Origin of the sequence: Embleya sp. NPDC127516, assembly GCF_044765325.1 — a bacterium.
Classification (GTDB): domain Bacteria; phylum Actinomycetota; class Actinomycetes; order Streptomycetales; family Streptomycetaceae; genus Embleya.
The window spans coordinates 228,405-286,075 of record NZ_JBIWJT010000002.1; the positions used below are offsets into that span (position 1 = coordinate 228,405).

Here is a 57,671-nt window from a genome sequence, read left to right on the forward strand (position 1 = left end):
CCGGCTGTCCCGAGCGCCGCAGAGCCCGCCGCCGATCCTGGTCGCGGCGCTGCGCCCGGGCATGTTGCGGCTGGCCGGACGGGAGGCGGACGGCGCGATCCTGAACTGGCTCTCCGCCGAGGACGTCAAGCGGGTGGTGCCGTACGTGCACGAGGGCGGGCCGGACAAGGAGATCGTGGCGCGCATCTTCGTGATCCCGATCGAGGACCGGGACACGGCGCGGGCGATCGGCCGGCGGATGATCACCTCCTACCTCACCGTGCCGGTCTACGCCGAGTTCCATCGCTGGCTGGGCCGCGCCGAGGAACTGGCGCCGATGTGGGCGGCGTGGGCCGAGGGGGATCGCAAGCGGGCCCTGGAGCTGGTCCCGGACGCGGTCCTGGACGACCTGATCGTGCACGGCGGCCCGGCCGAGTGCCGGGCGAAGATCGCCCGCTACGTCGACGCGGGCGTGACCGTCCCGGTCCTGGCGGTGGTCGACCCGCGCCCGGACGCCGACCCGATCGAGGCCGCGCTCGCGCTCGCGCCGGCCGCCGACTGATCACAGACCCAGGACCCGAAGCGCGTTGGTGCGCAGGAACTTCGGCCACACCTCGTCCTTGAGGCCCACCCCGGGCAGCTCGGCGAAGATTCGGTCCAACGTCAGGCCGTACGGGAAGTAGCCCGCGTACATGATCTTGTCGGACCCGCGCGTGTTCGCGTAGTCGACGATCGCGCGCGGATAGTGCTTGGGTGCGAAGGCCGACGAGGACCAGTGCAGTCCGGGCCACTTGAGCATCAGCTTGACCGCCAGGTCGCACCACGGCTCGCCGCCGTGCCGCATCACCACGGTGAGCTCGGGGAAGTCGTAGCAGACCCGGTCGAAGCGCATCACCTCCTGCGCGGCGGCCGGCACCCGGGGGCCGGGGATGCCCGCGTTCACGAACACCGGCAGACCGAGTTCGACGCAGGTCGCGTAGAGCGGGTAGGCCAGCCGGTCGTCGATCGGCACCGGGGGTGTGCAGCCGCACGGGAAGAAGGTCGCGGCCAGTACGCCCACCTCCTCGCGCGCCCGGCGCAGACCGCGCACGCCCGCCATCACGTCGGTGGGATCGACCTGGAAGCTGCCGAGCAGCCGGTCCGGGTGCCGGCGCACCGCCGCCGACGTGTCCTCGTCCTCGAACGAGACCGGGATCAGCGCCTTCTCCACGCCGAACCGGTCCATCTCGCGCAGCAGGTCCTCGGCCGAGGAGTCGGTGCGCTCCATCTCCGGCAGGTCCTTGAACATGTATCCGGCCGGATGGGTCATCCCGGTCCGGCTGTCCTGATCCCGCAATGTGCCCGCCATCGCGGTCGCCCACCAGCGCCGATCACGGTTCGGCAGCCCCATCAGCAGGTCGACCACGCCGACGCCGTCCGGAAATCCCATACAACCCTCCGTTGAGACGGAAACGATCCCGGAGTCGACGGGTCGGCATGTGCCGAGGACCGCGCCGACCCCGAGACCGTTTCGGTGCATCCGAGCCGGTGCTACCGGGTGACGATGATCGACGAGCCGTGTCCGAACAGACCCTGGTTGGCGGTGATGCCCACCGTCGCGCCGGGCACCTGGCGCTCGCCCGCGTCGCCGCGCAGTTGCCAGGTGAGCTCGCAGACCTGGGCGATCGCCTGCGCCGGCACCGCCTCGCCGAACGAGCCCAGGCCGCCGGAGGCGTTCACCGGGATCCGGCCGGTGATCTCGGTCGCGCCGTCGCGCAGCAGCTTCTCCGCCTCGCCGCGCGCGCAGATGCCCAGGTCCTCGATCCAGTCCAGCTCCAGCGCGGTGGACAGGTCGTAGACCTCGGCGAGACTCAGGTCCTCCGGGCCGATGCCCGCCTCCTGGTAGGCGGCCTGTGCCAGCGACGCGCGGAAGGACAACTCGTTCGGGGCCACCGCCACCGAGGAGTCGGTGGCGATGTCGGGCAGCTCGATCAGCGCACTCGGGAAGGTCGGGGTGACCGTGGAGACCGCCGCGATCCGCACCGGGGAGGTGGTGTGTCGCGCGGCGAACTCCTTGCTGCACAACACGACCGCCGCCGCGCCGTCGGAGGTGGCGCAGATGTCCATCAGGCGCAGCGGGTCGCACACGATCGGCGAGGCCGCGACGTCCTCCATGGTGAACGCCTTGCGGTAGCGCGCGTTCGGGTTGGCCAGACCGTTGCGCGCGTTCTTGACCTTGACCCGGGCGAAATCATCGACGGAGGCGCCGTACAGGTCGATCCGGCGCCGAGCGTACATTCCGAAGTAGGCCGGGTTGGTCGCGCCGAGCACGTGGAAGCGCACCCAGTCCGGGTCGTCCGGGCGGTCGCCGCCCACCGGCGCGAAGAAGCCCTTGGGGGCCGCGTCCGCGCCGACCACGAGCGCGACGTCGCACAGACCCGCGAGGATCTGCGCACGGGCGCTCGCGATCGCGTGCGAGCCGGACGCGCAGGCCGCGTACGAGCTGGAGATCCGCGCACCGGTCCAGCCCAGCGCCTGGGCGAAGGTGGCGCCCGCGACGAAGCCCGGATAGCCGTTGCGGATGGTGTCCGCGCCGGCCACGAACTGGATGTCCTGCCAGGCCAGGCCCGCGTCCCTCAGCGCGTCCTGGGCGGCCTTGACGCCGTACTCGACGAAGTTGCGGCCCCATTTGCCCCATGGGTGCATGCCCGCGCCCAGGACGACGATCTCGCGGTCGGTGCTCATGCCTTGACCTCCACGGGTCGCACGTTCCACGTGGTGTAGACGTGCTCGTCGTTCTCGTACAGCACGCCGGGCACGATCTCGACCTCGACCCCGACCTTCAGGTCGTCCACGCCGACGCCGGGCGCGCCCTGGCCGAGCACGATCAGGCCCTCGGCCTCCAGGCGCACCGCGATGATGGTGAACGGCTGCCACTCGGTGTCCGGGTCGGACACGAACGGGGCCGGCGGGCGGTAGCCGGCGTTCGTGTAGGACCACACCGTGCCGCGCCGGGACAGCGGTACCTCGGCGAACTCGGTGCCGGCGCACGCCGGGTTGCTGCAGAACGTCTCCTGGCGCGGGAAGAACACGGTCCCACAGGCGGTACACCGGGTGCCGAGGAGGGAGAAGTCCTCCCCGGACGTGGTGAACCAACCGGGGACCACAGGCTTGTGGTCCTTCGTCACGGGGCCCTCCAACTCGTCTGGCCGTGTCGTGCGATGTGTGTACGGACCACAGTCTGACGGATCGTCAGTTCCGGGCGCCAACCCGACCGGGGTATTTACGGTCACAGCCGCCCACGCCCGCCCGCCCGGCCCGACGCTATATCTGACGCCCCATCAGGCCCGAGGCCCGCCACAGCCGTTGCCCCGGTCCGCCGAGCAGGCCGTGCTCGTCGTAGAACGCGATCAGCCGCCGCGACCAGTGGCCCAGGGTGTCCAGGCGATGCGGATTGGCGCGCGCCGCCTTGTACGCCTCGGCCGGATCCAGTCCCACCGCCGCGTAGACACCCGGATGGACCAGGCGGGTGGCGATGATGTGCGCGGCCCGGGCCAGCGCGAGGCGGGTGATCGCCCGCTCGGCGCGGGACATGTGCGGCGCGCCCCGGGTCACCTCGTCGCGCGCGTAGCGCACGTGCCGGGCCTCCTCGATCACGTGGATGCGCGCGGTCTGCCGGGTGATCGGCTGGAGCGACTCGTCGGCCATCATCTCGCGCTGCATCGTGTCCAGGACCTCCTCGGCGATCAGCGCCATCGCGAAGGCCTGCACGCCCGAGCCGAGCGTCTTCATCGCCCGCGCCGCCATGTGCGCGTACGGGCCGGGTCCGTACTCGGGGCACTCCAGTTTGTCGATCAACCTGCCGAACATGGTCGAGTGCCTGCATTCCTCGGCGATCTCCATGAACGCGTACTGCACGTGCCGCGAGGTCAGCGGGCGGTCGTAGACGTGCCGGATGAGCAATTGCATCAGCACGACCTCGAACCAGATGCCGACACTGGCCATCGAGGCGACCTCGTGCCGGGACAGGTCGATCCGCTGCCGTTCGCTCATGCGTTCCCAGGTCGGCGTGCCGTACAGGCTGACCCGGTGCGCGGGCAGGAAGTACGCGCCGTCGAGCAGCGGCGCGTCCCAGTCGACGTCGGTGATCGGGTCGAACGCGTGCGAATGCGACGCGGCGAGCAGCCGCTCCGCGACGCGCTCGCGGTCGGTGACGGTGCCGTGCGTGGTGGGCATGCGAGGCCTCCTCTGCCGGACTTGTTTCCCGTCGGTAACATCCCGCGTTCGGCGCGGCGCGTCCAGAGTGGGCACGAAGATCCTTTACGACCCGCCCGGGGGATGCGCGCCGAGGCGCGAGATGGCAGGGTCGGGGGGCACACCGCGCGGAGGGGGCAGTAAAGATATGACGGAATCGAGCGAGCGGGCCGAGTTGCTGTGGCAGCCGTCGGCCGAGCGGGTCGCCACCGCGGCGGTCACCCGCTATCGCGAATGGCTCGGCGCCGAACGCGGCGTCCGCGCCGAGGACTACGCGCAACTGTGGGCCTGGTCGACCACCGAGCCCGAGGCCTTCTGGGCCTCGCTGTGCGACTGGTTCGAGCTGGACCTGGGTGATCGGGACGTGGTGCTGGCCGACCGGACCATGCCCGGCGCCCGCTGGTTCCCCGACGCGCGCCTCAACTACGCGCAGCAGGTGCTGCGACACGCCGAGGACGGCGACCCGGAGCGCGCCGCGATCGTCTACCTGGACGAGGAACTGACCCCGCGCGAGATCTCCTGGGTGGAGCTGCGCCGCCAGGTCGCCTCCTGCGCCGCCACCCTGCGCGAGCTGGGCGTACGGCCCGGGGACCGGGTCGCGGCCTACGTGCCGAACACCCCGCACGCGGTGATCGGGCTGCTCGCGTGCGCCGCCATCGGCGCGGTCTGGTCGGCCTGCGCGCCCGACTTCGGCGCGCGCAGCGTGCTGGACCGGTTCCAGCAGATCGAGCCGGTCGTGCTGATCGCGGTGGACGGCTACCGCTACGGCGGCAAGGAGATCCGCCGCGCCGACGTGGTCGCCGATCTGCGCGCGGGCCTGCCGACGGTACGACACGTGTTGCATGTGTCGCTCCTCGACGAACCGACGCCCGCCGACGTGCTGCCGTGGGCCGAGGCGATCGGGCGCGAGGTCTCGGGCGCCGACCTCGACTTCGAGTCGGTCGGCTTCGACCACCCGCTGTGGATCCTGTACTCGTCCGGCACCACCGGCCTGCCCAAGGCGATCGTCCAGGGCCACGGCGGCATCGTGCTCGAACACCTCAAGCAGGCCGCGTTCCAGCTCGACCTGGGCCCGACCGACCGGTTCTTCTGGTACACCTCCACCGGCTGGATGATGTGGAACATGCTGGTCGGCGGCCTGCTCGCGGGCAGCACGATCGTGCTCTACGACGGCAGCCCCGGCTACCCCGGCGCCGACGCGCAGTGGACCGTGGTCGAGCGGGCGAAGGTGACCTGGTTCGGCACCTCCGCCGCGTACGTGATGGCCTGCCGCAAGAACGAGCTGACCCCGCGCGTCAGCCACGACCTGAGCCGGGTCCGGGCGGTCGGCACCACCGGCTCGCCGCTGCCGCCGGACGGCTTCCGCTGGATCTACGACGCGGTGGGCGCGGACATGTGGCTGGCCTCGGTCAGCGGCGGCACCGACGTGTGCAGCGCCTTCGTCGGCGGCAGCCCGGACCTGCCGGTGTACCTCGGCGAGATCCAGTGCCGCGCGCTGGGCTGCGCGGTCGAGGCGTGGGACGAGGACGGCCGGCCGGTGGTGGACGAGGTCGGCGAACTGGTGATCACCCAGCCGATGCCCTCGATGCCGGTGTACTTCTGGAACGACCCCGACGACCGGCGCTACCGGGCCAGCTACTTCGACACCTACCCCGGCGTGTGGCGGCACGGCGACTGGATCACGCTCACCGAGCGCGGCACCATCGTGGTGCACGGCCGCTCCGACTCGACGCTGAACCGTCAGGGTGTGCGGATGGGCTCCAGCGACATCTACGAGGCGGTCGAACGCCTGCCCGAGGTGCGCGAGTCGCTCGTGGTGGGGCTGGAACTGCCCGACGGCGGCTATTGGATGCCGCTGTTCGTGGTCACCGCGCCCGGACACACCCTTGACGACGCGCTCAAGGCGCGGATCCGCACGGTGATCCGTGAGGAGGTCTCGCCGCGCCACGTGCCGGACGAGATCATCGCGGCGCCGGGCGTGCCGCACACGCTCACCGGCAAGCGGATCGAGATCCCGGTGAAGAAGCTGCTCCAGGGCCGCCGACTGGAGGACGCGGTCAACCCCGGCTCGGTGGACGACCTCGACGTGCTCCGCTTCTACGCCGAGGTGGGCCGGTCGCGGGCCCGTGCGCAGGAGGACCGGCAGGAGACGAAGCAGGGGGAGAAGTAGGGGACAAGCAGGGATAGGCGGGCATTGCCGGACCGATCGGGGCAATGCCCGCAATTCCGCGAAGCGACCAGGAATGTAACGCATACGGAGTAGTGCGGAGCAAGCGGCCGTTTGCGGCGGTGCGATCAGGTGCATGCCCGAGGCGTCACATCGCACCCAGCGCTTCCTCGGACGTCTCCCGACAGCGGCAGCGGTCCTGGTCGTGACATCGGTGGCCGGCCACCTCGCGCTCGCGCCGGTCGCGCCGACCGCCGCGGTGCCGGGCCGTCGGGTCGAGCTCCCGGTACCGGTGCCCACCGGGCCGATCCGGCAGGTCCCCTACCGCGAGGGCCGCGAACTCCGGTTCGCCGGGTGGGATCTCCTGCTCGCCGACGCGTACACTCTCGCCGGGCTCGCCGCGCTGATCACGATCGCGGTCGGCCTCGCGGCGTCTCGAGGAAGGTGGGCGAGCGGGTCGGCGGAAGCCGTTACGCTCGGTCCGCCCGAACCGGTGGGCCGACCGTCCCCGGGGAGTTCCACCCCCACGCCGGCCGGGGCCCGGGCCCCGGCCCGGAGCGCGTCCGGGAACGTCCGCCGGTTCCCGGCACCGGACGCCGGGCCGGACCGAACCGGCCGTGTGGATATCCTGACCCGGCGCCACCCGGCCAGGCGCCCATTGAACCGTGCAGTTGTGGAGTCCCCGACCGACATGTCCTTCCCCCAGGTGCTCGTGACCTCCTGCCGCGAGCTCTTGACGCTCGCGCCCCGCGTCCCGTTCGGGCACGAGCGCGGCCGGGAACCGCGTCGACCGCGCCGCGCCGCCCTCGTCGGCGGCGCCCTGCTGGTGCTCTCGCTCGGCCTGTGGGTGTTGTGGACCTACCTCGGCCGCCGCGACATGTGGCACATGCTCGACCTGAGCGTCTACCACGACGCCGCGCACCGCTTCCGCGACGGCGACGAGATCTACACCCGAAACTACGGCAATTGGACCGACAAACTGCCGTTCATCTACCCGCCGATCTCGGGCCTGGTGTTCTACGGTCTGCTGCCGCTGGGCTTCGCCGGCCTCAAGTGGTTCATGGCGGTGGTGAGCCTGCTCTCGCTGTTCGCCGTGGTCTGGTCCGCGTGGGGCATGCTCGGCTACCGCCGCGGTCTGGGTCGGCTCGGCGTCAGCGCGGCCACCTTCGCCGTGGTGTTGTGGCTGGAGCCGGTCCAATGGACGCTCGTGTGGGGGCAGATCAACCTGCTCCTGTTGGCGCTGATCGTGCTCGACCTCGGGCTGCCGGACAGCCGCAGATACAAGGGCGTCGGCGTCGGCATCGCGGCCGGCCTCAAGCTCACCCCCGGCATCTTCATCGTCTACCTGCTGATCACCCGCAGGTTCCGGGCCGCCGCGGTGGCCGGCGGCGCGTTCGTGGGCACCGTCCTGGTGGGTCTGGTCTCCGCGCCGTCCGGGTCCGTCTACTACTGGTCGCACATCGTGTCGATCAGCGGCAAGGTCAACGACAAGCTCAGCGTGGGCACGCTCAACAACCAATCCGTGCAGGGCATGTTCACCCGGCTGCTCGGCGACGGTGGGGTGGCCTCGGGGCTGTGGTTCCTGTGCTGCGCGCTGGTCGGCGCGCTCGGCCTGGTGGCCGCCGCGCGGGCCTCGCTGCGCGGGCACGAACTGGTCGGCGTGGTGATCACCGGCGGCCTGTCGCTGTTCGTGTCGCCGATCTCGTGGTCGCACCACTGGGTCTGGGTGGTGCCCGCGTTCGTCCTGCTCGCGCACGCCGCGCTGACCCGGGCCCGACCGCTGTGGTGGTGGCTGACCGGCACGTTCTTCGCGTTCTTCGCCGCGTGGCCGCTGCGGCTGAACGTGCGCGGCGACTGGGACGACACGCAGACCCTCCAGCCGTGGGGCCTGATCTGGCTCGCCCCCCGGGACGGGAACCGGGAACGGCACTGGACGCCGATCGAGTTCGTGCTCGGCAACGGATACCTCTTCGCGGGCATCGCGCTGACCCTGCTCCTGGTGTGGCGCATCCTGCGCGACCGCACCCCGCTGCCCACGGTCGCGGAGCCGGTCGCCGAGCCCGCCACCCCCGACCCGGACCCGGTGAGCAGCGGATCAGCGCGTCACTAGGCTGGACTCCGAACGAGTCGGACCCGGAACGAGAAGGCCCACCGGCAGAAAGCAGAGGTCCCGTGGAGGCCCACGTGGACGCGGCGCCGCCGCATCCCCGAGACGGCGGCGTGGACGCTCCCAGCGACCGGGTCCTGACCATCCCCAACGCGCTCAGCTTCGCCCGGCTGCTCGGCGTACCGGTCTTCCTGTGGCTCATCCTGGCGCCCGAGTTCGGCGGTCCCAAACACGACCTCTGGGCGCTCGCACTGCTCATGCTCAGCGGGATCAGCGACTACCTGGACGGCAAACTCGCCCGCAGGTGGAATCAGGTCAGCAAGGTCGGCGCGATCCTGGACCCGGCCGCGGACCGACTCTACGTGCTGGCCACCCTGGTCGGCCTGACCTGGCGCGAGATCCTGCCGATCTGGCTGACCGCGATCATCCTGGGCCGCGAGTTGTTCATGGGCGTGGTACTGCTGATCCTGCGCAGGCACCGCTACGGCGCGCTCTCGGTCAGCTTCGTGGGCAAGGCCGCGACCTTCAACCTCATGTACGCCTTCCCGCTGCTGCTGCTCAGCGACGGCACCGGACGTGTCGCAACTCTCGCCGCGATCTTCGGATGGGCGTTCGCCTGGTGGGGTACCGCTCTGTACTGGTGGGCAGGAGTCCTCTACGCAGCCCAGGCCAAACGCCTCGTGGCCGCGGACAAGGCGGGTCGCTCGGCGACCGCCGGGTAAGCGCAGGGATCGCCCGACACCGCGGCGATCACCACGTACTGAAGGCACGCCACCCGGCCCCGGCAATTCAGCCGTGGGCGCGGGTGGTGTGACGCGATAGGAGGACGAGACCGATGAAGGCCGTCGTCATGGCCGGAGGCGAGGGCACCCGCCTGCGCCCGATGACCTCCAGCATGCCCAAGCCGCTTCTGCCGGTGGTGAACCGGCCGATCATGGAGCACGTGCTGCGGCTCCTGAAGCGGCACGGACTCTCCGAGACCGTAGTCACCGTCCAGTTCCTCGCGTCGCTGGTTCGCAACTACTTCGGCGACGGCGAAGAGCTCGGGATGAGCCTCACCTACGCGAACGAGGAGACCCCGCTCGGTACCGCCGGCAGCGTCAAGAACGCCGAGGAGGCGCTCAAGGACGACACATTCCTGGTCATCTCCGGCGACGCGCTCACCGACTTCGACCTCACGGCGCTCGTCGAGTACCACCGCGCCAAGGGCGCGATGGTCACCGTGTGCCTGACCCGAGTGCCCGACCCGCTCGAGTTCGGCATCACGATCATCGACGACGAGGGCCGGGTGGACCGGTTCCTGGAGAAGCCGACCTGGGGTCAGGTCTTCTCGGACACCGTGAACACCGGGATCTACGTGATGGAGCCCGAGGTCTTCGACTACGTCGCCGCCGGCGTGTCCGTGGACTGGTCCGGCGACGTGTTCCCCAAGCTGCTCAAGGAGGGCAAGCCGATCTACGGCTATGTCGCCGAGGGCTACTGGGAGGACGTGGGCACGCACGAGAGCTACCTCAAGGCCCAGGCCGACGTGCTCACCGGCAAGGTCGACGTGGACATCGACGGCTTCGAGCTCTCGCCGGGCGTCTGGGTCGCCGAGGGCGCCGAGGTGGACCGCGAGGCGATCCTCAAGGGTCCGCTGTACATCGGCGACTACGCCAAGGTCGAGGGCGGCGTGGAGATCCGCGAGCACACCGTGCTCGGCTCCAACGTGGTGGTCAAGCGCGGTGCGTTCCTGCACAAGGCGGTCGTGCACGACAACGTGTACATCGGCCCGCAGACCAACCTGCGCGGCTGCGTGATCGGCAAGAACACCGACGTCATGCGCGCGGCCCGGATCGAAGAGGGCGCGGTGATCGGCGACGAGTGCCTGATCGAGGAGGAGTCCCTGGTCGCGGGGGACGTGCGGATCTACCCGTTCAAGACGATCGAGGCCGGCGCGGTCGTCAACACGTCGGTGATCTGGGAGTCGCGCGGCCAGAAGTACCTGTTCGGCCCGCGCGGGGTCTCCGGCATCCTCAACGTCGAGATCACCCCCGAGCTGGCCGTGCGGTTGGCCGGCGCGTACGCCACCACGCTCAAGAAGGGGGCCACCGTCACCACCGCGCGTGATCACTCGCGTGGTGCCCGCGCCCTCAAGCGAGCGGTCATCTCCGCGCTCCAGACGTCCGCGATCAACGTGCGCGACCTGGAGAACGTGCCGATGCCGGTGGCCCGCCAGGAGACCGCGCGCGGCTCGGCGGGCGGGATCATGATCCGCACCACGCCCGGGGTGCCGGACTCGGTGGACATCATGTTCTTCGACGAGCGCGGCGCGGACCTGTCGCAGGCCGCGCAGCGCAAGCTCGACCGGGTCTTCTCGCGTCAGGAGTACCGCCGCGCGTTCCCCGGCGAGATCGGCGAACTGACTTTCCCCGCACGGCCGTTCGACAGCTACTCGGGTTCCCTGTTGAAGGCGCTGGACATCACCGGCGTGCCCGAGTCCGGGCTCAAGGTGGTGGTGGACGCCGCACACGGCAACGCCGCCCTGCTGCTGCCCAGCATCCTGGGCCGGCTGGGCATCGACGCGCTCACCGTGAACTCCGGTCTGGACGACGCCCGCCCCACCGAGACCGCGGACGAGCGGCACGAGGGGTTGGTGCGGCTGGGCGAGATCGTGGCCTCCTCCAAGGCCGCGTTCGGCGTACGGTTCGACCCGGTCGGCGAGCGCATGTCGCTGGTGGACGAGCGCGGTCGGCTCATCGACGACCATCGCGCGCTGCTGGTGCTGCTGGACTGCGTCGCGGCCGAGCGCGGCGGCGGCAAGATCGCGCTGCCGGTGACCACGACCCGGATCGCCGAGCAGGTCGCGGCCTACCACGGGGTCCAGGTGCAGTGGACCACCACGTCGCCGGACGACCTGGCCCGCGTGGCCATGTCCGACGACACGATCTTCGGCGGCGACGGACGCGGCGGCTTCGTGGTCCCCGAGTTCAGCACCGTCTTCGACGGTACGGCCGCGTTCGTCCGGCTGATCGGGCTGGTCGCGCGCACCCAGTTGACGCTGAGCCAGATCGACGCGCGGATCCCGCGCGCGCACGTGCGCCGGCGGGACGTGCCCACGCCGTGGGCGGCCAAGGGCATGGTGATGCGTCGGGTCGTGGAGGCGGCGGGCGACCGCGAGATCGACACCACCGACGGCGTGCGCGTGGTGGAGGCCGACGGGCGCTGGGCGCTGGTGCTGCCGGACCCGGCCGAGGCGGTCACCCACGTGTGGGCCGAGGGCCCGGACGATACCGCCGCGGACGAACTCCTGGACGAGTGGAGCCGGGTCGTGGAGCACGCGGGCGACTGACGGCCCTTCCCGGCCGCCGACTCCGGCGGTGCGGGCAGCCGTCTTGTAGGGTCTTCCCCGGCCGTGGATCGCCTGCCGCGATCCACGGCCGGACCCGGTATCGGACCCTGCATCGAGCACTCCGTCGGGCATGGAACGATGGGGCGCATGTCATCGCGGGAGACACCAGGCACGAGCCGGTACAGGCGGCCGGATGCCTCGATGTCCCTGCTCGTGGACATGATGACGAACAGCCTGGACGCGGGCTACGCGGAGGCCACCGCCCGCCGCGCGGTGCGCGGCGACACCGGGATGAACAAGGGCCCGCTGGCCCGGGTGCTGGCCGTGGTCGGGGTCGCGCTGATCGCGATGATCCTGATGGTGGCCGCGATGAAGGTGCACGCGGCCGCCCCACAGGCCGAGCGCGAGCGGCATCAACTGGTGGATCGCATCCACACCGACGAGGCCGAGGTGGACGCGCTCACCGCCACCGTCGAGCGATTGCGCGCCGAGGTGGACGCGATCCAGGAGGTCTCGCTGCCCAAGGGCGCCAAGGATCGGGTCGAACTGCTCGCGCTGCTCACCGGATCCGACCCGGTCGAGGGGCCGGGCCTGAAGGTGATCGCGGACGACGCCAAGGGCTCGGACAACACCGACGGCTCGACCGACCCGCGCCAGGCCGAGGCGGCGGCGAACGGCCGGATCCTGGACCGCGACCTCCAGCGGCTGGTCAACGGCCTGTGGAAGGCCGGCGCCGAGGCCATCTCGATCAACAACCAGCGGCTGACCGCGCTGTCCGCGATCCGCGCCGCCGGTGCCTCGATCCTGGTCGACAACCGGCCGCTCGCGCCGCCGTATACGATCCTGGCGATCGGTGACGCCAAGCCGATGCAGGTCGAGTTCATGGTCGGCGCGGACGGGCGATATCTGCGCCAGCTTCAGGAGAACTACGGGATCCGGGTCAACCTGAGCGCACAGAAGAAGCTCAAGCTGCCCGCCGCGCTGGGCACCTCGTTGCGCTACGCGGACGTACCCGGCGGCCCGCCGCCCGCGAGCACACCGCCGAGTACACCCGCGAGCCCGCCGGCGAAGCAGACCCCGGGCACACCGCCCGCGACGGCCGCGGGCCGGAGCACGGCCCCGCCGAGCGGTTCGGCCCCGCCGACCGGCTCGTCGACACCGCCGCAGAAGCAGACCGAACGAAAGGGTAAACAGTGATCGCGGTCCTCGGCCTGGTCCTCGGGGTCGTGGTCGGGTATCTCGCCCGACCCGTGATCCCGCACGAGCTGGAGCCGTACCTGCCCATCGCGGTGGTGGCCGCGCTGGACGCGGTCTTCGGCGGTCTGCGCGCACTGCTCGACGGCATCTTCGACGACAAGGTCTTCGTGGTCTCGTTCCTGTCGAACGTGGTCGTCGCCGCGCTGATCGTCTTCCTCGGCGACAAGCTGGGTGTCGGAGCGCAGTTGTCCACCGGCGTGGTGGTCGTGCTCGGCATCCGGATCTTCTCCAACGCGGCGGCCATCCGCCGGCACGTCTTCCGGGCCTGACGGGGAGTCACACACATGGCCGACGAAACGGACGAGACGCGCGGGCGGCACGCCCGCCACGACGAGGATCCCCGCGACCTGGGCATCCCACGCACGGCCGCGGAGCCCGCGCTCGAGGCCGTTCCCGGACCCGAGCCGGAACCCGAGGTCGAGCCGGAGGCGCCGGCCGCCCGCAAGCCCACGATCGAGACCCGGCGCCCGGTCGACCTCTATCACGAGGGCCGGCACATCCGGGAGCGGATCCGCGAGCAGGCCGCCGAGGTGACCTCGGAGATCCCGCCGATCACCGCGCCGATCCGCGAATCGGCCCGGGAGACGCGGGAAACACCCCAGGTGCCCCAAACGCATCGGGCGGCGCAGGCGCCGCAGACGCCCCGGGCGTCCGCGGAGCCCCGGGCCGCGCGGGCGTCCGTGCCGCCCCTGGTGCCCGCGGCGCCCCCGCCCGAACAGGCCCGGGAGCGCGAGGTGTCCGGGCCGCGCGACCCCCTCGCGCAACCGCACGCGGGGGCGCACGCGGTGGCGCGCGACACGCCCGGGCCGGAAACGGATTCGAACGCGGTTTCCGAGCCGCACCCGCACGAGCGGGTCGACGATCAGCCGGGCCGTCGCAGGCTGCTCGAGGCGTTCTGGCCGCCGCGCGTGAGCCGGGCCCAACTCGTGGGCGCGGTACTGCTGTTCGCGCTCGGCGCGGGGCTGGCCATCCAGGTTCGCTCGAATACCGCGTCCGATCCGCTGCGTGGTGCGCGACAGGAGGACCTGGTCCGCGTGCTGGACGAACTCGGCGAGCGCACCCGGCGGTTGGAGGACGAGAAGCATCGTCTGGAGAACAGCCGCACGCAGCTCCAGAACAGCAACGACCGGGTCCAGGAGGCGCGTGAGCAGAACGCGGCCAAGGCGGACGCCCTGGGCGTCCTCGCGGGCACCGTCAAGGCCAGCGGGCCCGGCATCACCCTGACCATCACCGATCCGCAGCGCACGGTCAGCGGTGACGTGCTGCTGGACACGCTCCAGGAACTGCGCGCGGCGGGCGCCGAGGTGATCCAGATCAACGACGTGCGCGTGGTGGCCGGCACCTGGTTCAACGGCACGCCGCCCGGCGACATCGTGATCGACGGCACCAAAGTGCTGCCGCCGTACGTGTTCAAGGTGATCGGCAATCCGCAGGATCTCCAGCCCGCGTTGAACATCCCCGGGGGTGTCGTCAAGACCCTGGAGAAGAAGCAGGCGGGGGCCATTGTCACCCCCTCGCAGGAGGTGCTGATCGACGCCTTGCGGCCTGCGAACAAGCCTGGTTACGCTCGCTCGGCACCGGGCGCCGGTAACGGGTGAGCACACCTGACAGAATCAGTCCGCCGGTCGCCGTCGGTGCACACTCATCAGGCAAGAAGGGCAGGCTGTCCGCATGTATCCCGCAGATCTCGCGTACACGACGGAGCACGAATGGGTGCGCGTCATGGAAGAGATCTCCGGGACGGTGCGGATCGGCATCACCGAATTCGCGCAGGACGCGCTCGGTGACATCGTCTACGTCACGCTGCCGCCGGTCGGCACCCGCGTCGTGGCCGGACAGCCCTGCGGCGAACTGGAATCGACCAAGAGTGTCAGCGACCTCTTCGCGCCGCTCGACGGCGTCGTGACCACCGTCAACGACGTGCTCGACGGTGCACCGGAGTTGGTCAACTCCGATCCCTACGGCGACGGTTGGATGTTCGAGGTACGCCTCGACGATCCCGCCGCACCGGCCGCGCTCTTGGACGCGGCCGCCTATCAGAACAGCCTTGGCTCCTGACGGCCCGGCGAAGCGGTAGGCAGTCCATCACCACGACCCACTCCTCCTGCCCCACGGGCGGGCCAGGTTCTCTCGGGGAGGTTCGCCCGTGAAGTTGTTCGCGAAATTGTTCGGTCGTTCCCGTCGCTCCGGCGACGCGCCGGCTGCCGATGCGGGGAGGTCCGGCAACCCGCCGGCCGCCCCGCCGACGATGCCCCCGGGCACCCCGTACGGGGCGTCCGCCGGCTCACCCCCCGCACCCGCTCCGCACCTGGGCGAGTCCGACGCGACCGCCGGGCATGTCGCTGTTGACCAGGAACACACGGCGCGCATAAGTTTCGGGCAACTCTCGACCGAAGGTCGAGGTGCGACCGGCACGGGTCAGGAGGCCGACGTGGTGGTGTGCGGCGCCTGCGGGCATCACAATCCGCCCGGCGGCCGGTTCTGCTCCAACTGCGGCGCTCGGCTGGGCGCGGGCGCCGAGCGCGCGTCCGAGCAGACCTCGACCATCTCGATCAGCGGCATCGAGGCGCTGGACGCGGAACCCGCTCCCCGCGAGATCCTCACCCCCGAGGCGCAGGCCGCGGTGGACGCGCTGCCGCCGGGAACCGCGCTGCTCGTGGTGCGCCGGGGCCCCAACTCCGGCAGTCGCTTCCTGCTCGACTCGGACCGCACCACGGCCGGTCGGCATCCGCAGAGCGACATCTTCCTCGACGACGTCACGGTCTCGCGCAAGCACGCCGAGTTCCGCCGCACCCCCGGCGGCTTCGCGGTCGCCGACGTGGGCAGCCTGAACGGCACCTACGTGGGCCGCGAGCGGATCGACGAGGTTCCGTTGGCGCCGGGCGACGAGGTACAGATCGGCAAGTACCGACTGGTCTTCTTCCCCAGCCGCCAAGGGCAGATCGGGTGAGTCCGGCGGCGGCCGGATCGGTCTCCTTGAGCATCGGCGGGGTGTTGACCCTGCTGCGTCCCGAGTTCCCGGACATCAGCATCTCCAAGATCCGGTTCCTCGAGGCGGAAGGGCTCATCGAGCCGCAGCGGAGCCCGTCGGGCTATCGCAAGTTCGGCCCCGCCGACATCGAACGACTGCGCTACGTGCTGCGGGTGCAGCGCGACCGTTACCTGCCGCTCCGGGTGATCAAGGATCAACTGGACGCGATGGATCGCGGGCTCGAACCGGCCGGCCCGACCCCGGCCGAATCCGCACGAGCGCAGGACGCCGAAGGCGATCCGGACTCGGCCGGTCGGGAGGGCACCACGGTGCTGCTCGACCGGCCGGGCCTGATCGCCGCGGCCGGCATCCAGGACACGGACCTGGCCCGGCTGGAGGAATTCGGCCTGATCCAGCCGCGCCGTCCGCGACCCGGCGCCGGCGGCGACGGCGAGCAGGCGCTGGTCTACGACGGCGACGCGCTGGTGGTGGCCCGGCTGGTGGCCGCGCTGGGCCGCTATGGCGTGGAGCCGCGCCACCTGCGGCAGACCAAGGCCGCCGCGGACCGTGAGGCCGCCCTGGTGGAACAGATCGTCGCGCCGCTCCTGCACCGCCGGGGCGCCCGCGCGAAGGCGGGCGCCGAGGAGACCGTACGCGACCTGCTCGCGCTCACCTCGCGCCTGCACACCGTCCTGGTCACCACCGCGCTCGCGCCCCGCCTGGGCCGCTGACCCACGCCGCCCGCGACGGGCGCCGATCGGGCCGCGAGGCGGACCGTGACGTGAACACCGGATCACGAAGAAAAAACGACGAATCCCCGACCTATTCGGCCCCCGGGGATCGGTGACCGACAGCCGAGCGCGCTAGTGTGGCGATGTGAACGAGCTAGAGGTTGTGGGCGTCCGGGTGGAGATGCCCTCTAACCAGCCGATCGTGCTCCTACGGGAGACGGGGGGCGATCGTTATCTCCCCATCTGGATCGGCCCGGTAGAGGCGACGGCCATCGCGTTCGCCCAACAGGGCGTGGTACCCGCGCGTCCTCTGACGCACGATCTCTTCCGGGACGTGCTGGAGGCGTTGGGGCAGGAATTGACCCAGATCCGGATCACCGACCTGCGCGAGGGCGTGTTCTACGCCGAGCTGGTCTTCTCCGGCGGCGTGGAGGTCAGCGCGCGCCCGTCGGACGCGATCGCGCTCGCGCTGCGAACCGGGACGTCGATCGTCGGCAGCGACGCGGTCCTGGACGAGGCGGGCATCGTGATCCCCAACGAGCAGGAGGACGAGATCGAGAAGTTCAGGGAGTTCCTGAACGACATCTCGCCCGAGGACTTCGGCACCACGAGCCAATAGTCGGCCCGCCGCGGCCGGGTGCACGTCCGGAACCGCCGACCGTCCCGCCCGCCGCTCCCGGCGAGGCGGTAGCGGGCGGCGGTTTTTTCGCGTCCGGGACCGGTCGGCTCCGCCCCGGGTGCGCCGGCGCGCCGTCGATCATGCCCGATCCGGCTCGATCCGCTTCGATCAGAGGCAAAGCGGCCAGACCTACCCCTGGGCAACCGGTTCAAACCACTCGTGCGAGCAGCGTCACTCGGCGTGCCGAACGGCCCGGTCGTTGACGCGCTGTTGGTGACTGCCTACCGTCGAAATCGACAGTTCCGGGATGACCCCTGCGCGTTGCACCTCGCCGCCTGCGGCCCGGGACTGAAAGAGACTCTCCGCGCCGTACTCGGGCGTGGGGAGACGAAAGGGAGGTCGGCGTGAGCAGCACCGGCGACATCACGGCGGCGGAACGCGCCCGCACGGCACGTCCTCTGCCGGCGACCGACCCCGGTGCGGGCCCCCGGCGGCAGGACGTCACGCCGCCCGGCACCCCGTCGGAGGACGTCGGTTACCGGGGCCCGACGGCGTGCGCGGCGGCCGGCATCACCTATCGCCAACTCGACTACTGGGCCCGCACCGGCCTGGTCGAGCCCACGGTCCGCCCGGCCCACGGCTCGGGCACGCAGCGGTTGTACGGCTTCCGCGACATCCTGGTGCTGAAGATCGTCAAGCGGCTCCTGGACACCGGTGTCTCGCTGCAGAACATCCGGATCGCGGTGGCCCACCTGCGCGGACGCGGAATCGGCGACCTGGCCGGGATGACCCTGATGAGCGACGGTGCCAGCGTGTACGAGTGCACGTCGTACGACGAGGTGATCGACCTGGTCCAGGGTGGTCAGGGGGTCTTCGGGATCGCCGTGGGGGCGGTGTGGCGCGAGGTGGAGGGCTCGCTCGCGCAGCTCCAGGGCGAGCACACCGGCACGGGAGAACCGATCACGCAGGTTCATCCGGGTGACGAACTGGCACGCAGACGCAGGGACAAAGCGGTCTGAGCCGCCCGGGGGAGGGTGGGAACCGGTTCGCCGGGCAGGACGTCCCCATGGACGTGATCCTTCGTCGGCCGACCCTGCCGCGCTCGCGGCGGGCCCAACGGCGCGGCTATCAGGCCGCCGTCCTGCTCGCCGTCGCCGGGCTGACCCCGATCACGGGGCTGCATCTGTACGCCGGGAACCGGGTCCGCACGGTGGCCGACGTGCCGCACGAGGACGTCACGATGGTGCTCGGCGCGGGCGTGCACGGGGACCGGCCGTCCGATCTGCTGGCCCGCCGGCTCGACGTCGCGCTCGCGTTGTACCGGGCCGGCAAGACCCGGGTGATCCTGGTCAGCGGTGACGGCGGGGACAACCGCTACGACGAGACCAGGGTGATGCGGCGCTACCTCGCGGACCGGGGAATCCCGCAGCACCGGATCGTGACCGACGAATCGGGATTCTCCACCTGGGAGTCCTGCATCCGCGCCAAACGCGTCTACGGGATCGACCGGGTCATCGTGGTCACCCAGAGCTTCCATCTGCGCCGTGCGCTCGGCCTGTGCCGGGCCGCCGGGATATCCGCGTACGGCGTCCCGGACGAGTCCTTCGCGTGGGGCCACATCGGGCCCACCGTGTACGGAACCGGTCGCGAGACGCTCGCCGCGATCAAGGCGGCCGGGCAGATCGTGCTGAAGCCGGATCCGCGGGTGATAGGCCCCGAAAGCGACGAGATCCGACGCGCCCTGAGCGGTTGAACGCGCGTTCTGTCGGACCCGTGCGTCATCATTGCCCGGTGTGAGACATGCCCCCGGCATCCTCCACCTCGACATGGACGCGTTCTACGCGTCGGTGGAGCAGGCCGCGAAGCCCAGCCTGGCCGGCAAGGCGGTCATCGTCGGCGGCATCGGCGCGCGCGGCGTGGTGGCCACCGCCTCCTACGAGGCCCGGGTGTTCGGCGTGCGCTCGGCGATGTCGATCGGCGAGGCCCGCCGGCGCTGCCCCAACGCCGCCTTCCTCAGCCCGCGCTTCGCGCTGTATCGCCAGGTCAGCGACACCGTGATGGAACTGCTGCACCGGCTGTCGCCGCTGGTGGAGCCGCTCAGCCTGGACGAGGCGTTCGTCGACCTGGAGGCGGGCCCGCACGGCGGCACGCTGGACACCGAGCGGGTCACCGAGATCGCGGTACGCCTGCGCGCGGACATACACGCGGCCACCGGGCTCACCTGCTCGGTCGGCGCGGCCACCTCCAAGCTTCTGGCCAAGATCGCCTCCGAGGCGGACAAGCCCGACGGGTTGTGCGTGGTCGTGCCCGGAACCGAGCGGGCGATGCTCGACCCGCTGCCGGTGCGCGCGCTGCCCGGGGTCGGCCCGGCCACCGGCGACGTGCTGCGCCGGGCCGGCCTGGACACCGTGGCCGACCTGGCCGCGGTCGACGAGAGCGAACTGGTCCGGCTGCTCGGCCAGGCGCACGGACACGGCCTGCACGTTCTGGCCGCCGGGCTGGACGCGCGCCCGGTGGTCGCCGACCGGGACGCGAAATCGGTGTCCGTGGAGGACACCTTCCCCACCGACCTGGTCGACCGCGAGCGCATCACCCGGGAGCTGGACCGGCTCTCGATCCGGTGCGTGGAGCGGCTGCGCGCCGCCGGGCGCTCCGGGCGCACGATCGTGCTCAAGCTGCGCCGCTACGACTTCAGCACGCTGACCCGCTCGGAGACGCTGCGCGGGCCCACCGACGACCCGGGGGTGGTGCGCGAGACGATCCGCCGGTTGGCCGCGCAGGTGGACGTCACGGGCGGCGTGCGGCTGCTGGGGGTGGGTGTCGGCGGGCTGGCCGACTTCGCCCAGCAGGACCTGTTCGGCGCGGCCGAGCCGGAGCCCGCCGAGCCGGACGAGCAGGACGAGGAAGGCGCGGAGGGAGACCGGGAGGTGCCGGTACCGGCCGCCCCGAAGCGGGTCTCCTGGTCGCCCGGTCAGGACGTGGTGCACGAGGAGTTCGGGCCCGGCTGGGTGCAGGGCAGCGGCGTCGGGCGGGTCACCGTGCGGTTCGAGGTGCCGGGTGGAAAACCGGGCCGGGTGCGCACGTTCGCGATCACCGATCCCGCGCTGCAACCGGGGGAACCGATTCCGCTGCCCGCCGCCGACGGGGGATAGCCGGGGCGATCCGGGGCAGGCGCCGGGCAGACGACTCCTCGGGGGTGTCCTCACAATGACTGATGTCAAAGAGCGGCCGGCGCGAGGGCAGGGTGCCTTCCGATCGGTTCGCCGCAGGCTCGGCCTGCCGGCCTTCCTGGTCACACTCCTGGTCGGCTTCATCGTGCTGGCCCTGGTGCTGGTCGGCTTGGTCAACCTGCTGCCCGGCAAGTTCAATCCGTTCGGCGAGACCACCAAGGACCACAGCGGACCGGTGATGCTCAAGGCCGTGCAGGATCTCAGCCGCTACGAGGCGGTCAGCGGCACCTTCCAGGTCGTGGTCGACCTGGAGAAGGACGCGAAGTTCCTGCCGGACGCGGTCCGAGGCCAACGCACGCTGTTCGTCGGCGTCGGCCAGGTGGGTGGTTTCGTGGAGTTCGGCGGGATCGGCCAGGACGCGATCCGGACCTCTCCGGACAACAAGAGCGTGACCATCAAACTCCCGCACGCGCGGCTCGCGCCCGCCGCGCTCGACCAGAAGAACAGCCACGTGATCGCCCAGGACAAGGGCCTGTTCGACCGCTTCGGCGACTTCTTCTCCAGTAATCCCGGCGACCAGCAGCAGCTCTACGTGCTGGCCACCAAGAAGATCGACGACGCGGCGAAGACCGCCGGACTGGTGGAGCGCGCGGAACGGAACACCACCGGTATGCTCCAGGGCATGATGCGCTCCCTGGGCTACACCACGACCACTGTGACGTACGCCTAGTGCGAAGCCCCTGGTGGGTGTCACGCTGATACCGTTGAAGCCGCCCATTACGTTCGCGCGGGAGAGTCCTCGTGTCGTGCACACGAGGCGCCGAAGGAGCAACTCCTCCCCGGAATCTCTCAGGCACCCGTACCGCGTGGTCGTGGGCACTCTGGAAAGCAGGATCCGCGGATGGCTCGCCGAGCCGGGTCGGATCCTCGCCGACGGTGCAAACCGCGCCCGTGGGAACCGGTCCGACCGGTCCTCCCGGGCGCGGTGAAGCTCTCAGGTACAGATGACAGAGGGGGAGGCCGGTGGACGCGCGACCCGCGTGTCCGTCCAGGAGCGATCCAGGAGGCCTTTCGCGATGACCCCGCGCACCCCTGCCCCGCGTGCTCACGCCGTACTCCCCTCCGGCCCCGGCTCGTTGACCGGCTTGGAGGCCGCGTCGCCGTTCACCGGCCGGCACATCGGTCCGGACACCGACGAGCAGGCGAAGATGCTCGCCGCGATCGGCTACGGATCCCTGGACGAGCTGACCGACGCGGCGGTGCCCGCCGCGATCCGCGCGCTGGAGGGCTTCGAGCTGCCCGCCGCGCGCAGCGAGGCCGAGGTGCTCGCCGAGCTGCGCGAGCTGGCCTCCCGCAACAGCGTGCTGACCTCGATGATCGGGCTCGGCTACCACGGCACCTTCACTCCGCCGGTGATCACCCGCAACGTGCTGGAGAACCCGGCCTGGTACACCGCCTACACGCCCTACCAGCCGGAGATCTCGCAGGGCCGGCTGGAGGCGCTGCTCAACTTCCAGACCGTGGTCACCGACCTGACCGGCCTGGACGTGGCGGGTGCCTCGCTGCTGGACGAGGCCACCGCCGCCGCCGAGGCGATGACCCTGGCCCGCCGGGCCGGGCGGGCCAAGAGCGACGTGTTCGTGGTGGACGCGGCCACGCTGCCGCAGACGATCGCGGTGGTGCGTACCCGCGCCGAAGCGCTGGGCATCGAGGTCGTGGTCGCCGACACCGCGCGGGGGCTGCCCGAGGGCGGCTGCTTCGGCGTGCTGCTGCAGTACCCCGGTGCCGACGGCCGGGTCCGCGACCTGACCCCGGTGATCGAGGCCGCGCACGCGCAGGGCGCGCTGGTGGCGGTCGCCGCCGACCTGCTCGCGCTCACCGTGCTGCGCGCGCCCGGCGCGATGGGCGCCGACATCGCGGTGGGCACCAGCCAGCGGTTCGGCGTGCCGATGGCCTTCGGCGGCCCGCACGCGGGCTACCTGGCGGTCCGCGAGAAGCTCACCCGCAGCATGCCGGGCCGGTTGGTCGGGGTGTCCGTGGACGCCGACGGCGCGCCCGCCTACCGACTCGCGCTGCAGACCCGCGAGCAGCACATCCGCCGGGAGAAGGCGACCAGCAACATCTGCACCGCGCAGGTCCTGCTGGCCGTGATGGCGGGCATGTACGCGGCCTACCACGGGCCGGACGGGCTCACCTCGATCGCGCGCCGCACGCACCGGTATGCGGCCGTGCTCGCGGCCGGACTGCGCGCGGGCGGCGTCGAGGTCGTACACGGCGACTTCTTCGACACGATCACCGCGCGGGTGCCGGGCCGGGCGGCGGACGTGCTCGCCGCGGCCCGCGCCGCCGGGATCAACCTGCGCCCGGTGGACGCCGACCACGTCGCGATCACCTGCGACGAGACCACGCTGCGGGCGCATGTCGAGGGGGTCTGGGGCGCGTTCGGGGTCACCGGTGACGTGGCCGCGCTGGACGCGGACACCGCCGACGCGCTGCCGACGGCGCTGCTGCGCGACACCGAGTTCCTGACCCACCCGGTCTTTCACACGCACCGCTCCGAGACCGACATGCTGCGCTACCTCAAGCGGCTCGCGGACAAGGACTACGCGCTGGACCGGGGGATGATCCCGCTCGGCTCGTGCACGATGAAGCTCAACGCCACGGTCGAGATGGAGCCGATCACCTGGCCCGAGTTCGCGAACCTGCACCCGTTCGCGCCGGTCGACCAGGTCGCGGGCTACCTGGAGCTGATCGACGGGCTCGCCGACTCGCTGGCCCGGATCACCGGCTACGCCAAGGTCTCGCTCCAGCCCAACGCCGGTTCGCAGGGCGAACTCGCGGGCCTGCTCGCGGTCCGCGCCTACCACCACGCCAACGGTGACACCGCCCGCGACGTGTGTCTGATCCCCTCCTCCGCGCACGGCACCAACGCGGCCAGCGCGGTGATGGCGGGCATGCGCGTCGTGGTGGTCAAGACCGGCGAGAACGGCGACGTGGACCTGGCCGACCTGCACGACAAGATCGAGCGGCACCGGGACACGCTCGCCGTGCTGATGGTGACCTACCCGTCCACGCACGGCGTGTTCGAGGAGGGCATCGAGCAGGTGTGCGCGGCGGTGCACGAGGCCGGCGGCCAGGTGTACGTGGACGGCGCGAACCTGAACGCGCTGGTCGGGCTGGCCCAGCCGGGCGGCGCGATCGGCGCGGACGTGTCGCACCTGAACCTGCACAAGACCTTCTGCATCCCGCACGGCGGCGGCGGTCCGGGCGTGGGGCCGGTCGCGGTGCGCGCGCACCTGGCGCCGTACCTGCCCAACCACCCGCTCCAGCCCACCGCGGGCCCGGAGACCGGCGTGGGGCCGATCTCCGCCGCCCCGTGGGGCTCGGCGGCGATCCTGCCGATCCCGTGGACCTACCTGCGCCTGATGGGCCCGGAGGGCCTCAAGGAGGCCACCCAGGTCGCGGTGCTGGGCGCCAACTACATCGCCAAGCGGCTCGCACCGCACTTCCCGGTGCTCTACACCGGCCCGAACGGCCTGGTCGCGCACGAGTGCATCATCGACGTGCGGGGGATCACCAAGGCCACCGGCGTCAGCGTCGACGACGTGGCGAAGCGGCTGATCGACTACGGCTTCCACGCGCCGACGATGTCCTTCCCGGTGCCCGGCACGCTGATGATCGAGCCGACCGAGAGCGAGAACCTGCGGGAGATCGACCGGTTCTGCGACGCGATGATCGCGATCAAGGGCGAGATCGACCGGGTCGCGTCCGGTGCGCTGCCCGCCGACGACAACCCGCTCGGCAACGCGCCGCACACCGCCGCGCTGCTCGCGGGCGAGTGGACGCACGCCTACACCCGCGAGGAGGCGGTCTTCCCGGCCGGTGTGGTGCCGGCCGAGAAGTACTGGCCGCCGGTGCGCCGGATCGACGGCGCCCAGGGCGACCGCAACCTGGTCTGCTCGTGCCCGCCGATCGAGGCATACGGCAACAACTGACCTCGGCCGCGCGGCCCGTTCCCGATCGAACGCGCTTCGATCAGGGGCGGGCCGCGCCGTGCGTCAGCAGGTGGGCAACCGACGCGGCGAAACCGGGCTTGGCGGCCAGGTCGCTGCCCAGCACGCCGAACATCAGCGCGCCGCTGAGCGACTCGAAGAGCAGATCGGCGTCCACGTCCGGGCGGGCCTGGCCGCGCGCGATCGCGTCCGCCACGAAGGCCCGGAAGATCGCCCGGACCGGGTCCATCCTGGCCACGAGCAGTTCCTTGAGCTCGGGCTGGTCGCGGTACTCGGCGAGCAGCCCCGGCACCGCGCCCGCCGTCTCCGGGCGGCGGAAGGACTCCAGCGCGGCCTCGGCGAAGCGCAGCACACCGGTCGCGAAGTCCTCGTGCGGCAGCGGCCGGAAGCTCATTTCCCGGGCCGGATAGACCGCCTCGTGCACCAAGTGCGCCTTCGACGGCCAGCGGCGGTACACGGTCGGCCGGGTGACCCCGGCCCGGCGCGCGACCGCGTCGATGCTGACCCGGTTGTACCCCTGCTCGGCGATCAGCTCGCGGGTCGCGGACAGGATCAGTTCGTCGGTACGCGGATCACGCGGGCGACCGGGCCGAGGGGTGCCGCCAGTGCCCATGGGTATGGAACTCCGAGTCGTTCGCGCCAACATCGTTTCGCTGCGTGCTGCCGCTCGGACTGTACCGGGACGGCGGCCCGACCGACCCCGGGCAGGCGAGAGCCGGAGGTCGCTCCGAGGTGACCTCCGGCTCGTCAGGGCCGTGCGAACGGATCAGGCCGCCGAAACCAACCCCACAGGGGGTCGGTGCGGGGCGATGGTGCGTCCGTCCGGCAGCAGTTCGCCCGTGTCCTCGAACAGGACGACGCCGTTGCAGAGCAGGCTCCATCCCTGTTCGAAATGGGCGGCCACAACGGCGGCGGCTTCACGATCGGGACTGTCCGCCGGCGGGCAATGCGGTCGGTGCTGGCACATCCTCGTACCTTCTCGGTGTCTCTGCGCGGAGCGCGTCGGGCAGCCTTGCCCGGCAGCTCACAGTCTCCGCCTCGAAAGCGCCTCGCGCAGGACTTCTCGCCGTTCTCACCCGACTGCGTCCAAGATGTGACCACACGTGTGAACTCCGGGGTGTGATCAGCTGTCCGGAGCCCCCACGGCGGCCGGCCGGCGGGTGCGCGCGGCCAACACCTCGGCCAGTTCGGCCGCGGTGTATCCGCGCAGCGCCTGCACGCCGCACGGCGCCGGCGCGAGCGGGATGAGCAGGTCGACCCCGCCCGCCTCGTCCGCCAACCACAGCGCCACCATGTACATCCCCGGCACGTTCAGCAGCCGTGCCTCGTCCCGGCGGAGCAGGGTCTGCGGGAGCGCGCGGGCCGCCGCGGCGGCCGGTGCGGTGGCGACCGTGAACGGGCCCTCGACGAATCGGCCCACGCCGTGGCCGGACGGACCGGGGCGGACCTCGATGCCGCCGACGACCACGTCGCCGGACCACATGAGCCAGCGCCAGCCCACGGGGCGGGCGCTGCGCACGCCACGGTCGGCGACCAGGTCGAGCAGGTCGATCTCGAAGACGCGGTGCGGGAATCCGGCCGTGAGCGCGGCGTGATCGGCGCGGCAGTCGGCGGGAAGCGAAGCGCGGGATTCGAGCACGGCTCGGGCCGCTCGTCGGGCCGACTCGGGAGCCTCGGGCACACGCAGGACCATGAGACCGCCTCATTTCGATGCAGAGTCCAAAAACCCGGATAGTCCGGGGAGGGGAAAGCGGCGCTGTGCTGTGGGGAACCGGGTATCCGACCGGGGGACGACCCGGCGGCGTACAGAGGGACCCGGCAGGGCCGGTCAGCGCATTGTACCGAAACGGCTCCGAAAAGTAACGGTGTAATGCGAACTGACACCCGTTTGAAGACCTTTTGGACAGTCTCGATCAGGGGAGCTGTCTTCGATCAAGGGGGCGGTATCGAGCCGGGGAACGGTCTCGGTCAGGGGAACAGCGAGGACATCACGTCGTCGAGGGTGACCAGCCCGAGTGGGACCGCGTCCGGTTCGCCGACCAGTGCCAGGTGGGTGCGCGAGCCGCGCATCCGAGCCAACAGGGCGGTCAGCGCGGTGTCCGGGCCGACGGTCACGAGCGGGTAGACCGGTACCGAACCGTCCGGTTCGGGCGTCAGCACGTCGAGCACGTGCACGTAGCCCACCGGCCGGTCGGCCGCGTCCAGGACCGGGAAGCGGGACAGGCCGGTGCGTACCGCGACCTCCTCCAGAGCCGCCGCCGGCACCGGTCGGGGCAGGGCCACCACGTCGGTCCACGGCCGCATGACCGACGCGGCGGCACTGGAGTGCAGCGCCAGCGCGCCGGCGAGCCGATCGTGCTCGCCCACGTCCAGCAGGTCGTGCTCGCGCGACTCGGCGAGCAGCGCCGGGAGTTCCTCGACGGTGTACACGCTGCGCACCTCGTCGACCGGCCGCACCCGGAAGGCGCGTAGGAACAGGTTGGCGACGTGGTTGAGCAGCCACAGGATCGGCGCGGTCAGCCGGGCGAACAGCAGCAGCGGCGGGGTCAGCCACAACGCGCACTCCTCCGGGCCGGCCAGCGCGATGTTCTTGGGCACCATCTCGCCGAGCACCATGTGGCAGAACACCACCACCGCCAGGGCAAGCACGAACGCGATCGGGTGCACCGCGCCCTCGGGCAGCCCGATCGCCTCGATCGGGACGGCGACCGCGTGTGCGAGCGCGGGTTCGGCGACCGCGCCCAGGCCCAGCGAGGCGACGGTGATGCCCAACTGGGCGGCGGCGAGCATGGTGGACAGCCGGCTCATCGCGGTGAGCACCATCGCGGCCCGGCGCGAGCCGGCCTCCGCCTGCGGGGCGATCCGGGTACGCCGGGCCGAGATCACCGAGAACTCCGCGCCGACGAAGAAGGCGTTGGCCGCGAGCAGGACCAGCGAGAGCAGCAGGTCGCCCATCAGGAGTCGGCCTCCATCCGCAGTTCGACCTCGTCGATGCGATGCCGGTCCATGGCGGTCACGGTGAGCCGCCGGCCGTCCACGTCCACGTGGTCGCCGATCCTGGGCAGTCGCCCCAGACGGGCCAGTACCAGTCCGGCCAGCGTGCTGTAGTCGCCGTCCGGCAGCCGCCAGCCGCTGGCCTCCTCGACCTCGTCCGCGCGCAGCAGGCCGGACAGTCGCAACACGCGGGAACTGGGCACCCGTTGCGGCGGTGCGTCCGGCTCGTCCGCCGGGTCGTGCTCGTCGGCGAGGTCGCCGACCAATTCCTCGGCGAGGTCCTCGGCGGTGAGTACGCCGGCCGTGCCGCCGTACTCGTCGACCACGATCGCCAACTGGGTCCGGCCCTCGCGCAGTCGTTCGACCGCGCGTTTGAGGTCCAGCGAGGTCGGGATCAGCACCGGTGCGCGGGCGATCCGGGTGAGCGGGGTGTGCGCGCGGTCGGCGGCCGGTACGCGCAACGCGTCGCGGAGCACCGCCACGCCGACGATCTCGTCCAGGTCCTGGCCGCGGACCGGGATGCGACTGTGGCCGCACTCGCGCGCGGTGTCCATCAGTTCGCTCACCGACGCGGTCGAGGGCAGGGTGACCAGCTCGGTGCGCGGGGTCATCGCCTCGGCGGCCTGCTTCTCGGCGAAGCGCAGCGCCCGGTGCAGCACCCGGGCGGTGCCGGCCGGCAGCACTCCGGCGCGGGCGGAATGCCGGACCAGTTGGGCCAGTTCGTCGGGCGAACGGGCCGAGCCCAATTCCTCCTGCGGCTCGATGCCGAGCTTGCGAACGAAGTAGTTGGCGGAACCGTTGAGGAAGACGATCAGCGGGCGGCACAGCCGGGAGAAGCCGACCTGGAACGGGCCGGCGACGCGTGCGACGCCCAGCGGGCGGGCGATGGCGGCGTTCTTGGGCACGAGTTCGCCGAGCACCATCTGCAGGCCGGAGGCCAGCACCAGGGCGGTGAACCTGGGCAGCCGGAACGCCGCCTCGGCGAGGTAGCCGGCGATCAGCGAGGTCACGGTGATGCCCAACTGGGCGCCGGACAACTGGAAGGACAACGTGCGTACCGCGTGCAGCACCCGGCGTGCGCCTCGGTCGCCGGCCTCGGCCCGGGCCGCCACGTCGCCGCGCTCGACGGTGACCAGGGAGAACTCGGCGGCGACGAACATGCCGTTGCCGGCGATCAGCAGCACGAGCAGCACGATGGCCAGGGTGGCGTCGATCGGGCGGCCTCCCCCGGGGGCGGTTGGTGCGGGCCTGGCACACATGCCCGGTGGGCGCGGGGGCTATTCACTCGGGTGTGGCGTGTGGGGGTTGCGCCGTCGGGCGGTGTCCTCGAATGCCGGACGGGCTGGAGTCGGCCGGGACGGGCCGGGATGGCCCGCGCGGGTCGGGATGGCCCGAACAGGCCGGGGCGGCCGGGCGGGCTGTCGGGTCGGCCCGTACGGGGCGAAGTGGGCCGGGGTCAGGGGGTGACGAAGGTGTAGCCGGCGGACTTCAGTTCGGGGATGAGGCGGTCGAGCATGGCGATGGTCTGGGTGCGTTCGCCGCCGCCGTCGTGGCAGAGGATCACTCCGTGCGGGCCGAGTTGGCTGTGCACGGTCTGGAGCATCTTGTCCACGCCCGGCTTCTGCCAGTCGTTGGTGTCCACGGTCCAGTGCAGCGAGCCCATGCCCAGCGACGCCGCGGTCTGGCGTACCTCGTCGGACCAGTTGCCGCCCGGCGCGCGGTACCAGCGCACGGGGGTGCCCGGGGACGCCTTGTGGATCCACTCCAGCGCCTCCTGCATCTGGGCGTGGATCTGCTCCGGCGTCTTCTTCTTCAGGTTGATGTCGTGCGTCATGGTGTGATTGCACAACGTGTGGCCGGCGGCGACCACCTTGCGGACCAGGTCCGGGTGATCCTTGGCCTGCTGGCCCACCATGCAGAAGGTGGCCTTGACCTCGTAGCGGGCGAGCAGCGAAAGGGCCTTGTCGGTCCACTCCGGCCACGGTCCGTCGTCCAGGGTCAGCGCGACCACCTTGCCCTCGCCCTTGACCCTGGACACCAGCGTGGGATCCACCGGGAGCGGCGGCGCGGCCGGCGGGGTGGCCGGCTGCTGCGCGTTGGGGTTTCCCGGCGGCGGCAGCGGGGCCTGTATCTCCTTGGGCGCGTCGGCGGCCCGGGGCGAGGCGGCGGCGGCCTGCGACCATCGGCCGGCATTGCCGACATTCCAGATCAGCGCCCCGCAGACGAGTATCGAGATCACCGTGATCACGGCCTGGAAACGCAGTCCGTGTATGGGCATCGCCCGAACCGACCCTCGCACGACAACCCCCATAGATCTCGCCACGCCCGCCACGGCAAGAGGACACCCTAGGTGATCTCCGAGAAGCCTTGAAGATCGACCGCCGGATGCTTCCTCGATGTGATCAGTGACGTGGTTCCCAGCCCCTTGGTTCCCCTCTGTGATTCGTCACGGTCGATCGGTAATGTTCCCAATGTCGGCCCGATGCATCGGTTTGGGAGAACGTCGGCGGGAACGATCAGGTCGTCCCGATCCGACAGGTACCGGATTGCGACCACTCGACCGGCTCCGCGGGAGCCGGGTTCATGGGGGAGGGCATTCATGGGCGAAAAGGTGGAGGTCACCGAGTTCAGCCGATCCGATCGGCAGCGCTACCGGCACAAATTGCGTCGCTGTCTGGAAACGCTGCAGCGCATGCTGGACGAGGAGCGGTTCGAGAGCGCCCGCAAGCTCATGGGCGTCGAGATCGAGCTCAACCTGGCCGACGCGGCCGGTCGACCACGGATGAGCAATGCCGAAGTCCTGCGACGGATCGCCAGCCCCGATTTCCAGACCGAGCTGGGCCTGTTCAACATCGAGGTCAACATTCCGCCGCACCGGCTGACCGGGCCGGTGTTCTCGGAATTGGTCGAGGAACTGCGGACGAGCCTGGACTACGCGGACCGCAAGGCCGCCGAACTGGAGGCGCGGATCGTGATGATCGGCATTCTGCCGACCCTGACCGACGCGCACATGGCGTTCGAGACGATATCCGACAATGCCCGCTATACCCTCCTCAACGACCAGATCCTCAACGCCAGGGGCGAGGACATACGGTTGCATATCGAGGGGGTCGAGCGGCTGGACACGACCTCGACCACGATAGTCTCCGAGGCCGCGTGTACGTCCGTGCAGTTCCACCTCCAGGTCACTCCGAGGAATTTCGGCCCGCTGTGGAACGCGGCACAGTCGATCACCGGGGTGCAATGCGGGATCGGGGCCAATTCACCGTTCCTGTTCGGGCGGGAGTTGTGGCGCGAGACCCGGCCGATCCTGTTCGAGCAGGCGTGCGACACCCGCCCCGAGGAGCTGATCGCGCAGGGTGTGCGACCGCTGACCTGGTTCGGCGAGCGGTGGATCGACTCGGTGGTCGACCTGTTCGAGGAGAACCTCAAGTACTTCCCGTCGCTGCTGCCGATCTGCGACGACGAGGACCCGATCGAGGCATTGGACCGGGGCGACATCCCGCACCTGCGCGAACTCAAGCTGCACAACGGCACCATCTACCGGTGGAATCGGCCGGTGTACGACGTGGCCCGGGGCAAGCCGCACCTGCGGGTGGAGAACCGGGTGCTGCCGGCCGGGCCGACCGTGGTGGACATCATGGCGAACGCGGCCTTCTACTACGGCGTGGTGCGATCGCTGGTGGACGACGAGCACCCGGTGTGGGAGCGGATGCCGTTCGAGGTGGCCACCGAGAACTTCCACGCCGGCGCCCGGTACGGCATCGACGCGCGGCTGAACTGGCCGGGCCACGGCACCGTTCCGGTCACCGAACTGGTACTGGAGGACCTGCTGCCGCGGGCCTACGAGGGCCTGGACCGGTGGGGGATCGATCCGCGCGAGCGGGACGAGTACCTGGGCATCATCGAGCAGCGCTGCCTGCTGCGCGCCAACGGGGCGACCTGGCAGAGCGCGCAGTACCACCACTATCGGGACACCAAGGGCATGGACCGGTTGGAGGCGCTGCGCGCGATGACGCTGCGCTACGCCGAGCACATGCGTGGCGGGGACGCGGTGCACACCTGGCCCGTGGGCTGACGGCGACCTTATCCGCACTCGATACCGTGTGCGGGTGATCACCGAGCCCGAGCCCGTCCGGACACCCACCGAGCCCCGGCGCCGCGTGCTGCGCTCCGAAGTGGTGCTGGTGCTGGCCCTGTCCCTGGGCGCCTCCGGGGTCTCCTCGCTGATCTCCTTCCTCGGGTCGCTGACCGCGCCGGGCGGCCTGGGGCACAAGGCGGCGGTGCTGAACGGCTCGCGGGCGGCGGATCGGCCCTGGCTGGATCTGGCCTGGCAATTGTTCGGGATCGCCACCGCGCTGGTGCCGGTGTTCCTGGTGGCGCACCTGCTGATGCGCGAGGGCGGTTCGCTGCGGGTGCTCGGGGTCGACCGGGCCCGGCCGTGGTGGGACCTGGGCCGGGGGGTGGCGGTCGCGGCGGCGATCGGCGGGTCCGGCCTGGCGCTGTATCTGGGCGCGCACGCCGCGGGCGCGAATCTGACCGTGGTGCCCACCACGCTGCCGGACGTGTGGTGGCGCATCCCGGTCCTGGTGTTGTCCGCGATCCAGAACGCGGCCCTGGAGGAGGTGATCGTCCTCGGCTATCTGCTGTACCGGCTCGACCAGTTGCGGGTGCCGTGGGTCAAGGCGGTGGCGATCAGCTCGGTGGTGCGCGGCTCGTACCACCTCTACCAGGGCATCGGCGGCTTCTTCGGCAACGTCGTGATGGGCGTGGTGTTCTGCCTGCTGTACAAGCGCTGGGGGCGGGTGATGCCGCTGTTGGTGGCGCACGCGCTGATCGACATCGTCGCGTTCGTGGGCTACGTACTGCTCGCGGGCAAAGTGGATTGGGTCCCGACGCCGTAGCCGTCGATCGGGACGTCCCCGGCGCCGTGCTTGGGCGCGGCGAACATCGGGCACGGTGGTCGATTTGTGGACTCGTTGGTACGTCTCGAGTACCTCGTTGGTGTCTGATGGTCATTGTGGGCAGACCACTTCCGAGTGGGTTCGCCACGCACAGGCGCATATCGGGCGACACGGGGACGCAGGGGGTCGTATGGACAACCGGAGGCGGGTGGAGTTCTTCTCCACGCCGACGCCCATCGGCGGGCCGCCGCGTGGGCGGTTCGGATTGAACGCGCTGAGTCGGCATCCGGTGCGGATCCTGATGGTGGTCGGCGGGCTGATCCTGTTGGTGATCGTCTTCTTCGTGGCGCTGCTCACGGTGGACGGCGGCGGCTCGGACGACAAGAAGCCCAAGACGGCGGGCACCGCTTCGGGCAAGAGTTCGTCGGCCTCGCCGAGTCCGGCCAAGTCCGGCACCGGAAAGCCGACTTCCGGTCAGACCCCGAACGCCGGGCCCAAGCCCGGGTCGATCGCGGCCACCGTGCACACCGGCGGCCGGCTGGTGATGTATAAGGGCACGTCGTACCAGTCGGACAAGGTCGTGCAGATCAAGACCGGCACCGAGGTGCGGGCGAACTGCCACGCGGAGGGCTCGGTCGCCTACTACGCGGGCTCCTCCAGTCGTACGTGGGCGCAGATCGACGTCGAGGGCAAGACCGGGTTCGTCCCCGCGATATTCCTGGAGACCGGCGGCGACGTGAGCAGGCAGATCCCCGCGTGCACGAGGTGACCGATCGACCCGGGCGGCCCCGGAAGTGACCCCATCGGGTCGGTTGGATCACTAGCGTACGGCGGGCAAGGGCGGATCGACTTCGTATCCGGGGGAGCCCATGACCACGATCCTGTTCGTGCACGGAACCGGTGTGCGCGAGATCGCCGACTCGTCGACGGTACGCGAGGTCACCGCGAACGTCGCCGAGCGACTGCCGGGTGTGCGGGTGGAAGCCGTTGACTGGGGGGCCGCGTTCGGGGTCGAGGTGTCGCCGACACTACGCGCGCTGATCGGCATCGCCGATCCGGGCGAACGCGCCGAGGCCGCCGAGGTCGACCCGGAGGAGGCCGAACTGCGGTTGTGGGCGGTGCTCGAACAGCACCCCCGGCACGAATTGCGCGAGGTGGCCGCGGGCCGGGAGGGCGTGGGCGCCGGCCGGCGGAGCGAGGCGGCGGAGGACCTGGACTGGGCGGTGCGGCACGACGTGGTGGGCATCGACGTCGCGGCCGTGCTGCCGAAGGCGCCGACCGACTGGGCGCCGGTGTTCGCCGAGGCGGCACGCGCCGTCGCCGACTCGGCCGAGTTCGCGGGCGCGGTCGACACGTTGGCCGCGAGCGCCGACTACGACGTGATCGGGCGGGCCGTGGTGGCGTCCTTCGCACACGCGCTCGCCGCCCGTCCCGCCGGTGCGACGCCGTGGGCACAGGAATGGCGCGACGCCCTGGTGGCGGCCGTTCGGGACGCGTGCGGCGGCGCCGCGGCCGGTGGCGGGCGGCTCACCGGGGCGCTCAAGGGCAGCCTGATGTACGCGAGTTGGCCGTTGCAGAACGCGCTGCGCGGCGGCACGCTCGGCGGCAGCGTGCCGCAGATCGGCGACATCCTGTACTACCAGGCGCACGGCGCGATCCTGCGCGCCTACCTGGCCGAGCGGATCTCCCGGATCCCGGGGCCGGTGCTGCTGCTGGCCCATTCCCTGGGCGGCATCGCCTGCTACGAGACGTTGGCCGAGGCCCGCTCGCAGAGCGAACCGGATCGGCCGCGCCACGCGCTGCCGCAGGTGCGCGCGTTGATCACGGTCGGCTCCCAGGTCGGCTATCTCGCCGCGGTCGGCGCGCTCGCCACGCATCCCGCGCACGGGGTGCGGCCCACGCACCTGTCCATCCCGTGGAGCAACGTGTGGAACGCCCGCGACTGGCTGTCCTTCCGCGCCGAACCGGTCTTCCCGGGCGCCGTGCGCGACGTCGAGGTCCGGGTGCGTCGGCCCTTCCCGCAGGCGCACGGCGTCTACTGGACCTGCGGCGCGCTGTACGACGAGATCGCGCGCGTGGTGGAGGCCACTCGGTGACGGCGCACGCCCTGTTGGTCTGCGTCGAGCACTACCCCGAACACGAGGGAAGCCCGGAGCATCTGCCGGGCGCGCTGGCGCAGACCCTGGAACTGGTGGAGTGGTTGTCCCGGTGCTGCGGGGCACGGCGCGGCGACATCACCGTGCTCGCGTCGGTGAGCGCGACCTCGCGGGCGACCGCCGACCGGTTGCGCGGGTCGGTGAGCGAGCGCTCGATCCTGCTCGGACCGGGCGCCGAGCCCGGGGAGTTGCGGCCCGAGCAGATCGAGTCGGCGATCGCGGCGGCCGCGGACGCCTGGCGGGACGGGGACCGCTTCCTGCTGTACTGGTCCGGTCACGGCTACCTGACCGAGCGCGGACGGCGACTGGAACTGCCCGCGTGGCACCCGGTGGACGGCCCGCCCCGGCAGCGGGTGATCTCGGTCGAGGACATGCTGACCCACTTCGGCTCGATCCCGCGTCGCGTCGACCAGTTCGTCGTCTTCGAGACCTGCGCGAACCGGCGCCACGACCCCCGGGGCATCGTGCTGAACCTGACCGCGGAGGGAACGATCGCCAAGTCGGCCAAGGCCCGGGTGTCCGCGGCCTTCGCCGCGGACGACGGTCAGTTCGCGCGCCGCCCGGGCGATCGGGCGGTCTTCACCCGGGCCCTGCTCGAACACCTGGCGGTCTGGGGGTCGAACGCGCTGACCGAACGCGGCTTCAAGGAGGTGTTCGACGCGATCGACGCCGAACTGGCCCGTGCCGCCCCGGGAGGCCGGCCGCTGTGGCAGTCGCCGCGCTACCGCGGCCCCGGCGAGACCCGGTGGCGGACCGGCGAACGCGATCCGGAGGACCCGTTCGGCATCGACGGACGCCGACTGATCGCGTTGTTGGCCGATCTGGAGATCGCCCCCGGCGAGCAGGCCGTGCTGCGGACCTATCTGTGCGAGCAGCACGTCCCCGAGTGGGTGGTCGCCGGCGACGACCTCGTCGCCTGGGGACGGGCACTGATGTCCCTGCCGGCCGCCCCCGGTCGGCATCCCGTCCGGCACCTGCTGGAGTGGCTGCACGCGTGTTGCCGACAGGTGCAGGTCGCGGAGTGGGCCGACCGGCTGCGCGAGGCCGGGCACATCGCGGACTTCGAACCGTCCCGGGTTCGGGTGCGCCAGCCGTTGACCCTGGTGTTGTTCGTCCGCGAGGACGACCATTCGCCCGAGGACCGCGCGCTGGTCCGCTACGACACCGAACCGCAGTTCTACGTCGGCTCCGAGCGGTTCGCGCCGCCCCCGGAACCGATCCCGGGAGCGAGCCTCCCGGCCGATCGCCTCGGCGGTTCCCTGGCCGCGTTCTATCTGGCCGTGCGGGCGCACTGGACGTCCCTGGACCGGGCCGGGATCCAGGTGGTGGTACCGACCGAACTGCTCAACGAACCCTTCGAGTCGACCGTGGTCGGCTCGGCCGAGGACCACATCGTGCTCGGCGAGCACCACGAGGTGGTGCTCCGGCCGCTCGTGCGACACGGCATCGCCAGACCGATGCACTACGACACCTGGGCCGGCTCGGCACACCTGCGGACCAACCCGGCGCTGTGGCACCTGGACCGGCATCGGTGCGGCCGGGGCGGTGGCGCATGCGACAAGGAGGTGGTCGGCTTCCTCCAGGACTACGGCTGGCGGCACCGGCCGGGGGAACCCGGCACGGTCGAGCGGGCCGTCGGCCGCGGCGACTGGGCGATGGTGTGGACGGACCGGACCACGTGCACCGACGCGTGCGCCGGAGTGAACGGCTCGAACGGCTCGAACCAGGCGTGTTCGGGCTCTCTCGTGGGTGAGGACCTGTATCGCATGCTCGATCGCGAGGATCGAAAGCTGGCTCAACTGCCTTCCACGGTGGCGCGGTTGCGGGGCACCCTGGGTCGCAAGGCCGCGTCCTCCGAGCGGGTCGTGCTGCTCTTCGACGATCCGGGCTGGTGCCCGTGGCAGGGGGCCGGATTGCTGAGAAGCACTCCGAGGGCACAAGGGACGCACCGTGGTTGAGTCGAGGGCGACACCGAGCCGGGATCGGCCCGACGGACACGTCGACGTTCCCTCGCCGTGGTGGATCTATCACGGCGACACCACGGTCGGGTCGGGCGAGGGCCGCGGTCCGGTCGCCGTTCCGCCGCCACCACCGTGGCGCAGCTTCGGCACCGACGAGGTCGACGCGGCGACCTTCGCCAAGCTTCCCCACGATCGATCCGACGAGCCCTACGCGGGCGAGTTCTACGGTGACAAGCGGGTGTACGACCTCGTCAACGCCGCGATCTACCTGCGCCGCCCGCTCCTGGTCACCGGCAAGCCGGGCACCGGCAAGACCACGCTGGCCACGAGCATCGCGGCCCGACTGCGGCTGGGACCGGTGCTGCGTTGGGGGATCACCAGCCGGTCCACGCTGCGCGAGGGGCTCTACGAGTACGAGGTGCTGGGCCGGCTGCACGACATGAACCTGCGGCTGAAGGGCGCCCAGGGGATCAGCCAACACGACATCGACGACATCGGCGCCTACATTAGGCTGGGCCCGCTGGGCGACGCGCTGCTGCGCCGACCGCATCCGCGGGTGCTGCTGATCGACGAGATCGACAAGAGCGACGTCGACCTGCCCAACGACCTGCTGCACGTGTTCGAGACCGGCACCTTCGAGATCCCCGAACTGCGCCGGGCCCGCGTGGAGTCGGCACAGGTGACCCCGTACGACGGCGATTTCGGGGATCGGGTCGAGGTTCGGGACGGCACCGTGCGCTGTGCGGCGTTCCCGATCGTCATCCTCACCAGCAACGGCGAACGGGCCTTCCCGCCGGCCTTCCGGCGACGCTGCGTGCCGCTGGAGCTGGGACCGCCGAGCAAGGAAGTGCTCAAGCGGATCGTGCGAAGCCGGCTCGCGGAGTACGTGGAACTCGACGAACCGTTGCTGGACGCATACCTGGCCGCGGCGGAGCGGGTGGACGGGCCGCTGTTGTCGCCCGACCAGCTGCTGAACGCGCTCCAGTTGCGGGCCCGGATCCGGCAGTTGCCGGGTGGCGCGGATCGGCCGCCCGAGAACGACGTGCTGGCCGAGATCCTCTTCCACGACCTCAACGGCGGGTGAGCGATGGCGGAAGCGGACCCCATCGGGGTCACCGTCGACGCGGTCCTGGACTGGGCCTGGCTGAACGCGGCGATCACCGCGGCGGGCGACCGACGCACGCAGGCCCTGACCCCGACCGCCTCGGTCGAGGCGGGAGCGCACCCCGGCCCGGGGCACGCGGACGTATCGCAGCCGCCGTCGGGGCGAAGACGGGAAGAGGCACGGGACGAGTCGGGGCTGTGCGACTGGGGCGGACCGGACCCGGGGACCGCGCAGGCGTACACGGTGGTGCCCGAAGAGGTGGAGTCGGTCGAGCAGACCGGGTCCGGCGGCGCACGGACGACCGGCCTGCCGGTGCCCGCGTGGCTCGGCAGACCCCCGCCGCCGGCCGCGTCCGTGTTGCCCGATCGCCTGGAACTGGCCCGACTGCTGCGCCGGTTGCGGCACTTCGGCCCGGCGCCGGACTCGGTCGTGCTGGACGAGGACGCCACGGCGAAGCACGCGGCGTTCACCGACCTGATCGTGCCGGTCCTGAACCCGGCCCGAGAGCGCTGGTTCGAACTCGCGCTCGTCGTGGACGGTTCGGCCTCGATCGGCCCATGGCGCCGATTGCTGGCCGAGTTCACCCGGTTGGTCGGCGGGCACGGAACCTTTCGTTCGGTGCGCACCTGGACGCTGGACACCGAGTCGGCGGGCGCCGCCGTGTTGCGCACCCCGTTCGGCACGGTGAGCCCGAACGCCGCGCCCGTGGGTCCCGCCGGCCGGCGGATCGTGATGGTGATCAGCGACGGCGTCGGCCCGGCCTGGTCGGATCCGCGTACCTCGGCGATGCTGGCGTCCTGGGCCGGGCAATGCCCGGTGGTCTTCCTGAACCTGCTGCCCAGGCGGTGGTGGGACCGCTCGCGAATCCCGGTCACGCCGGTGGTCTTCCGCGGTCACGGCGTGGGCCCGGGACGTCGGTCGAGCTTTCGACTCCGGCACACCACGCGCTGGCTGCGTCCGTCCGAACGGATCGCCATCCCGGTGATCGGCCTGCATCCCGACGGCCTGCGACCGGGCGACGCGGCGGACGCGGCGGCCGGTCGCTGGAGCGAGTTCTCCCGCTGGACCCGGATGATCACCGACGACCGCGGGCGCGAGTTCGCCAATCCGGCGTGGGTGCTCGATCCCCGGCCGTCGGTCCGAGGCGCCGAGCCGGTCGTCGTGCCCGCCGAGGACGAACGCACCCCCCGGGCACGGCTCGCCGAGTTCCGCGCCGGCGCCTCCCCGGCCGCCGTCGAACTGCTCGGCAAACTCGCCGCCGCGCCGATCAGCCTGGCCACCATGCGGGTCGTGCAATCCACGGTGCTCGAGGCGGAGGATCCCGCGTTCGCGGCCGAGGTGTTCCTCAGCGGCCTGTTGGTCGAGTCGGCCGAACGCGACGAGCACGAGCGCGGCGAGCACGCCGAGTACGACCTGGACGAGAGCGTGCGGGAGACGCTGCTGACCGCGATGAGTCGGCGCTCCGCCCTGGAGGTGTACTTCCGGGTCGCGGAGTTCGTGCATGATCGGCTCGGGCACGCGGAGTTCGACTTCCAGGACCTGCTCACCGCGCGCGAGCCCGCCACCGTCGGGCTGATCGGGCCGCGCAGCCGGTCGCTGGCGCGAGTCGGCGCGACGCTGCTGTATCGACTCGGCCCCGACTACCAGCACCGCGCGAGCCGGTTGGAGGCCCGGGCCGGCGGCCCGCTGTTGCGCCGACGCGACCTCGTACACCGGTGGACCCTGCGGATGGGCGACTGGATCCGCGCCCGGCCGATCGTGCTGGACGACCTGATCCTGGTGCAGGACACGGCGGGCAACCTGGTCGGGCTGGATCCGCTGACCGGCCTGGCCCGATGGCCCACCGTGGCGGGCGGCTCCACGCGGTGCGCGCCGGTGCTCACCCCCGGGACGGTGTGGACGGGCACCGAGTCCGGCATGGTGTGTCGATACGACCTGGCCGGCGGACAGGCGATGTCGCCGCCGGTCGAGGTCGGGATCGGGGCCGTGGTCGCGCTGGCGCCGATCGGCGCGCGGGACGTACTCGCGACAACCCTGGACGGCGGTGTCGCGCTGGTCGGCGGCGCGGACGGGCGGGTGCGGGCGCGGCCCGCGGACGGCCCGGGCGCGCCGGTCGGCGTCTGCGCCCGGGAGGGGTGGGGCGCGGTGCTCGACCGCACCGGGCGAGCGCGCGCGTGGCACCTCGATCGGGACCCGGAAACGCCCTCCTGGGAGGTCGAGTTGTCCGGTGCCGCGCACGGCGCGCCGATGGCGGACGACGCGCTGGTGTACGTGCCCCTCGCCACCCGGGGCATCACCGCGCTGCGCTGGGACACCGGGGATATCGCATGGTCGACCGAGCTGGCCGGCGGGGTGGTGACCGCGCCCGAGCCGGCGGCCGGACGGGTGCTGGCCGCGACGTCGGACGGGTTCGTGTACGCGCTCGACGGCGCGAGTGGGGAGGTGGTCTGGCGCAGTGTGGACGTGCCCCAGCCGGAGTTGCGGGTGACGGCGGTCGGCGCGCTCGTGCATGTCGCGGGTGCCGGTGGCGGCATTCGCACCTACGACGCGGACACCGGCCGGCGGCTGGCCGAAATTCGTTCCGATTCGGGCGTGTTCGTGGCCGGCGGCTCGTACGGGCAACTGGTCCTCGCGGGCCTCGACGGCACGGTGACCGTGCTGGAAGGGCCGCTGGTGGTCGACTGACCGCCGGTGGGATCACCCGCGAGTGAGGGTCCGATCACAACCCGACGGAAACACCTCGACTCGGCCACGCGCGGGACTACGATCGGCCACTGCGGGTAAGTCCTCGTCACTGCGAGCAGGCCTGCCCGGCGGGAGCCACCGTCGCCCACGAGCGCGTGCCACCGGCCGGCGACTCCCGGGTCGGGCCTGCCGAATGGGACGAACGGGGGGATTCGTGCCAGGAGTTCAGCCACGGACGAGCAACTCGGGGCGGGCGGTCCGACGGGCCCGGGTGCGGTGAACGAGCAGGGCGGAGCGCGCGAGGTGGTGTGCCCCGTGTGCTGGGGCGTGATGCCCCACGCCGGGCCGTGCGCGCGTTGTGACTGGCCGCCGCCGGCGCCGGGACCCACCGCGTATCAGGACGCGGCGCGGGCGTTCGACCACGCGGCCGCGATCCGGGTGGCGCACGCGCGCGGGTACGACGGCGTTCCCGACGACCTCGCCAAGCTGGTCCGGCACGGCCCGGTGCGCTCCGATACCGCGTTCCCGGCCGCCGAACCGCTCGCGCCGTCCGGACGGGCCGCGGCGCTGACCCTGCTCACCGCGCTGACCGCCGGCGAGCTGGATCTGCTGTTGTTCCTGGAGATCGGCACACGCCACCTGTCCACCCAGTGGGTGACGATCGACGAATACGGCTTCGTCCGGGTACCGGCACGGAACTGGGCCCGGCTGGAATGGCGCGGCGCGGTGCCGTGGCTGCCCGAGGACGCCGCCGCCCGCGACCTGACCCTGGCCGGCGGAGTGGGCCGCAGCCCCGCGGTGGGCACCGCGCAGAGGCCCGAGCCGCTGGGTCCGCGAGCGCGGCGCGAACTGCGCGAGACCTGGGCCGGTTCGCTGGCCGAGTTGCGCGCGTCGGCCACCGGTCGCGCACGGCAGGCATGGGCGTTCGTACTGGTCGAGCGCCGACCGGACTGGACCTGGTGCGCGCTCGCGGCGGAGCTCGTGCACGAGATCCTGCCGCCGGCCGCGGTGCTGCGGGGTGGTCCGTTCGCCGCCGAGGAGGTCGAACTGCCCCGACTGGTGGAGCGGTTGGCCCTGGACGTGCCGGTCCGGCACGCCATGCACCTGGTCGGTGTGGATCCCGGCCCGGGGGTGCCGGGCCGAGAACGTCGGGAGGTGCTGCTCGAACGCGGGGCGATCCCCGGCGCGGCGGGCGCGCCGCTGGCCGAGGTCACCCTGGGGCTGCGCGGTGGCGCGGTGGACGGGCACGAGGTGGCGGTGGTCGTCGCGGACTCGGCGAATCCGCGGCAGTGGTCCGAACTGGAACGCGTCAAGGTGGTCGCGCCGCCGGGCGAGGTCCGGTTCACCGTGGGCATGCCCACCTCCGGGCGATTGCGGTTCACTCCCGTCTCCGGCGCCGCCTGGACGGTGGCCGAGGGGCCCGCCGAGATCCGCCCGGTGGCCCCGGTGTCGCGTGGCCCGGCGCCACCGCGGCCGCACTGGCATCGCGAGCGCACGCTCTGCGACCTGCTGGTCGCGGTCGAACTCGGCGGCGAGCCGCGTTCGACCCGGGCCCGACTCGACCTGGTCCGCGCGCTGCTGACGGCGGCGGGCCGCGCGGGAGACGACATGCCGTGGGGACGCGCGTGTGTCATCGGCTACGACGACCACCCGCAACCCTGGCGCTCCGGGCACGATCCGCTCCGGTGGGTCGACTTCACCGACCCGGACGCGGCTCGGGCCGCGATCGCACACTGGACCGGCTCGGCGATCGTGGACCCCCACGCCGCGCCCCTGGAGCACGTGTTCACGCTCCTGCGGGGGAACGCGCTGGACTGGTCGCCGCACCGGCCCACCCTCGTGGTGACCGTCGGTCGACGCGGCCCGCACCCCTACATCGCGGGCGCCGACCCCGCCCGCTCGAACAATCGGCACCGCTGGGACGAGGACCTGACGGCGATTCAGGCAGCCCGGCCGGTACGGCACGTGCTGGTGACCGACGACGCCGGGCACGCGCGCTCGCCGGCGTCCCCGGCCGCCGCGCGCACCCTGAAGGCGTGGCGCCTGCTGGGCGCGAGCGGATGCTTCACGCTGGGCGGCTGCGCCCCCGCGGACCTGCTGCGGTTCGGCCACGACGCGGCCACCGACGTGGGCGGCCCGCCGCTGCTGCTCGACCTGATCGCCCGGCCCGGCGGCATCGGGACCGAGGTCGGTACGAAGGAGGAGCGCCGATGACCGAACCGATCGTGCGCGCGGCCGATCCGTTGTGCGAGGACGCGGAGCGCGGTCCCGCCGACGGCGTCGTGCGGGAGAAGCGGATCGCGCTGTGGGGTGCGCGGCGCTCGGGCCGCAGCACGTTCCTCGCGATGGTCGAGGACGCCGCCGCGGAGACCCGCCGCCGCGTCGAGGAGGGCGCCGACGCGGGACACCACGTCCCCGGCTGGAACGTCTTCGGCGCGGACGGGGCCACCCTGGCCTTCGTGGAGAAGTCCCGGGCCGCGCTTCGGGCCGGCACGCTCCTGCCCGAGTCGATCACCTCCAGTGATCCGGGCGTCTCCAGCCACCCGGAACGTTGTCGATTCCTGTTCCGTCGCCGCCCGCGCACCCCGCTGCTGCGCCGGTTCGCCGACCGCACCCGATTCGTGGCCACCGTGCACGACCTGCCGAATCTGGCCGAGACCCGAGCCCACGCGGTGCAGCCCACACTGAACGAGTGCACGGGCCTGATCCTCCTGTTCGACCCGATCGGCGAGGCCGGCCACGGTCTGGCCGACCTGAAGCAGCTGCTCCGCGAGGCCTCCGCCGTGCAGCAGCCGCGGATGCGGTCCGTGGATCTGCTGCCCCTCGAACTCGCCGTATGCGTCACGAAGATCGACGACATGCGGTTGTTCAGGGCGGCCAGATGGGGAGCGTGGACGGAACTCGACCGCCACGGTCGGATCCGGATTCGCGACCCCAAGGCGTTCTTCCACTGGCTGTGCGACCCGGCGGGGCCGTTCGGCGCGTCGGCCGCGAACAAGCTGCCGCCGCTGCTGGACCGGCACTTCGACCGCATCCGCTACTACGCGACCAGCTCCGTGGGCTTCTTCAGCCCCGACGGCGTACCGATCGACCCGGAGAGCTGCCGCAACGTCACCTCGGACCGCAAGCGCCTGGAAGGCCGGCCACGACCGCAGGGGATCGTCGAGCCGATCCTGGGGATGCGAGCCACGCGCATGGCCAAGGAGGGATGACCCGATGTCCCGACCCCGACGGAGCCCCGACCACCGGGCGACCCGGCTCGTACCGCCCGGCGGGTTCGGTGCGTCGACGGCATTTCTCCCGCTCCTCCTGCTGGTCCTCCTGATCTGCGCGCCCACCGCGACCGGCGCCCGGCGAGCCGACGATCCCCGGCCCGCCGACCCGGAGGCGGCCACCTCGCGACTGCTCGACGAGTTGGCCGTGGACGCCCAGCCGGCCGACTTCTACATCGTCCTCGACGTGTCGACCTCGATGCTCGACGACGGCAACTACGACGCGGCGAAGGCCGCGCTGAAGGACTTCCTGCCGGCGGTTCCCGCCGGCGACCGGATCTCGCTGATCAGGTTCGGCGCGAGGACCACGACCCACCTGCCGTTGACCAAGGCGCCGCAGGGCGACCGGGCGATCGCGGCCTTCCTGGACTCGCTGCCCACACCGAACGACACCGAGAGCGACTTCGGCGCCGCGATGGTGTCGGTGTCCGAGATCATCGCCAGGGACGACCGGGCCGCGTTCGGGTATCGGCCGCCCACCGTGATCGTGGTGCTCACCGACGCCGAGTTGTACGCGCCGGACAATCCGGAGTTCGCGAACGCCAAGGCACCCGGCTGGGCGACGCTGAAGCAGGAGTACGCGAAGGCGGTCGAGCGGCGCGGCCCGATCGACGCCTACGCGCTGCCGCTCGGCGACAACGCGCGCGGTGTCAACCTGATCGCCGAGGTGCTGCCGCAGGCACAGACCCTCAGCGGTACCGTCAGCCAACAGGCCGCGCGGCTGCGCGCCCTGGAACACGAGGCACGCAAGCGCAAGGGCGCCGAGCTGGTGCGGGCGGACGGCGCCGCGACGGTCCGGGCCACGTTCGGCCCCGGACCCGCCTCCCGGCCCGGCGTACGGCCGTCCGACGCGGACTGCGCCGACTCCACGGCCCCGATCGGGCCGGTCGACCTGTCCACGCGCACCGTGCTGTGCCTGACCCTGACGTCGAGTTCGCGCCACATCTCGACGACCGTCACCGATCTGCGCACCGGCGACCCCGAGTTGGACCGAGGACTGCCGCGCACCCCGATCGTGGTGGAACCGGGGGTGCCGCGCCGGCTCCCGGTGGAGCTACGGGCCCGGGACCGGAGCCGATCGGACCTGTTCGGCACATCGCGCGACTACTCGGCCGCCACGACGCTGAGCGGGACGGTCACGGCCACCCGGGCCGCCGAGTTCGCCGCCCTGCTGCGGGTCGACGGCCCGTACACGGCCCCCCGTCTGCTCGGTGGCGAGCTCGACTACACCGGCCGGGTGCGCGGATCGGTCACCTGGTGGGTGTGGGAGGCGCTCGCGCTGACGCTGGTGCTCACGGCGGCGACGACGACCGCGATCTGGCGGCTGTTCCCCAGGGACGTCTACATCGAACTGAGCCTGGAGGACCGGCGGCACACGTTTCCCGACAGTGCCCCGTTCCGGGTTCGGGGGTTGCGGCACCGGTGGGTGCACGAACACCCGTCGTCGGCCGGCGCCACCACGACATTCCTCGCCAGGGGGCGTCGGCCCCGAGCCGGTCGGGGTGTGACCGTGACCGCACGGCACGAACACGGCGGCGCCGTCGACACGGCCCGGCGACGGTTGCGCATCGGTGAGAGCACGATGCTGTACGGCATCCGCGTTCGGACGCTGCCCCGACCGGCCCCGGCGGCACCGGGCACGCCGGCGGCTCCGGTGCCGCCCCGACCGTCCATCGTTCCCGCGTCGCCCGGGCCCGATCCGCAGATCGAGGGGTCCGGGGGGATGATATCGACCGATCCCGGGGAACAACCGAAACCGGTGGACGCACCGGTCACCCAGCCGCCGAACCCCCGGCCGCCCCGCTGAACCCCCGGCGGGACGACCGGCCCCGACCGCGACCGGCATCCCGCGCACAGAAAGGTTCACGTGGACGCGACCGACCGACACGACCGCCCCCGCGAGACCGCGGGCACGTTGCGGGCGCATTGGGCCTGGTACCACGACGGTGCGGTGCCGGCGTGCAGCGCGGGGCCGGAGCGGCGGACGCACTTCGAGCGGCTGGTGCGGCCCACGCTGGACGAGTACGCGCCGCCCGGGTGGGTCGGACTGACCAGCACCGGGCGCGAGGACCCCTTCGTCGCGATGACCCTGCGCGATCCGGACGGCGTCCGCTATTTCACCGCGCCGTATGCCGAGATCGCCGCCGCCGGCGCCGGCTACACCGCGCTGTGGCTGGCCTTTCGCGGCATCGACCTGCCCACCGACCGGGAGCGACCCCTGCGGGTGCGGTTGCCCGGCCCGCCCGCCGAGGTCGCCGTACGGGCAGGCGACTTCGAATGGCTCGCCGGGGTCGCGGCGGCGGTCCTGGCCGGCCCGGTGGTGATCACCGGCGCGGACCGCCTGGACACCCGGGCCCGGCTGGAACTCCTGGACCGGGTGGCCGCGCTGCTGCCCTACGGCTGCCGCGCCGGACTGCGGTTCGCGACCTCGATGGGCTCCACCGGGCGGCTGCGGCCCCGGCTCGCCTTCGGCCGAGTGCCCGCGCCCGGCACGGTGCGGGTCGCCCTGGACGGTGTGCCGGCGGTGCCCGACCAACCCGCGGCCCGGGCCTACCTGGGCGAACTGACCACGCTGCGCCGCCGGATCGGGCTCGACCCGCTGGTCGTCGCGCTCGCGACGCTGCGCGACCCCGGGACACCCGCCGCCGGGGAGCACGTGCTGGGGTTGCTCGCCGAGGCGGGCGCACGGGCCGGAGCCGGATCTCCGGCGGGGACGGGGGTCGGGACGGGGGCGGGATCCGGCGCCGACGCGCGGCGCGCGGCCGCCGCGTTCGTGGGCGCCGCCGCGGCCGGCCCCGCGGCGCGGGCGCCGGCGACCGAGAGCCGCCCGCCGTCGGCGCTCGACCGGTTGTTGAGCGGGGAGACCACGCTGTCCGGTCCGATCGCCGAGCGCTGGCGGGCGGAGGACGGCGACGAGGTGACCCGGGACATGGCCGCCGCGCTGCGCGCCCGACCGGCGGGCCTGGCGGTCGGCTGGAACACCGCGGTGGCGGCCGGGCGCGGCGATCGGCTCGTACACGTCCTGCTCGGCCCGGTCCCGCCGCTGCTGGCCGACGCCACCCCGCCCGCCGGCACCGCCGCGCGGGCGCCGCGCGGCGCGGATCCCACCGCCAACGGCGCGGGCCGGGCGGACGGCGACGCGATATCGCCCGAGGCGCTGGTCGCCGACCTGTGCCGGTTGCTCGGCCCGGCGCCGACCACCGACGTGCCCGCGCTCTACGACGCGCTGTGGAACCACCCGGTGGTGCTGCGCCGGCTCCTGGACACCTCGGGAGCCGACCTGCGCGCGTGGCTGGAGGTGATCCGGCCGTGGGACGACCGCGCGCCGGAATGGCTGGCGCCGTACGCGCTGTTGGCGGGCGAGCGGCTGCGACCCGCCGAGATCCCGCCCGCCGAGGCGGTGTTCACACTGCGCGTGGCCGGGCACACCGACCAGGCCACGATCGCCGCCGTCCTGCACGACCTGTGGCCGACCCTGGTCCCGCTCACCGACCGCCGCGCGGATCCCGCCGCGCAGGGCCTGGCCGTTCTCCTGGGCGGACCGCTCGGGCCGCAGGCGCCGGTCGCCGCCCGGGTGCGGGCCGACGTGCTGCGGCTGGCGCTGGGTGGCGCGCCGATGGACGGGCCGTATGTGGCGGCGGACCTGCTGGCGCTGCGGCACGAGCCGGTCGCCGAGGGACGCTTCGCCGGGTGGATCGCCGCGCTGTTGCGGGCGGTGCCGGTGACCGCCGAACTGCTCGGCGAACTGGTTCGCGCCGGTGATCCGGCGGTCACCGCCGCGGTCGCCGACGCGGTGCTCGCCGACGCCCGACTCGCCGAGTTGCCCGGTCTGGACAACGCGTGGTGGGCGGCGGTGGCCCGGGCCCGCCCGGAGTTGGCCGCGCGCGCCGCGAGCGGCTGGTTTCGCGACGCGTTGCGCGGAGTGAATGCCGACGCGGCGGCCCGGGTGTGGGCGGGTGAGATCGTGGACGGCCCGGCCCGCTCCCGCCGCGACCTGTACGTGCGCGAGGTCGGCCGCTGGTGGCATGGCGCGCCCGATCGTGAGCGCGACCTGCTGCTGCCGTATCTGGAGCGGGAACTGACCGCCCGTGGACCGACCCCGGCGCAAGCCCGCGAGGAACTGCGGGCGATCCGGGTGTTGATCGCGGGGCACATCTGGGGGCCGGAGGCCGCTCTGCTGATCGTCGAACGTGAACAGGACGAATTCGATGCGTTCCGTCGCCATCTCAAACAGTTGCGGACCGCGCTCAAACACGGTGACGGGCTGCGCGCGCTGGCCCTCCCGGTGATCCTCGCGCTGCTCGCGCTGTCGACCGCGGTGCCTTCGGGCGAGGCCGCGGCGGCCCGGCGACCGGCGACGGTCGTCACCGCCGAGCCGGCCGATCCGTACGGCGCCGAGCGGCTGATCGCGAGCCTGGGCGCGGATCGGGAGAGCATGAACTACGTGATCCTGGTGGACACCTCGGCGTCGATGCACCGCACCGGGCGCTACGCCTCGGTCCGCTCGGCGGTGGCCACGTTCCTGAGCCGGCTCACCCCGCGTGACCGGGTCTCGTTGATCAGCTTCGACACGACCGCGACCGAGTACGGCAACGGCCTGGAACCGGTCACCGACCCGGCCGCGATGGCCGAGCGGCTGCCCGCCGTACGTGCCGCGGACCCGCCCGAGAACGGCCCGGCGGACAGCCCGCCGCCGATCCGGGCGGAGATGCCCAGCGAGGTGAACACGGCGCTCGACCGGGCGCTCACCGTGCTGCGCACCTCCGCGCCGAACTCGGTGAACGGGGTCCTGCTGCTCACCGACGCGGCCCGCGACACGGTCGGCCCGGACCTGCGCAAGGACTTCGACCGGCTCGGCGAGGAGGGCCGCGGCATCGCGGGCTTTGCGATCCCGCTGGCGAGCGACAGCAGCGCGGGGCCGGTGCTGCAGCGGGTGTTGCCGGACACGAAGGTGCTCCGGGACGACCCGGCCGACCCGGGCACCGGCCTGACCCAGGCCCGGACCGGCCTGCAGTTGCGCGCCGCCGCCCGGATCGTGGAGGCGGACAAGGACAAGGGTGTCCGGGCGACCTGGCTGATGCCTCCCGCCGAGCAGCCGGACGCGCTGGACTGCCGGACCTTCCAGCCGGTGCCGCCGAACACCCGACTCGACCTGTCCTCGGGCCGCGAACTGTGCCTGCGCCTGGTGGCGACCACGAGCCGGGTACCGCTCCAGGTCACCCGGCTGCGGGTGGACGGTGTCGGCATGGTCGGCCTCAAGGACGGCGCGCCGCTGCTCGCGCCCGGCCAACCGGTCTACTTCTCGGTCAATCTGGCCGCGCGCACACATCGCACCGACGGCATGTGGGCGGACGCCGGCCACTACGAGGCCAGGGCGCGGGTGGTCGGCGAGGTGCGCACCCCGCTGGCCGAGTCGTTCAAGGAGCACCTGCCGAACACCCGAATCACGCTCGGGCCGGAGGTGTCCGGCGACGATCTGCTCTATCGGGGCGACGAGCGGGTGAACCTGAGCTGGTGGCCGTGGCTGCTGGTGGGCCTGGGCACGCTCGCGTTCGTCGGCGTCGTGTGGTTCGGATGGTCGTGGATCCGCCCGCGTGTTCGACGTCGTTGGGTACGGTGACGGGCATGCGGATTTTCGTCGTGGACGCGTTCACCGACCAGCCGTTCCGGGGCAATCCGGCGGGAGTGTGCCTGCCCGACCCCGCGCATGCCGAGGACGTCGCCTGGATGCAGTCCGTCGCCGCCGAACTGCGGCACTCCGAAACCGCGTTCGCGGTGGCCCACCCGGGCGCCGACGCGGACTTCGGGCTGCGCTGGTTCACCCCGCAGACCGAGGTGGACCTGTGCGGGCACGCGACGCTGGCGACCGCGCACGTGCTCTTCGGGCAGGGCCTCGCGGACACGTCGCGGATCCGCTTCGCGACCCGCAGCGGGGTGCTCAGCGCGTCGCTGGACAGCGCCGGCGTGGTCCTGGACTTCCCCGCGTTGCCGCCGCGCGAGGTGCCGATCCCGTCCGATCTGGGCCTGGCCCTGGGCGTGGAGCCGATCCGGGTGGCCGCGGGCGGTGACGACCTGCTGGTCGAGGTGGCGTCCGAGGCGGTGGTACGCGCGGTGGACCCGGATCTCGGGATGATCGCCGCGCTGCCGTATCGGGCGGTGATCGTCACCGCGGTGGGCACCGGTCGGGCCGATTTCGTCTCGCGCGCGTTCGCGCCCTCGGTCGGCGTCGACGAGGACCCGGTCACCGGGTCCGCGCACTGCGCGCTCGGCCCGTACTGGGCCCCGCGGCTGGACCTTCGCCGGATGACCGGCGCGCAGTTGTCCGCACGCGGCGGCACGGTCGGCGTGGAACTGGTCGGCGACCGGGTGCGACTGTCGGGCAGCGCGATCACGGTGCTCGAGGGCGACCTGGTCGCGGACTGAGCGGGGCGGGAGGCTCGACGCGGCCGATCGACACGTCCCGTCGACAGGGTCGATCGAAACGTGGGCCGGTCGACTCCGGTCGGGACGCGGCAGTGGATCATTGCGCCCGCCGTTGCTAGCGTGCGCACACCAGCCGACCTGACGCATCGTCAGTAAACCCGGGAGCCGCGCCATGTCCGACGCCATCAGTTACAATGCGTCCCACCTGGGCCTGTGCGTCACCGACCTGGAGCGCGCGCTGCGGTTCTATCGCGACGGTCTCGGCTTCACCCCCGTGGTGCGCTACGACGTGGGCAACGAGGTGGCACACACCCTCGAGGTCGAGGGTGACGTGCGTCTGGTCTCGCAGATGATCGCCAAGGCGGGCATGGTCGTCGAACTGCTGCACTACGCGTCGCCGGACCCGCTCGGCGAGCCGTCGCGGCGGCGCAACCAGCTCGGGCTGACCCACCTGTCCTTCACCGTCGAGGACGTGGACGCCGCCGCGGCGCGGCTGGTGGAGTACGGCGGCACCCTCCTCGCCGACACGCGCGCGAGCCTGCCGAGCGAGACCGGCTCGACCGAACTAATCTTCCTGGCCGATCCGGACGGGACCCGCATCGAGTTGATGCGCCTCGACAACTGATCCCTCGGGCGCACGACCGGGCACGGCTGGGCACGACCGGGTGCGACCGGCGCGAATTCGGACTCACCCGCCGAGTGTCTCCAGCAGCACGTCGCGCACGCACTGCCGCAGCCACGCGTGCCCCAGGTCGGCGTCGTTGCGTGGATGCCAGGCCAACCCCATCGGCAGCCCCGGCAGTTCCAACGGCACCTCGAAGGTGCGCAACCCCATGCCCTCGACCATCGACGTGATCTGGCCCGCGACCAGGCCGACCAGATCGCTCGCCCCGAGGATGAACAGCGAGGACGGGAAGGTCGGCGCGGCGCCCACCACCCGCCGCTCCAGCCCGAGTTCGGCGAGCGCCGCATCGACCGGGCCGTGCATCCTGCCCCGACGCGAGACGATCAGGTGCTCGGCGGCGGCGAACCGCTCGGGCGTGCACCGACCGCGCAGCAGCGGGTGACCGGCCCGCACGCAGGCGACCATCCGGTCCTCGAAGAGGTGCTCGGTGAGTACCTCCGGCGAAGTGGTGTCGATCACGCCCACCTCCAGATCGGCGACCCCCTCGCGCAGCGCCGGGGTGTCGACGTGGCTCTCCGCGAGGAACTTCAGTCGTACGCCCGGTGCCTCACGCGCCGCGCGCGCGAACAACTGCGCGCCCCACGCAGCGGCGAACGCGTCGTGCGACCACACGGTGAACGTGCGCGACAGCGTGCCCAGGTTCACGTCGCCGGCGGCGGCGAACAGGGTCGTGGCACGTTCCACGATGGTGCGCACCTCGGCCCGGATGGCCAGTGCGTGCGGCGTCGGCACCATCGAGCGGCCGGCCCGGACCAGCACCGGGTCGCCCAGCGCCTTGCGGATCCGGCCCAGCGTCCGGCTCATCGCCGGCTCGGACAGGTGCATGCGCTGCGCCGCACCGGAGACACTGCACTCCTCCAGGAGCGCGTCCAACGCGGTCAGCAGGTTGAGGTCCATCCCGGATTGCGTCACACGCATCCTTTCCATGCAAAACATGCACTGGAGTCAATCGGTTGCTCAGCCTACGGTGAACGGGTCCGGACACGCAGTCCCCGCAACATCCCTTCCTCCTTCGTCGGTCAGCTCCTGGGGGACCCATGTCCACGCCCGTCCTGGGCACGTCGGCGCCACGCGCCGGCGGTGCCGAATCCGAAACCGAACCCGCCGGCGCGTCGCGCGCCGTGCTCCTTGCGATGTGTGCCTGCGTGCTGGTCGCGCAGAGCATGGTCGCCGCGATCAACCTGGCCATTCCGCAACTGGCCGCGTCCCGGCTGCATCCGTCCGCCGACAACATCCTGTGGATCGTCGACGCCTACGTGATCGTCTTCGCCGGCCTGCTCATCCCCGCCGGCGCGCTCGGCGACCGCTACGGCCGCAAGAGCGCGCTGCTCGCCGGGCTCGGCGTGTTCGCCGCCGGTGCCTGCGTCAGCGCGCTCGCCACGAACTCGGCCACGCTGATCGCCGGCCGGGGCGTCTCCGGCGCGGGCGCCGCGCTGATCATGCCCGCGACCATGTCGATCCTGATGCACGTCTTCCCGGCCGAACGCCGGCCCCAGGCGATGGCGTCCTGGACACTCGCGGTCGGCCTGGGCGGCCTGCTCGGCAACGTCGGCGGCGGTCTGGTCCAGGAATACCTGCCCTGGCAGGGCCTGTTCTGGATCATGGTCCCGCTGGCCGCGGTGCTCGCCGCGATCGTCCAGTGGGTGACCCCGCGTACCGCCACCCACCCGGCCGCGCTCGACCCGATGGGTTCCGCGCTGTTGATCACCGGCCTGGTCGCGGTGTTGTACGGGATCATCGAGGGCCCGGAGTTCGGTTGGGGCTCCACCCATGTGATCGGCGGCTTCGCGCTCGGCGGCCTGCTCCTGGGCGGCTTCGTGGTGCACGCGCTCCGTGCCGAACACCCGCTGCTGGACCCGCGCGTGTTCAAGTCCGCCAAGCTGCGGGCCGGCGTGCTCGGGATCGGTGCGAGCTTCTTCGGACTGTTCTCGCTGTTCTTCATCAACGCCCAGTACCTGCAATACGTGAAGGGCTTCTCGGCGCTGCGCACCGGCTTCGCGATCATCCCGCTCACGGTCGGCATGGCCCTCGCGCCGAAGATCGCGGTCAAGGCGCAACAGCGGGTCGGTACCCGGCCGTTGGTGGTGTTCGGGCTGAGCCTGATCGGGATCGGGCTGCTGTGCATGGCGACGGTGGACGCACGTACCCCGTACGCGGTGTACGCCGGGTTCCTGCTGATCCTCTCGGCGGGCATGGGACTGTGCGCGCCCGCGCTCTCCTTCGGTGTGGTCTCCGAACTGCCCAAACACCAGGCGGGGTTGGGCTCCGGCCTGAACACCGCCGCGCGGGAGGTCGGGGCGGCGCTGGGGGTCGCGGTGTTCGGCACCATCCTGGCCGGCCGGTTCTCCGGTCAACCGGCCGTGGAACTCTCCAGGACCCGGGGCGCGGAACACGCCCGGGTCGTGGACTCGTTCACCGACGCGATGTCGGTAGGCTTCCTGGTCGTCGGCGGCCTGCTGCTGGTGGCCACCGCCGCGGTCGCGATGGGCTATCGCGACCGCGCGGGCGCCTCGGCCGACTCGGGCACTTCCGGGAGGACCGCGTGAACCGCGAGACGAGTCGGCGGCGAGGCCCGATGGGCCGGTTGCTCGACCGGGTGTTCCTGTCCGCCACGGTCGTCGAGACGGAGCCGATCGCGGCTCGGATGCGACGGATCCGGATGCACGACGACGCGCTGCGCGGACTGTCCTGCCGGCCCGGACAACAGGTCCGGGTGCATGTGAACGACGTGCTCTCGATGGCGGGTTGGCGCCAGGGGGCGGGCAACCTGCTGCGTACCTACTCGGTCTGGGGCAACGACCCGCGGGCCGGGACGCTGGACCTGTGCGTGCTGGACCACGACGGCGACACGGGGCCCGGAGCCGCGTGGGGTCGCGCGGCGCGGCCCGGCGACCGGGTCCGGTTCGGCCGGCCCGAGGGCGGCTTCGTGCTGCGTCCGGACGCGCCGTATCACGTGTTCGTCGGCGAGGAGACCGCGTCGGTCGCGCTGGGCGCGATGATCGCGGCGGTGGGCCCGGCGGTGAACGTGTACGGGGTGATCGAGACCGCGACCGCGGCCGACCGGCTGCCGATACCGCACGCCGAACGGCTCACCTGGCTCGAACGCGGCGACGCGTCCGCGGCCTCCTCGGCGACCCTGGCCGACGCGGTGGGCCGGCTGGCGCTGCCCGCCACGCCGGGCGTGGCCTACGTGGCGGGCGAGGCCAAGACGGTCAAGCTGGTCCGGGACCGACTGGTCGCCGACCACGGCTGGGACCGCAGGTCGGTGATCACCAAGCCCTTCTGGTCCCCGGGCCGAACCGGCATGGACTGACGTCCGCGACGCCCGCGCTCGCGCCCGGGCGCCGGCCGGGCCGTCGTCGGCCCGGCCGGCGCCCACCCGCCACCGTGTCGGGCGCGGCCCTACAACGTGAGCAGCGCGCGGATCGGGCGGGTCGGGTCGCTCAACGGGCGCAGCGCCAGCCGGATCAGCGCGAGCGGGTTGTCGTCGCCGGCGATCCGGTTCGCGCCGAGCGCCCCACAGGACTGGCACTGATGGATCAACTGCCACTCCCCGTCCGGCCGAACGGACATGCTCAGCACGCTCATCCGGCCCCGACAGTCGGCCGCCCGATCACCGGGGACACGGCGATCGAGGTGCAGGCTGGTGAGGCAGTGCGGACAGTGGTTGCGATGCGCCGTACCGGGCGCGAGCAACGGCACGTCGAGTCGACAACCCACGCAGCGGAACGCGTCGCCGCGTCCGGTCCGCCCGTGGGTGACGTCCTTGTACCGCTGCGGGCGGCGGTTGGCCGGTCTGCGGCGGGCCACCGTCACCACTCCCCGAACACTTCGAGCGGGAACGGCGGTTGCGCCAGTGGCCGGACGGCCATCCGGACCAGGATGAGCTGGTTGTCGTCCGGGGCGATCGCATTCGACGTCAGTTCGTCGCACCGGATGCACCGGTGCACGATCATCCAGTCGCCGCCGCGCAGCACCGCGATCGAGATCGGCGACATCCGCGCCGCGCACTCGGACGGGCCGCCCTCGACGCGGTCGAGGACGTGCCGGGAGTGCAGGCAGCTCGGGCAGTGGTTGCGCCGGCCGCCGGCCGGGTCGACGGTGGTCACGGTGAGGCCGCAGCGGACACAGGTGAAGGTGTCGGTGCGTGGTGGGACGGTGTGCTGCTTACCGGAATTGTTGTTGCCGTTGGACACTCGGAAATCTCCTTGCCGAAGGCGGAAGCGAAGGCAGCAAGGAAGCGCCGAGCGGTCTCGGAGGGGTCGTCGACGCGGTCCGCCGCGATGTGCGCGTGCGGACCGGTGGGCCCACCGGGGGATCAGCGAGCGTCGGGGAAGTCCCGGAGGCCGGATCCGACCGCGGTCATACGAGGCGCGCTCGGCGCGAGGACGGGCATCAACACCTGATTTCCGAAGGGGGTGAGTCCGCGGTGAGGCGGACCGGACCCGGCGAACGTAACAGCGCGCACGGCGCCGGAGCCAACGATTTTCGCCGGACGCGGCGGCAACCGAGGCCGTGGCGGGGCCGCGTCGGGAGCCCCGCGTCCGAGACCCCTCTCGCAGGCCGAATCGGCCCTGACAGACTGGGCCGATGATCGTCAGACCCGCGCATGCGGCGGACCGGGCCGGATTCCTCGCACTGGCCGCCGAGGTCGAGCACTGGTTCGGACCGATGGTGGACGAGCCCGGATTCCACGCGGCGCTGGACGAGCACATCCGAACCGGCCTGGCGCTCGTGGTGCCCGCCGACACCGGACCCGGCCTGCTGGGCGGGCTGCTGTTCGGCGCGGAACCGCCGGTGCATCACGTGCACTGGCTGGTGGTGGCCGAGGCCGCCCGGGGGCGAGGCGTGGGCCGGGCGCTGATGGCGGAGGCGACGAGCCGGTACGTACGCGGGCCGGGAACCGTCGAGTTGATCACCTTCGGGCTCGACCACCCGGGCGCGATCGAGGGCGGCTCGCGCGCGTTCTACGCGTCGCTCGGCTTCGTGCCGGCCGAGCCCGCGGAGCCGGGGCCCGAGGGTGGTTCGCGGCAGGTGTTCCGGCGCACGGTCGACTGAGCGCCGACCGGGCGCCGCCGCCCGACCGGGGGAGACCGGTCGGACGGCGGCGACGCGTGGGGTTCAGCCGTGGATCACACCACGCCGAAGGCGTTCATCGCGTCGGCGACGCGCAGGAAGCCGGCCACGTTGGCGCCCAGCACGTAGTCGCCCTCGTGACCGTGCTCGGCGGCGGTGCTCAGGCACGTGTCGTGGATGTCGCGCATGATCGCGCCGAGCCGGGCGTCGGTGTCGGCGAAGCTCCAGGACGTGCGGGCGGCGTTCTGCGCCATCTCCAGGGCCGAGGTGGCCACACCACCCGCGTTGGCCGCCTTGCCCGGCGCGAACGACACGCCCGCGGCGCGGAAGACGTGCACGGCGTCCGGCGTGCACGGCATGTTGGCGCCCTCCGCGACCGCCGTCAGGCCGTGTTTGACCAGGTGCGCGGCGGCCGGGCCGGTCAGCTCGTTCTGCGTCGCGCACGGCAGCGCGACATCGCACGGGACCTCCCAGACCGAGCCGTCCGGCACGTAGCGCGCGTGCGCGACCCGGTCGGCGTACTCCGCGATCCGGCCGCGCCGGTCCAGCTTGATCTCCTTGAGCAGGTCCAGGTCCAAGCCCTTGTCGTCGACGATGTAGCCGGTCGAGTCGGAGGCCGCCACGACGCGGGCGCCGAGCTCGCGGGCCTTCTCGATGGCGAAGATCGACACGTTGCCCGAACCGGAGACCACCGCGCGCCGACCCACCAGGTCGTCGCCGCGCGCCGCCAGCATCTCGGCCAGGAAGTACACGCAGCCGTACCCGGTCGCCTCGGTGCGCACCTGGGACCCGCCCCAGCCCAGCCCCTTGCCGGTGAGCACGCCGGACTCGTAGCGGTTGGTGATCCGTCGGTACTGACCGAACAGGTAGCCGATCTCGCGTCCACCGACCCCGATGTCACCGGCGGGAACGTCGGTATGTTCACCCAGGTGGCGGTACAGCTCGGTCATGAACGACTGGCAAAAGCGCATTACCTCGGCGTCCGAACGGCCCTTGGGGTCGAAGTCCGAACCGCCCTTGCCGCCGCCGATGCCGAGCCCGGTCAGGGCGTTCTTGAAGATCTGTTCGAAGCCGAGGAACTTGACCACGCTCAGGTTCACCGACGGGTGAAAGCGCAACCCGCCCTTGTACGGGCCGAGCGCGCCGTTGAACTCCACCCGAAAGCCCCGGTTGACATGGACCCGACCGGCGTCGTCGGTCCACGGCACCCGGAACAGCACCTGGCGTTCGGGCTCCACCAGCCGTTCCAGGAGTGCCGCGTCGGCGAGTTCGGGCCGCCTGGTCAGGGCCGAGGCGAGGCTTTCCAGCACCTCGTGCACCGCCTGGTGGAATTCGGGCTCTCCGGGATTGCGGCGCTGCACCTCGTCGAAGGTGGCCGCTGCCGGGCCGGTCAGCTCGGCGAATGCCTGGAGACTCATGGATGGTTGTCCTTCCGTCGACGGGGCGCGTCGCGGGCGATCGCGTGCGGTTACGCTATCCGGCTTCGGGGCCTCCTCGATCCACGGCGGACGTTCGGCACGAGAAGAGGGAACGCCCTCGTTTCCCGCGGCACCCCACCTGCGATGCTGCCTTCCGTGTGGCCCAACAGAGTTGATGCAGCGTCACGTCGAGTGGCGGCCCTGGCACTGGTATTTCTGGTGACCGCGTGCGGGAGTGGCGGGGCGGACGGCGCCGACGCGCGCTCCCCGTCCCGGTACGCCCCGGTGGAGGTCGGCGTACCCGATCCGGTGCTCGCGCCCCCGGTGCCGGCGCCGCCGTGCGACCCGAGTCGGAGCCTGACCCCGATCACCCCGCCCCGGCCGGGCGGCACGATGCCGGCCGGTTCGACGATG

At 72.0% G+C, this 57,671-nt stretch carries 48 protein-coding genes and 1 riboswitch (2 of these 49 cut by a window edge); of the genes, 34 read left to right on the top strand and 14 right to left on the bottom strand.

All coding sequences use genetic code 11. The features are described from left to right. A protein-coding gene (locus tag ACIRL2_RS03530) for an LLM class F420-dependent oxidoreductase (RefSeq protein WP_395872186.1) crosses the window boundary here: on the top strand, window positions 1-541 show its 3' portion. It extends 434 nt beyond the left edge of the window; only the last 541 of its 975 coding nucleotides appear in the window; the start codon falls outside the window, past its left edge; it ends in the stop codon at window positions 539-541. Here ACIRL2_RS03530 and ACIRL2_RS03535 read toward each other — a convergent pair whose 3' ends face one another. The 4 genes from ACIRL2_RS03535 to ACIRL2_RS03550 form a co-directional block, all read right to left on the bottom strand. After that, window positions 542-1,408, bottom strand: a complete 867-nt coding sequence (locus ACIRL2_RS03535; protein WP_395872188.1) for an amidohydrolase family protein — start codon at window positions 1,406-1,408, stop codon at window positions 542-544. Between the two features lie 101 nt (window positions 1,409-1,509). Beyond that, on the bottom strand, window positions 1,510-2,703 hold the full coding sequence (locus ACIRL2_RS03540) for a lipid-transfer protein (protein WP_395872190.1): 1,194 nt from the start codon (window positions 2,701-2,703) through the stop codon (window positions 1,510-1,512). Then, complete coding sequence (locus tag ACIRL2_RS03545; protein ID WP_391582043.1) at window positions 2,700-3,146, bottom strand: Zn-ribbon domain-containing OB-fold protein; 447 nt, start codon at window positions 3,144-3,146, stop codon at window positions 2,700-2,702. Before ACIRL2_RS03545 ends, ACIRL2_RS03540 begins: the two co-directional genes overlap by 4 nt. A 136-nt stretch (window positions 3,147-3,282) precedes the next feature. Next, entirely contained in the window at window positions 3,283-4,194 is a 912-nt protein-coding gene (locus ACIRL2_RS03550) for a diiron oxygenase (RefSeq protein ID WP_402229888.1), read from the bottom strand. Between the two features lie 166 nt (window positions 4,195-4,360). Between ACIRL2_RS03550 and ACIRL2_RS03555 the strand changes: the two genes are divergently transcribed. The 16 genes from ACIRL2_RS03555 to gcvP all read left to right on the top strand — a co-directional run bounded on the left by ACIRL2_RS03555 (window position 4,361) and on the right by gcvP (window position 24,560). After that, window positions 4,361-6,382, top strand: a complete 2,022-nt coding sequence (locus ACIRL2_RS03555; RefSeq protein ID WP_402229890.1) for an acetoacetate--CoA ligase — start codon at window positions 4,361-4,363, stop codon at window positions 6,380-6,382. Between the two features lie 670 nt (window positions 6,383-7,052). Next, on the top strand, window positions 7,053-8,489 hold the full coding sequence (locus tag ACIRL2_RS03560) for a glycosyltransferase 87 family protein (protein WP_395872196.1): 1,437 nt from the start codon (window positions 7,053-7,055) through the stop codon (window positions 8,487-8,489). Between the two features lie 62 nt (window positions 8,490-8,551). After that, on the top strand, window positions 8,552-9,208 hold the full coding sequence (locus ACIRL2_RS03565; protein WP_395872198.1) for a CDP-alcohol phosphatidyltransferase family protein: 657 nt from the start codon (window positions 8,552-8,554) through the stop codon (window positions 9,206-9,208). A gap of 113 nt (window positions 9,209-9,321) precedes the next feature. Then, window positions 9,322-11,817, top strand: coding sequence for a sugar phosphate nucleotidyltransferase (locus ACIRL2_RS03570; RefSeq protein WP_395872200.1), 2,496 nt, complete (start codon window positions 9,322-9,324; stop codon window positions 11,815-11,817). Window positions 11,818-12,018: 201 nt separating this feature from the next. Further along, window positions 12,019-13,014 carry a DUF881 domain-containing protein gene (locus tag ACIRL2_RS03575; RefSeq protein WP_395872202.1) on the top strand — a complete coding sequence of 332 codons (996 nt, stop codon included), beginning with the start codon at window positions 12,019-12,021 and terminating at the stop codon, window positions 13,012-13,014. Further along, window positions 13,011-13,343 (top strand): small basic family protein, encoded by a 333-nt coding sequence (locus ACIRL2_RS03580; protein WP_020548716.1) that lies wholly within the window; start codon window positions 13,011-13,013, stop codon window positions 13,341-13,343. The genes ACIRL2_RS03575 and ACIRL2_RS03580 overlap by 4 nt, the downstream gene beginning before the upstream one ends. A gap of 411 nt (window positions 13,344-13,754) precedes the next feature. Then, window positions 13,755-14,672, top strand: coding sequence for a DUF881 domain-containing protein (locus ACIRL2_RS03585; protein ID WP_395872308.1), 918 nt, complete (start codon window positions 13,755-13,757; stop codon window positions 14,670-14,672). A gap of 73 nt (window positions 14,673-14,745) precedes the next feature. Further along, the gene (gene gcvH, locus ACIRL2_RS03590; RefSeq protein ID WP_026217856.1) at window positions 14,746-15,132 is read left to right on the top strand and encodes a glycine cleavage system protein GcvH; all 387 of its coding nucleotides are present in this window, start codon (window positions 14,746-14,748) and stop codon (window positions 15,130-15,132) included. Between the two features lie 373 nt (window positions 15,133-15,505). Continuing rightward, window positions 15,506-16,024 carry an FHA domain-containing protein gene (locus ACIRL2_RS03595; protein ID WP_395872204.1) on the top strand — a complete coding sequence of 173 codons (519 nt, stop codon included), beginning with the start codon at window positions 15,506-15,508 and terminating at the stop codon, window positions 16,022-16,024. 26 nt (window positions 16,025-16,050) lie between these two features. Next, entirely contained in the window at window positions 16,051-16,776 is a 726-nt protein-coding gene (locus ACIRL2_RS03600; RefSeq protein ID WP_402229894.1) for a MerR family transcriptional regulator, read from the top strand. A 145-nt stretch (window positions 16,777-16,921) separates the two neighbouring features. Continuing rightward, window positions 16,922-17,395, top strand: a complete 474-nt coding sequence (locus tag ACIRL2_RS03605) for a bifunctional nuclease family protein (RefSeq protein ID WP_020548711.1) — start codon at window positions 16,922-16,924, stop codon at window positions 17,393-17,395. Between the two features lie 404 nt (window positions 17,396-17,799). Then, a complete protein-coding gene (locus ACIRL2_RS03610; protein WP_395872208.1) occupies window positions 17,800-18,414 on the top strand; it encodes a MerR family transcriptional regulator in 615 nt (204 codons plus the stop codon). Between the two features lie 47 nt (window positions 18,415-18,461). Then, window positions 18,462-19,148 carry a vancomycin high temperature exclusion protein gene (locus ACIRL2_RS03615; RefSeq protein ID WP_395872210.1) on the top strand — a complete coding sequence of 229 codons (687 nt, stop codon included), beginning with the start codon at window positions 18,462-18,464 and terminating at the stop codon, window positions 19,146-19,148. 40 nt (window positions 19,149-19,188) lie between these two features. Beyond that, entirely contained in the window at window positions 19,189-20,547 is a 1,359-nt protein-coding gene (locus ACIRL2_RS03620; RefSeq protein ID WP_395872212.1) for a DNA polymerase IV, read from the top strand. 55 nt (window positions 20,548-20,602) lie between these two features. Then, a complete protein-coding gene (locus ACIRL2_RS03625) occupies window positions 20,603-21,295 on the top strand; it encodes a DUF4230 domain-containing protein (protein WP_402229898.1) in 693 nt (230 codons plus the stop codon). Window positions 21,296-21,343: 48 nt separating this feature from the next. After that, window positions 21,344-21,440: riboswitch (glycine riboswitch) on the top strand. A 201-nt stretch (window positions 21,441-21,641) separates the two neighbouring features. Then, window positions 21,642-24,560 (top strand): aminomethyl-transferring glycine dehydrogenase, encoded by a 2,919-nt coding sequence (gene gcvP / locus ACIRL2_RS03630; RefSeq protein ID WP_402229901.1) that lies wholly within the window; start codon window positions 21,642-21,644, stop codon window positions 24,558-24,560. A gap of 40 nt (window positions 24,561-24,600) precedes the next feature. Here the strand turns inward: gcvP and ACIRL2_RS03635 are convergent, their stop codons facing one another. The 6 genes from ACIRL2_RS03635 to ACIRL2_RS03660 all read right to left on the bottom strand — a co-directional run bounded on the left by ACIRL2_RS03635 (window position 24,601) and on the right by ACIRL2_RS03660 (window position 29,850). Beyond that, the gene (locus tag ACIRL2_RS03635; RefSeq protein ID WP_395872218.1) at window positions 24,601-25,191 is read right to left on the bottom strand and encodes a TetR/AcrR family transcriptional regulator; all 591 of its coding nucleotides are present in this window, start codon (window positions 25,189-25,191) and stop codon (window positions 24,601-24,603) included. 153 nt (window positions 25,192-25,344) lie between these two features. Then, the gene (locus ACIRL2_RS03640; RefSeq protein WP_026217855.1) at window positions 25,345-25,545 is read right to left on the bottom strand and encodes a DUF5999 family protein; all 201 of its coding nucleotides are present in this window, start codon (window positions 25,543-25,545) and stop codon (window positions 25,345-25,347) included. Between the two features lie 156 nt (window positions 25,546-25,701). After that, complete coding sequence (locus ACIRL2_RS03645; protein ID WP_395872220.1) at window positions 25,702-26,271, bottom strand: hypothetical protein; 570 nt, start codon at window positions 26,269-26,271, stop codon at window positions 25,702-25,704. A 275-nt stretch (window positions 26,272-26,546) separates the two neighbouring features. Then, window positions 26,547-27,533, bottom strand: coding sequence for a hemolysin family protein (locus tag ACIRL2_RS03650; RefSeq protein ID WP_395872222.1), 987 nt, complete (start codon window positions 27,531-27,533; stop codon window positions 26,547-26,549). Next, window positions 27,533-28,765 (bottom strand): hemolysin family protein, encoded by a 1,233-nt coding sequence (locus ACIRL2_RS03655; RefSeq protein WP_395872224.1) that lies wholly within the window; start codon window positions 28,763-28,765, stop codon window positions 27,533-27,535. The genes ACIRL2_RS03650 and ACIRL2_RS03655 overlap by 1 nt, the downstream gene beginning before the upstream one ends. 263 nt (window positions 28,766-29,028) lie before the next feature. Continuing rightward, window positions 29,029-29,850: a polysaccharide deacetylase family protein gene (locus ACIRL2_RS03660; protein WP_402229905.1), complete on the bottom strand. Its 822-nt coding sequence runs from the start codon at window positions 29,848-29,850 to the stop codon at window positions 29,029-29,031. 321 nt (window positions 29,851-30,171) lie between these two features. On the opposite strand from ACIRL2_RS03660, the gene ACIRL2_RS03665 reads away from it, so the two are divergent. From ACIRL2_RS03665 to ACIRL2_RS03725, 13 genes are all read left to right on the top strand, one after another. Then, window positions 30,172-31,650: a glutamate--cysteine ligase gene (locus ACIRL2_RS03665; protein WP_395872228.1), complete on the top strand. Its 1,479-nt coding sequence runs from the start codon at window positions 30,172-30,174 to the stop codon at window positions 31,648-31,650. 28 nt (window positions 31,651-31,678) lie between these two features. Then, complete coding sequence (locus tag ACIRL2_RS03670) at window positions 31,679-32,476, top strand: CPBP family intramembrane glutamic endopeptidase (protein WP_402229908.1); 798 nt, start codon at window positions 31,679-31,681, stop codon at window positions 32,474-32,476. A 190-nt stretch (window positions 32,477-32,666) separates the two neighbouring features. Continuing rightward, a complete protein-coding gene (locus tag ACIRL2_RS03675) occupies window positions 32,667-33,245 on the top strand; it encodes a hypothetical protein (protein ID WP_402229911.1) in 579 nt (192 codons plus the stop codon). 100 nt (window positions 33,246-33,345) lie between these two features. Further along, window positions 33,346-34,572, top strand: coding sequence for a hypothetical protein (locus ACIRL2_RS03680; RefSeq protein WP_402229913.1), 1,227 nt, complete (start codon window positions 33,346-33,348; stop codon window positions 34,570-34,572). Then, window positions 34,569-36,590 (top strand): caspase family protein, encoded by a 2,022-nt coding sequence (locus ACIRL2_RS03685; RefSeq protein WP_402229915.1) that lies wholly within the window; start codon window positions 34,569-34,571, stop codon window positions 36,588-36,590. The genes ACIRL2_RS03680 and ACIRL2_RS03685 overlap by 4 nt, the downstream gene beginning before the upstream one ends. Then, complete coding sequence (locus ACIRL2_RS03690; protein ID WP_395872237.1) at window positions 36,583-37,677, top strand: AAA family ATPase; 1,095 nt, start codon at window positions 36,583-36,585, stop codon at window positions 37,675-37,677. The genes ACIRL2_RS03685 and ACIRL2_RS03690 overlap by 8 nt, the downstream gene beginning before the upstream one ends. 3 nt (window positions 37,678-37,680) lie before the next feature. After that, entirely contained in the window at window positions 37,681-40,383 is a 2,703-nt protein-coding gene (locus ACIRL2_RS03695; protein WP_402229917.1) for an SAV_2336 N-terminal domain-related protein, read from the top strand. Between the two features lie 276 nt (window positions 40,384-40,659). Next, window positions 40,660-42,597, top strand: a complete 1,938-nt coding sequence (locus tag ACIRL2_RS03700; RefSeq protein ID WP_402229920.1) for a hypothetical protein — start codon at window positions 40,660-40,662, stop codon at window positions 42,595-42,597. Beyond that, the gene (locus ACIRL2_RS03705; RefSeq protein ID WP_402229923.1) at window positions 42,594-43,595 is read left to right on the top strand and encodes a hypothetical protein; all 1,002 of its coding nucleotides are present in this window, start codon (window positions 42,594-42,596) and stop codon (window positions 43,593-43,595) included. Before ACIRL2_RS03700 ends, ACIRL2_RS03705 begins: the two co-directional genes overlap by 4 nt. Before the next feature lie 4 nt (window positions 43,596-43,599). Then, window positions 43,600-45,462, top strand: a complete 1,863-nt coding sequence (locus ACIRL2_RS03710; protein WP_402229924.1) for a VWA domain-containing protein — start codon at window positions 43,600-43,602, stop codon at window positions 45,460-45,462. 60 nt (window positions 45,463-45,522) lie between these two features. Further along, on the top strand, window positions 45,523-49,275 hold the full coding sequence (locus ACIRL2_RS03715; protein ID WP_402229927.1) for a VWA domain-containing protein: 3,753 nt from the start codon (window positions 45,523-45,525) through the stop codon (window positions 49,273-49,275). A gap of 5 nt (window positions 49,276-49,280) precedes the next feature. Beyond that, a complete protein-coding gene (locus tag ACIRL2_RS03720; RefSeq protein ID WP_402229929.1) occupies window positions 49,281-50,078 on the top strand; it encodes a PhzF family phenazine biosynthesis protein in 798 nt (265 codons plus the stop codon). A gap of 172 nt (window positions 50,079-50,250) precedes the next feature. Beyond that, window positions 50,251-50,703, top strand: coding sequence for a VOC family protein (locus ACIRL2_RS03725; RefSeq protein ID WP_402229931.1), 453 nt, complete (start codon window positions 50,251-50,253; stop codon window positions 50,701-50,703). Window positions 50,704-50,766: 63 nt separating this feature from the next. Here ACIRL2_RS03725 and ACIRL2_RS03730 read toward each other — a convergent pair whose 3' ends face one another. Then, window positions 50,767-51,681, bottom strand: a complete 915-nt coding sequence (locus ACIRL2_RS03730) for a LysR family transcriptional regulator (RefSeq protein ID WP_402229933.1) — start codon at window positions 51,679-51,681, stop codon at window positions 50,767-50,769. A 119-nt stretch (window positions 51,682-51,800) separates the two neighbouring features. Here ACIRL2_RS03730 and ACIRL2_RS03735 point away from each other — a divergent pair, with 119 nt between their 5' ends. After that, window positions 51,801-53,309, top strand: a complete 1,509-nt coding sequence (locus tag ACIRL2_RS03735) for an MFS transporter (protein WP_402229935.1) — start codon at window positions 51,801-51,803, stop codon at window positions 53,307-53,309. Continuing rightward, window positions 53,306-54,076, top strand: a complete 771-nt coding sequence (locus ACIRL2_RS03740; RefSeq protein WP_395872256.1) for a siderophore-interacting protein — start codon at window positions 53,306-53,308, stop codon at window positions 54,074-54,076. The genes ACIRL2_RS03735 and ACIRL2_RS03740 overlap by 4 nt, the downstream gene beginning before the upstream one ends. An 89-nt stretch (window positions 54,077-54,165) precedes the next feature. Here the strand turns inward: ACIRL2_RS03740 and ACIRL2_RS03745 are convergent, their stop codons facing one another. Further along, complete coding sequence (locus ACIRL2_RS03745; RefSeq protein ID WP_395872258.1) at window positions 54,166-54,582, bottom strand: RNHCP domain-containing protein; 417 nt, start codon at window positions 54,580-54,582, stop codon at window positions 54,166-54,168. Then, window positions 54,576-54,959 (bottom strand): RNHCP domain-containing protein, encoded by a 384-nt coding sequence (locus tag ACIRL2_RS03750; RefSeq protein WP_395872261.1) that lies wholly within the window; start codon window positions 54,957-54,959, stop codon window positions 54,576-54,578. The genes ACIRL2_RS03745 and ACIRL2_RS03750 overlap by 7 nt, the downstream gene beginning before the upstream one ends. Window positions 54,960-55,353: 394 nt before the next feature. On the opposite strand from ACIRL2_RS03750, the gene ACIRL2_RS03755 reads away from it, so the two are divergent. Further along, complete coding sequence (locus ACIRL2_RS03755) at window positions 55,354-55,821, top strand: GNAT family N-acetyltransferase (RefSeq protein WP_395872263.1); 468 nt, start codon at window positions 55,354-55,356, stop codon at window positions 55,819-55,821. A gap of 74 nt (window positions 55,822-55,895) precedes the next feature. Here the strand turns inward: ACIRL2_RS03755 and gdhA are convergent, their stop codons facing one another. After that, window positions 55,896-57,257: an NADP-specific glutamate dehydrogenase gene (gdhA, locus tag ACIRL2_RS03760; protein WP_395872264.1), complete on the bottom strand. Its 1,362-nt coding sequence runs from the start codon at window positions 57,255-57,257 to the stop codon at window positions 55,896-55,898. Between the two features lie 192 nt (window positions 57,258-57,449). Here gdhA and ACIRL2_RS03765 point away from each other — a divergent pair, with 192 nt between their 5' ends. Continuing rightward, on the top strand, window positions 57,450-57,671 hold the 5' end (the start) of the coding sequence (locus ACIRL2_RS03765; RefSeq protein ID WP_395872266.1) for a glutamate ABC transporter substrate-binding protein. The gene runs 726 nt beyond the window's last position; the window shows 222 of its 948 coding nt (coding positions 1-222); it begins with the start codon at window positions 57,450-57,452; its stop codon lies off the right edge, out of view.

What these genes read in the sequence shown, in the direction of transcription:
- ACIRL2_RS03535 (WP_395872188.1), bottom strand. Translation starts at nt 1,408, where the DNA reads ATGGGATTTCCGGACGGCGTCGGCGTGGTCGACCTGCTGATGGGGCTG.
- ACIRL2_RS03540 (WP_395872190.1), bottom strand. Translation starts at nt 2,703, where the DNA reads ATGAGCACCGACCGCGAGATCGTCGTCCTGGGCGCGGGCATGCACCCA.
- ACIRL2_RS03550 (WP_402229888.1), bottom strand. Translation starts at nt 4,194, where the DNA reads ATGCCCACCACGCACGGCACCGTCACCGACCGCGAGCGCGTCGCGGAG.
- ACIRL2_RS03555 (WP_402229890.1), top strand. Translation starts at nt 4,361, where the DNA reads ATGACGGAATCGAGCGAGCGGGCCGAGTTGCTGTGGCAGCCGTCGGCC.
- ACIRL2_RS03570 (WP_395872200.1), top strand. Translation starts at nt 9,322, where the DNA reads ATGAAGGCCGTCGTCATGGCCGGAGGCGAGGGCACCCGCCTGCGCCCG.
- ACIRL2_RS03575 (WP_395872202.1), top strand. Translation starts at nt 12,019, where the DNA reads ATGTCCCTGCTCGTGGACATGATGACGAACAGCCTGGACGCGGGCTAC.
- gcvH (WP_026217856.1), top strand. Translation starts at nt 14,746, where the DNA reads ATGTATCCCGCAGATCTCGCGTACACGACGGAGCACGAATGGGTGCGC.
- ACIRL2_RS03615 (WP_395872210.1), top strand. Translation starts at nt 18,462, where the DNA reads ATGGACGTGATCCTTCGTCGGCCGACCCTGCCGCGCTCGCGGCGGGCC.
- ACIRL2_RS03625 (WP_402229898.1), top strand. Translation starts at nt 20,603, where the DNA reads ATGACTGATGTCAAAGAGCGGCCGGCGCGAGGGCAGGGTGCCTTCCGA.
- gcvP (WP_402229901.1), top strand. Translation starts at nt 21,642, where the DNA reads ATGACCCCGCGCACCCCTGCCCCGCGTGCTCACGCCGTACTCCCCTCC.
- ACIRL2_RS03635 (WP_395872218.1), bottom strand. Translation starts at nt 25,191, where the DNA reads ATGGGCACTGGCGGCACCCCTCGGCCCGGTCGCCCGCGTGATCCGCGT.
- ACIRL2_RS03640 (WP_026217855.1), bottom strand. Translation starts at nt 25,545, where the DNA reads ATGTGCCAGCACCGACCGCATTGCCCGCCGGCGGACAGTCCCGATCGT.
- ACIRL2_RS03645 (WP_395872220.1), bottom strand. Translation starts at nt 26,271, where the DNA reads ATGGTCCTGCGTGTGCCCGAGGCTCCCGAGTCGGCCCGACGAGCGGCC.
- ACIRL2_RS03650 (WP_395872222.1), bottom strand. Translation starts at nt 27,533, where the DNA reads ATGGGCGACCTGCTGCTCTCGCTGGTCCTGCTCGCGGCCAACGCCTTC.
- ACIRL2_RS03660 (WP_402229905.1), bottom strand. Translation starts at nt 29,850, where the DNA reads ATGCCCATACACGGACTGCGTTTCCAGGCCGTGATCACGGTGATCTCG.
- ACIRL2_RS03665 (WP_395872228.1), top strand. Translation starts at nt 30,172, where the DNA reads ATGGGCGAAAAGGTGGAGGTCACCGAGTTCAGCCGATCCGATCGGCAG.
- ACIRL2_RS03675 (WP_402229911.1), top strand. Translation starts at nt 32,667, where the DNA reads ATGGACAACCGGAGGCGGGTGGAGTTCTTCTCCACGCCGACGCCCATC.
- ACIRL2_RS03680 (WP_402229913.1), top strand. Translation starts at nt 33,346, where the DNA reads ATGACCACGATCCTGTTCGTGCACGGAACCGGTGTGCGCGAGATCGCC.
- ACIRL2_RS03695 (WP_402229917.1), top strand. Translation starts at nt 37,681, where the DNA reads ATGGCGGAAGCGGACCCCATCGGGGTCACCGTCGACGCGGTCCTGGAC.
- ACIRL2_RS03705 (WP_402229923.1), top strand. Translation starts at nt 42,594, where the DNA reads ATGACCGAACCGATCGTGCGCGCGGCCGATCCGTTGTGCGAGGACGCG.
- ACIRL2_RS03710 (WP_402229924.1), top strand. Translation starts at nt 43,600, where the DNA reads ATGTCCCGACCCCGACGGAGCCCCGACCACCGGGCGACCCGGCTCGTA.
- ACIRL2_RS03720 (WP_402229929.1), top strand. Translation starts at nt 49,281, where the DNA reads ATGCGGATTTTCGTCGTGGACGCGTTCACCGACCAGCCGTTCCGGGGC.
- ACIRL2_RS03725 (WP_402229931.1), top strand. Translation starts at nt 50,251, where the DNA reads ATGTCCGACGCCATCAGTTACAATGCGTCCCACCTGGGCCTGTGCGTC.
- ACIRL2_RS03730 (WP_402229933.1), bottom strand. Translation starts at nt 51,681, where the DNA reads ATGCGTGTGACGCAATCCGGGATGGACCTCAACCTGCTGACCGCGTTG.
- ACIRL2_RS03735 (WP_402229935.1), top strand. Translation starts at nt 51,801, where the DNA reads ATGTCCACGCCCGTCCTGGGCACGTCGGCGCCACGCGCCGGCGGTGCC.
- ACIRL2_RS03755 (WP_395872263.1), top strand. Translation starts at nt 55,354, where the DNA reads ATGATCGTCAGACCCGCGCATGCGGCGGACCGGGCCGGATTCCTCGCA.
- gdhA (WP_395872264.1), bottom strand. Translation starts at nt 57,257, where the DNA reads ATGAGTCTCCAGGCATTCGCCGAGCTGACCGGCCCGGCAGCGGCCACC.